Raw genomic sequence first — 57,671 nt, 5'->3', positions numbered from 1 at the left:
ATCTAGACGGTTATCATACATATCTGTAGGTACGCATAATTGAAACATACACGATGAGCCATTCTCATATAACTCACCATTTTCCATGCTTCGCCCTATCAACGTAATTGATGCATTAGTATAGAGAATCCAGTAGAACTGTGGTTCGTCACCATCATTTATTGATTCATAATTTGGTGGTCCGGGGAACACTTCATCTCGAACTTTTCCATACAGGGTAGTTATCTGCCCATCTAACAACTCTTTAGGAAGACTTGATTTCTTTTCAAATCTTGAGTTTTTTGATCTGAACAATCGACGTCGAGTATTTTGAGATAGTAGAAAACTCACAACAGCAATGATGATTGAGCTTATAACTCCAATCCCCTGCCAAGTTGCGCTGGATAAAAATTCAATCAAAATAAACTCCTTTTTAACCAGATCTCATTTCTGGTACAAGATCTAAAATAAAATTAGGTCTTTGCCAGATCCACATCCGTATAAGATTGGATCTGAACTAATACGCATCATACTAATTAATCAACTTATAGTATCATGTTAATTATTTATAGATGAATCAATGTGATGTAGTGCAGATTTATTTTTCATTATAGTGATTGCTTCATCGATAGTTTGCACATCGAATCGTGTAGATTCTCGTTTATCCCCACGGACTACTTTTCGTGCTTTGGAACAGGAAATATTTTCACACCAAGCTAATGCCTCAATGAGATCATTATCATTCATTTTTATATCGAGAAAGACGAGTCTTTCTTCAAGAGTTTGGAACTCATTAGTGTTACGTTGATTGTTCGATTCGAGATTTGTTAAACGTGTTTCAACATTAGCAACTTTTCCCTTTACTTGTAAAACATCTTCGGCCAATTTTTCGTGTTTTACAATAGTATCTGCAAGCATACGAGAGTTTTGAGCTAATATTTCGGCCATTTGTGCAAATGCAGACCCTTTTGCTTCAGGAGGCGCAGGATAAACACCATGCCTTGTTAGAGAAGGGATTACTTCATGGAAAAGCCATTTTTGGAATCGCTTACCAGCAGCACTTCTATCGCTGGACATAACTCTATAAAGTCCGGGTTGTGTAACAAAGATTTCCTTCTCACCTTCGAATACTCCATTATTTACATCCAGCGCTTTATACTCATCAACATCCAATGCTTCCAGTTGTGCTTTAATAAGTCCGATCATTGACTTTGTTGCGTAGCGTGAATTTATTTCTCTATTTTCTTTATTTAAAGTGATTAATATATCTTTTAAAGAAATATATAAAATATCGGAAATAATCGTAGTTCTAATGTCACTTTCACCAGTTTCACCTTTGTAACATATATTCATCAGATTATTATTCATAAATTCCCTTAAAAATATTTCAGCAGTAGCACAAGTATAAATTCTCAACAGTATACTCTCCACTGTTCAGGCACGGAAGTATGTAGTGCATACAAATGCCAGAAAAAACCCTTTAAGTTCAATGTAGTTGGTTACCTACTCTCAACCAGGCAATGTTTGAAGCCTTTTTGCTTTTTAACAAACTGAAATCAGGAGAATTATAAAATGACCACGATATGCCCGGAATGCGGTTCTGACCGCGTAAGTGAACGTCATATTGGCAGGAAGACGGGAAGTATTGCCGGAGGTGTGGCTGGCGCTCTCAGTGGTGCGGGGACTGGTGCTGCGATTGGCTCAGTTTTGCCTGTAGTGGGGACAGCGGCAGGGGCGGTTATTGGTGCTCTGTTAGGACGGTTTGTCGCCGGGGCAACGGCTGGAGCTGTTACGGGTTCAGCTATGGATGGGGTGCTGTTTGACAGGTATGAGTGTCGGAACTGCGGGCATACATTCGATTGATTATATTGATATTTATTGTTGTTTCTTGCTCCTGTAATTTTCTCTCTCCCTTTTCACTTCTTCTTTACCATCCTCATTAATTGATCAGTGCCGTCGATCAGTTCGCTATCTTTAATTGATATTGGTGATTAATTAATTGATATCGATCGTTTTTATCAATAGATAAAACAGATCGATTTTGCCATTTCGATCGGTATTAACAATTTTACACACTTCAGCCTTCCTGAAAAGATCACAAAAATTTGCCTTCAATCAGGCAATTGCCTGCCGGGAATTTGAGAAGTCGTTCGATGATTTTCGCAGCAAGATTTTTATCTGAAGTAGTTAATAAAGAGAGGGAGCAAGAAGAATATGTGGATGGACAACACCGATAAGACAGGTAGCAACCCAATAAAGGATGCAGTGGACATTTTACCTGAGGGGATCAGAAAAATCGTTCTCGGCAGACTGAATGAGATCGTCGGTTATGAACCCCGAATTGGCATTATGGGTAAAACCGGCTCAGGTAAATCGAGCCTGTGCAATGCCATTTTCAAAGGGGAGGAATGCCCGGTCAGTGATGTGGGAGCCTGTACCCGTGAAATAAAGGAAGTGCGTATCCAGTTCGGGAAACGTTCTCTTTATCTGGTGGATATTCCCGGCGTGGGTGAAAGCGCCGAACGTGATAGTGAGTACGAAAATCTCTATAGCGGATTGATGCCAAAACTCGACCTGATTCTGTGGGTTATAAAAGGGGATGATCGCGTTCTGGCCCCCGATGAGCGGTTCTACAAAGAAGTGCTTATCCCCGCCGGGGGTAAATCAAAAACGCTGTTTGTTCTTAATCAGGTGGACAAAATCGAGCCGTTCCGGGAATGGGATGAGCAGAATTGTTGTCCCTCCCCCCGTCAGATGAACAATATCGCTGAGAAGAAAGAGTACATCAGTCAGTACCTTGGTTTTCCTGAACATCCGATTGTCGCTGTATCAGCCAATGAGGGTTACAACGTGACTAATCTGGTTGAGGAAATGGTCCGGGCGCTCCCAAAGCACGCACAAAGCTCAGTAGCGGCTCAGGTCAAAGAGGAGCACAAAACAGAAAAGGTCATCGAAGAAGCCACCGACGGTTTCGGAGACACCGTAGATCGGGTTATTGATGAAATCATTGATATGGCTCCTATTCCTAAACCTGTCGCAACACTGGCTAAGGCAGCCAAAAAACTGGTGGTGGAAGGAATTAAGAAAACCTGGAGTTTTTTCTTTGGGTAACGTTATTCCGCCACCTGAATTTAAAAGGGCTTTAGTTATTTATAGGAGAGTTAATATGAAAAAACTTACTCTTAGTGTTATGTTTATTTCTGTTGTTAAAATAATAAATTAAGGAGTTGTTGCATGAAAATTATAACACGTATTAACCAATTGGTTTTGGTATCCATGTTATCTGTATTTAGTTGTCAGAGTTTAGCATCTGACTCACCAATAAAAGTAGATGTTGGGGGGGATACACTTAAAGTTGGCCCTAATTATTTACCTATTTGGAGCTACAATATCACTAGTATGGAAGATGAGGTCATTATTACTTCAATAGTTGTTAATCGCGGTAATTGCCTGCCTTCGATTGCAGGTCGTGGAAACAACATGAATAAAAGGCTTGGGTATGGTGAAACATTTACATTTACTATTCCAACAAATAAAAATTATACTCAGTGTAAACCACTTGAGTTGATAGTTGGTACTCCTAATGGTTCATTAAAATACACTTGGTAATTAAATGCGTTTGCATGAAGTGTAATATGACTGGATGGAAAATATCCACCACATCCAATTCACAACAATTAAATATTGCATTTAAAATGGATATTAAAATGAAAAAGTTGATTGATATTACTTTGTTGATGGCCAGCGTGTTGTTATCATTTTCTTCTTTCGCAGAAAGTAAACTTTGTGAACCGAATACAACGTTCTTCTTTGCTAACAATAAAGCACATACAAAGTCTGTTGAACTTTGCTATGGGAAAAAGGGAGTTAAATATATCTTTGGCCCAGAAAGTAAACCAGAAATCACATTAGAAGTTTCCAGAGATAAAATTATCTATGAATATGAGAATGGTTGTGAAAGCATTACCATTCCTAATGGGAAAACGGATTACTATATCTACCAGTGCGGGAGTTCACCTCATACAGATCCCACCTTACAGGTTAACCAACATGGTGATCCTGTTGCCACAATTGAATTAGATGGCAAGGATGGGAAATACTTAAATGCCATTGCTGACGCAGGTTTTGAGTAAACAAATCAAAATAAAAGGGATGGGTAATTTCATTCCTTTTATTATTTAATTGTTAACATATAAATAAGATTTTATTGAGTAGAAAAATAGTAGACGACTAAAACAGTTCATCCCTTATTTCTTCTATACGATATATGTAGTGTTCACCATCATCAATATAACGAATTTTTTCCCCCACCACTAACCTTCGGTTAAGGATGTCAATAGTGCTTTTGCATTCAGAAAATGAATCATTTTTCCAATCCATTAAAGCATTATTTTTATCCAACTCAAGAATATTAAAATCATGCCATTGTTCCCACATCACACTGCCACTTCCCAGAATCTCGTTTTCTAGATCAATATGCAGATTTTCAGTGATATTTAAGTCGAGCCACATTTTTTCAGTTGAATTAGCGACATTGCTTGCAATTACTTTGATTCTTTTCATATACAATTTCTCATGCCTATTTTTTTGCCATCAAATCGTAGGAGTGAATACATTGACAAATGAAGCACAGTAATTTATCACACTTTTATATGATGGGGAATATATCTCCTGAATTAAATCCCCTCATGCCGTTGATAAACGTATCTATCACGTTGCAAACCTTCTCATAAATTCGCTTAAGAACCATTTTTCTATCAAGTATTTTTAGTATCCATGTCCTATAATGGGCAGATCTCCATCGTTAAAGCATGGTTTCTCTCTTTCTTTTTGTTTATCCTGTCTGGAAGTTAATCAGGCTTAATGAAAGGGAGTAACGAGTGATGTTCAGGGAAAATATAGAGTATCCATGGTGGGCAACTCAATGGGGGGAACGCCCAGAAGGAGATCCAAAGAAATTACACAGCGCTAATGATATCTATGAAGCAACGAAATATCCGGCGCATTTACTACCAGAAGTATTGCGAAATGTTGTTGTTGCTCTTACCAAAGATGTTGATGCTCCTATCGAACTGATATCTGGCACTGTCTTATCTGCTGTATCTCTTGCATGTCAGGGATTTGTTGATGTCCAGTTTCCAGATGGCAGGACAAAGCCATGTTCTCTCTATAACCTTGTTCTTGCCGATTCTGGTGAAAGAAAATCAACAATTCATTCACTGGTAATGAAACCCTTCCTGGATTTTGAAAAAGAAGATAAAACTGCATGGGATAGAGCATATGCAAATTACAATGCCGATATGTTGATTTGGGATGCACAAAATAAAACTCTTCTGCGAAAAATAAATCAAAAAATTAATAAAGGTGAGAATTTTCAGACAGAGAGGAGTAAGTTAGCTCATCTCAGTTCACAAAAACCTATATTACCTAAAAGAATGAAATTTATTTATACAGACACCACACCTGAAGCTATGCAACGTGGCCTGTATGATAATATACCATCAGCAGGGTATATATCGGCTGAAGCAAGTATGTTTTTTGAAGGGCGAGCCAAGAACAATCTGGGCTTCCTGAATGAGTTGTGGGATGGTGCCCAGGTTGATGTTGAACGCCGTAGTAAAGAAAGTTTTTCCGTTTTGAATGCTCGATTTTCTATGTTACTTCTTGTTCAGAATGATATATTTATTCAGTATTTTAAGAAATATGGTAGAAAAGCCACTGGTTCTGGTTTTTTATCTCGATTTCTGATCTCGGTAGTTGAAAGAGGACAATTCCGACGTCTGTCGTCAAGTTATGATGTTAACAGTAAGGATCTTAGTTTTTTTCATAAAAGAATAAATGAATTTTTATTGCTTATAAAAGAGCGATATGAATATGGTTCACTTAAAATAGACGAGAGCAGAGCTGCATGTGAAAAAATCGATGAAGAGGATGAGAGCGATGATATAGATAAAGAAGGTGATATAGAAGATGAATTAATAGCAAATGAATTAAAGCCAGATATTCTTACTTTATCACAGAATTCTCAACGGGAACTTGAGCGTTTTTATCGAGATATAGAAATAGCTGCTTATAAATTCCGTGACAACAATACTATTAAAGCCTGGATACTTAAACTTGCTGAAAATACTGTCCGTATTGCCGGGCTATTACAGTATTTCACAGATAGTAATAAACGTGAAATATCTGATGAAATATTTGAATGTGCAATGCATATTGCAGAGTATTATGCGAATAAAACTATTCATTTATTCCTTACTACTTTTGCCTCACCAGAACAAGATGCCGAGTGTGTATACAACTGGATAAAATCAAAAATATCAGAGTTTAATAATGGTATCGGAAGCATATTTTTAAATCAGGACAATGATTCAGACAGTAGTGCTGAGGATAATCAACAGATAGAGCCAATTGTTGATCACATCAAAAAATCATATATGCGAAGACATATTAGCCACATACATTTAAGAAATAGTGCACGTTTAAATGCTGCCGTAAAACTTCTTGAAGAAGAAGAAAAAATATGGATAAAAAAACAACCAAACTCTAATGGTAGTGTAACTGAGAAAATTTATTTGAGAGAATAAAATGTGAATGTAATCACTTGCTACTCATGCTACGTAGCATGAGTAGCAGTATAGATATGACGTAAATAATAAAATGCATTTAATATTTAATACAAAAATGGATCATGTTTGCAACACAAAACAAATGTTTATGTTTGGATGTTTTTTGAACAGGACATGGGTGATGCGCTTGACTTGATAACCTGTTTTATAGTTATCTATTTCCCTAAATAATCAGGTTTCTTTTATTAATACCTGTTAAACAAGCTGTACGTCACTTTGAGGTATTATTTATGGTAAGGTAATAACTTCCACCTTCGTTATATTAAATGCGTATGAGGTGATTGCAGGACGCTTATAAATAATATGTTTCGAATAGTTGTAGGTTTTATAATAAAAAAGACTACTGACGTGATACATCAATACGTTCCTGAACCCATTTTTCCACTTCGCTTTGTAACCAGCGAGAACTACGGCCTAATTTAATTGGCTCAGGGAACTTCCCTTCGCTTATCAGCTTGTAAAACCACTTATCCGTTAGCCCAGTAAACTCAGTGATAAATTTCATATCGACCATTTTATCGTTAAGTAGACTGGTGTTGTTATTCCGGGTGTCCATGAGGCTGTCTCCATATGGATTATTGAGAGGTATGGAGAAGCGTTGGCTGTAATGATTAACCGTTGACGCACTCTCCTTCTCAACATCCACATGCCAGTAATAAAATAAATTATTCCCGTTACCCTATAGAACAACCAAAGTTACGTTTACCGTCCGAATAGTCTTTACTGTATTCTTTAGCCAGATAACTTAGCCTGTTCATGATAGTTGCATAATCATCCTGGTAAGATAAGCCATACATGTTCAGTCGAGCATGACAGTTATCAGGAAACTGAATAAGCCGATAATACTGTTGATAGCTCTCCTCTTGATCGAGATGTAATGCCCTTACCCAGGCCTCCATAATCATATATGCAAGGTTGTGACGATATAAACCTTCATGGTCAGGTCTATATGTTCCGGGATAGGCATAAGCCTCTTGATTGAAAAATAAAGCCAGATGATAATGCTTCTTACCTTTTTTGTTAAACTCCCTTACCCACACATATCTTATCCGACAGTGATGAGTTCTTTTACTGAGAGATATTTTATTTAACCTGTCTGCATTCTTCTGGGATTTCAGAGATTCCATAAAACGCGTTATTAACGTCGAGTCATTTTCATACGGGCTACTTTCTGGCAATCTCAGGTCAATTCTAAGTATCATTGTTCGGTGATATTCCCTGAGTGACTTGTTTAAAGTGTCTTTGATTCTTTTTATGTGTTTTATATTTAACGGACCATTATTGCTTAAATTAATCATGCTCTTTCCCTTTTGTTATTACATGTCAATATTATTAGGGATTGAGTAATATTTTATTGCAAGCAACTGGCAATAATATTTAAGATATTGCATGGGATATTTATCCATGATTATTAAGCACTAATTATTGGTTATACTATATTATTATATTACCAACCCGACATGAAGGCAGAAGTAAAAAACCAGAAATGCAATAGAAGAAATAAACGTCTAAAACAACTAATTTATTGCTCAATTATTCATAATATTAACTCTGAAGTTAACTTGTGAACTTTTATGTAGATTACCGTTCTTTAACACAAATAAAAATAAAGCCAAATATTATTAAGGTGAATAATCAGAAACGTTCTTTATTTATCGAATTCAATTCCAGGCTTAACTCCTACACCAATTGCAGACAGACCATGCTCCTTCACCGGGGCATGGTCTTTTTCTTTTATGTCTTTTAATAAGGAATTATCCATGAAATTAACCAATGATTCTGCCATGCATCAACCGGACTCAATAGAACTGAATGTCCTGTGGCAAGTATTGCAAAACGCTGAGGTTATAGAAGCAGAAGGAGAAGCAGTGACATGTAAGCCATTCCGGCACTTTCCTGCGGGTACTGCTGTCCTCGATATCTGGCTGTGGTTTGAATCCGTAGACGACACGTTCTCCGTAGCTGCGAAGCTTTATAACACTGAAATCGTTCTGGCCTGCCACAACCAGTCTTTTCCCAAAAATTGACCATCCCGGAAATAAGGAATATGAAAACTACGTTACCCCCTCCCGTAGCTGAAATGTCACCTTACGCGCAACGTACCATCAGGCGCGCCCTGAATATTATCCGTGAACATCTGAACGAGCCCGGAGAAGCGTTTACCTCCAGTTGCTCACTACGGGACTGGCTGCGCCTGCATCTGGCCCTGCTGGAGCGTGAAGAGTTCTCGCTTCTCTGGCTGGATAACCAGAACCGACTGATTACTCACGAAACGCTTTTTAAAGGAACCATCAACAGCACCGAAATTCATTCCCGCGAAGTCGTGAAGTCCGGCCTTAAACATAACGCTGCCGCTGCAATACTGGCGCATAACCATCCTTCGGGCCATGCAGAACCCAGCAAAGCAGATCGGCAAATCACTGAGCATCTGAAAACCGCCCTCAACCTTGTCGATATTCGTCTGCTGGACCATCTGGTTATCGGTGGGATGGATATTGTTTCATTTGCTGAACGGGGCTGGTTATAACCTCAGGGAGAGTATTTATGAAAATCGATAAAGAAACCGACACAGTACGATGGGGACTCAACCGACCCGGTTCTCCTCAATTTAGCGCACGTCTGGTACAGGAAGGCAATCGCCTGCATTATTTAGCTGACCGCGCCGGAATAACTGGCGCGTTCAATGAAGAAGAGTGTCACCAACTGAATGGCGCATTTCCGCACTTTATAGAGCAGATGGAATTGATGCTGCTCTCTGGTGAGCTTAACCCCCGCCATGCACATCGCGTAACGCTGTACCACAACCAACTGACCTGTGAAGCGGATACGCTCGGTAGCTGTGGCTACGTTTACATCGCTATCTATTCCACTCAACGTTAATTCAATTTCCCAACGAGAAACCTTATGAAAACTCTTCCTGCAAATCAGCGGGTGGCGAAGCCATGTCCACCGCCTGTACTTGTCTGGCAAACGCTACTTACGCACCTGCTGGAGCAACATTACGGCCTGACGCTGAACGACACGCCTTTCAGCGATGAATCTGTCATTCAGGAACATATCGACGCCGGTATCACGCTGGCTGATGCCGTTAACTTTCTGGTGGAAAAGTACGAACTGGTTCGTATCGATCGCAGAGGGTTTAACTGTCAGGACCAGTCACCTTACCTTCGGGCTGTAGATATTTTACGAGCGAGGCAGGTAACTGGTGTTTTGAAACGTAACCGGAGATGAACGATGGGAGGGGTTTCAGTAGCAACAAACTGATGCCGCTCCACGTGAGTCAAGCTGACGTTGTACCCGAACATGGAATATGGGCGCGGTAGAATATTAAATTTAAGTCTATACAGATGGTTAGTTTTTCCTAACAGTATAGAGTGCAGGTCTGCTTGTTCCGATGAATGAATTAAATTGTTAAGATGCAGACCATAAGCCATGAGGCGGAGATAAGAATGAAATCTGTAGAGCTATTTGCCGGTGCTGGCGGCTTGGCTATGGGGTGTGAGATTGCTGGTTTTGAGCATCTTGCTGTTGTCGAGTGGGATAAATGGGCCTGTGATACCGTTCGGGAGAACCAAAAAAATGGTTTTCCTTTGCTGTGTAACTGGAACCTTTTCGAAGGTGATGTGAGAGAGTTTGACTGGACTCAGATCCCAAAAGGGATAGACCTTCTTGCCGGAGGACCACCTTGCCAGCCGTTTTCAATTGGCGGTAAACATAAGGCTAACTCAGACTCAAGAGATATGTTCCCGGCAACAGCAGAAGCAATCAGACAACTCCGTCCTAAGACTTTTATTGTTGAAAATGTTAAGGGACTGACTCGTGCTACATTTGCAAGTTACTTCCAGTACATACAGTTACAGCTTGAATTTCCTGCGGTTGCACCACGACATGGTGAAGATTGGAGCGAACATTTAAAACGTTTGCAGGAAGAAAAAACCAGCGGAAAAAGTAAAGGCAAGGGATTGACGTATAATGTCTTAGCAACATTGGTTAACGCAGCTGATTATGGAATTCCACAAAAACGTGAACGTGTATTCATTGTCGGTTTCCGTGATGACCTTGAGATCGAATGGTCATTCCCTAAGCCAACCCATAGCTATGATGCGCTAGTTTATGAACAATGGGTTACGGGTAATTACTGGAAACGCCATGGTTTACCGATGCCAGAAATTCCAGTGAAATTAGTTAACCGTATCGCTAAATTGCGTAAGAATCCGCCAGATACTCTTCCCTGGAAAACGGTAAGGGATGCAATTGCTGATTTACCCGATCCCGAAACGAAGGCAGCTAAAAACATTCGGAATCATACTTTCCAGGCCGGGGCGCGGACTTATCCAGGCCATACTGGCAGTCCTTTAGATCTTCCAGCCAAAACGCTAAAAGCTGGGGATCATGGTGTCCCTGGTGGCGAAAATATGCTCGTGCGCGATGACGGTACTGTACGCTACTTTACAGTACGGGAAAGTGCTAGGATCCAGACTTTCCCTGACAGTTATCGTTTTCATGGTAGTTGGACAGAGACAATGAGACAGTTGGGTAATGCAGTGCCCGTTCATTTGGCATATTGCGTTGCAAGCAGTGTAGCGGAAAAACTGCTTACAGCCGAGATTGGCATTATCCTGAGGCAAGGTAGTCAGAATAAAAGGGCTTCTGCATGACAGGTAAAGTCATTCCGTTCAATCCTCTTGATAAGCAAAATTTGGGGGCTAGTGTTGCTGAGGCATTGCTAAGTAAGGAGGCTCATCTTCTGGATGAACTAACTCCTTTTGCTGGAGCAGGTATTTATGCCATTTATTATACCGGTAACCATCCGGCATATGAGCAACTTTCAGCCCTGAATCGTGATGGCAAATTTAAGCTACCGATTTATGTGGGAAAAGCGGTTCCTGCTGGTGCCCGAATGGGGCTAACTAATCCAGAAAAAGTTGGTAATGTTCTCTTTAAACGATTGAAAGAACATGCAGAAAGCGTTAAAGCAGCGCAAAACCTTTCCGTTGAAGATTTTTATTGCCGTTTCTTGGTTGTTGATGACATTTGGATACCATTGGGCGAATCTCTAGTTATTTCTCGCTTTAAGCCAATTTGGAACTCGTCAATTGATGGTTTTGGTAATCATGATCCAGGTAAGCATCGTTACACTGGTTTACGACCACGTTGGGATTTTATGCATCCTGGTAGAGGGTGGGCACAAAATCTACGTGAACGCAATGAAACTGTCGATGAGCTGATTAGAGACGCTAAACAATACTTGCAGAATTTGCCACCCTGTTTGGCACAAGGCTTTATAGAAGCTGAAGGCGATTAAACTGTCATTTATTGTGTACAAGGGCGGGGGGAACATTGTTCTCCCGTAAACCGTTTATACTAAATTCTACTCTACTTGGAAGTTTTGTTCGATTCCCATACCCTTTCTGAATCTGGCCTTCAATCCTCTATAAAACGAAGCCGAGGGTATAATTGAGGGTACAAAAAGAATCGAATTCAATAAATTCATTATATTACAATGAATTAAATATAGGTTTCGATTCCGAGTCCGGCACCACTTATTCAGAAAACCCAGCCTATGGCTGGGTTTTTGCTTTTCTGGGAATGGAAATCCGTAGCCCCCATCTCCGGCCTGACTAGCTATAACGAGAAGGCCAGATTTTCTCTGGCGCAACGCCCAGCGCTTCGGCGATCAGCCGCTCATCTTTGGGCCTGGGTCAAAAGCTTACTTAGCTACAGGGAGATTATTACCAGTAATAACGCGTATCACTCCATCTGACGGTTCGCTAGCCTCGACAAGTGAGTCCAATATCTCCGCCATGAACTTTTCCATCACTGACAACAACAATTCCTTCGCCAATTTTAGCATTTTTTCTTTTTCGGTTTCTTTATTCTTAAATACTGTTTCCGGCTCTTGTTCATAATCATAAATTAATACTCAGCACATCATAACTGGTGGTAACTGTCGGGGTAACAGGGCACATATTTTAAAATACTTATTCATACTTTGTTATTACGTAAACATTTTAACCTAATGCGTGTCAGTCAGGCACGCAGATAAAAAATAACCGGAGACAAAAGTTAAACAAAATGCTGTTAGCCGGAAATATCAGTATTGTTCTGTTGTCCGCTGCAGTCAGTCCGGTATGGGCAGACGATAATGCCAGTGCAGCGTCCTGCTTTTTTACCTGTATGTTGAATAACCATTGCAATAAATCATTATAGGATTACATCTGTTTATTATTTCCTGATCCGGAGTGAGTCTTTATGAAAAGTCGTTATTTACTATTTTTTCTACCACTGATCGTAGCTAAATATACATCAGCAGCAACAGTGCAACTCTTTCATTCTCCTGAAGAATCAGTGAACAGTCAGTTCTACTTACCACCACCGCCAGGTAATGATGATCCGGCTTTCCGCTATGATAAAGAGGCTTATTTTAAGGGCTATGCGATAAAGGGTTCCCCACGATGGAAACAAGCTGCTGAGGATGCAGATGTAAGCGTGGAAAATATAGCCAGAATATTCTCGCCAGTAGTGGGTGCTAAAATTAATCCCAAAGATACGCCTGAAACCTGGAATATGTTACAGAATCTTCTGAAAATGGGCGGCTACTACGCTACTGCTTCGGCAAAAAAATATTATATGCGTACTCGTCCCTTTGTCTTATTTAATCATTCTACCTGCCGTCCTGAAGATGAGAATACTTTGAGAAAAGATGGCTCTTACCCTTCCGGGCATACTGCTTATGGTACACTTCTGGCATTAGTATTATCCCAGGCCAGACCGGAACGCGCGCAGGAACTCGCCAGACGAGGATGGGAATTCGGGCAAAGCAGAGTGATATGCGGTGCTCACTGGCAAAGTGATGTTGATGCTGGCCGTTATGTGGGAGCAGTAGAGTTTGCAAGACTGCAAACAATCCCGGCTTTTCAGAAGTCACTGGCAAAAGTCCGTGAGGAGCTGAACGACAAAAATAATTTATTGAGTAAAGAAGATCACCCCAAACTTAATTACTGAAGGTGAAAGTCTTCCCGCAAACTGGACACAGCAAATGAAAGGAAGTGCAACTGCGTAGGGGCGACCGGGCGTGGAGAACGCCTTTGGTTTCCCCGATTCGCATGAATTCAACGCCTCTCCCCCGTTTGCAGTCCGTCCAGACCGTCATGACGTCGTTGTCCGGCTGAAGCGGTAAAACCGGTCTGGCTCACTGACTATCCACAGCGAATTCCGGCCATCAGAAGCTATCCCTTCCGCCTGCGGAATGTCCCGCTCCAGACCACTGTGTCCCCGGCGCAGCGGCATCACCCTCCTGCCGCCCTCCGGGTCTGACACCAGTACCAGGGCTGATTCATGGGAAAGCACATACAGCCGCCTGTTTATCCTGTCGTAATGCAGACCGGAGATATCCTTCAGGAACCACGGCAGGGACAACCGGTGCGTCAGTGAATCACTGACCGACAGAGAGTCATGGCTGTGGTCCGTTTCTAAAAAACGAAGCGGTTTCTTTTCCTGCGCCACTATCAGGGCATTCTCTCCCCGTCCACGGGCAAGGCCTTCAAAACCGGCATTGTCGCTTTTTCTGTCCACATCCAGGGTCAGGGTGTATGACGCCGGCGGCAGGACAGACGTATTCCTGTCAATGTGGTGGGTGGTGAGTATCCGCTCCCGTTCCCGGGACAGGACATAGCGGTTCCGGCCGAGATACTCAATGGCCTCAAAATCATGGTCGCCATCCGATGGTATCACCCGCAGCACGTTCCCGTCCGTGTCCAGCTCCACCACCGACGACGGATGGTCGGTCACGGCAAACAGCGTTCCGCTGTCCGGGTTCCACGTCAGGCCGGAGAGACCGCCCTGTATACCGGGAATGTCTTTTTCTGTCGCAAGCTGCCACTGCGTTTCCTCCGGGTACCAGGTTTCCGGAAAATACAGTGTGGCCGCACCGGCCACCATCAGGAGAGCGCCAGCCAGCAGTGCCGGTTTTTGTTTAAGTAAACGTCTCAGAGTCATGGTTCCGGATGTTCAGTTCATCGCATTACATGCAGTCAATGACAAACCAGAGCATGGCCAGGGCTCCGGTCAGGAAGCCGGAGATGAAAGCGCTGGTCAGCAGCAGTAAAATCAGCGCCCGGAGCGAAAAGCGTCCCCCGCCATACCCGGCGCGTCTTTCGTCATCCGGCATGTTGTCCTTCTGCAAAAAAATTCTCCGGGGAATTACCGGTATGGAGATGTCCGGATAAAAAGAGCTTTATTCCCGTAAGGCCTGTCATGCAGCCCCGGATTATATTCATTCAATATTCAGTAACAGAAATACCGATACAAAAAACACCAGTGATATCATGACGACAAAAGAAATACAGATGTAATAAATCATCTTCAGAAAGTTCATCAGTCAGTTACCACAATATCTGTTCCGGCCACTTGTTCTCTCCATGCCCCTGTTTTACCGGATATCCGTCAGACCAGCCGCCATCGGCCGGACACGCCTTTACCTGCATTCATTTTCTCCACCACGCCCGCTCCCTCAAGCGTAACCAGATAAGCCCTGGCCTGGTATATTGTCAGCCCGGCCGCATCCGCAATACTCCGGGTTCTGACAGGTATATTTATCCTGCCGTTTGCCTGTGACTGCATAAAAGACAGAATTTTGTCGCAAGCGTCATTACTCATTTTGTTCTCCTGTGACTACGGGGAAGCAATGCTGTCCCGGAAGCTGAAATACCTGCCCCGGGTCTTCACATATCAGAACCGTTGTCCGGTTTCATCTGTAATCACCCCGGGTAACAGGCCGCTCGTGCACAGTACATGCAGGTTCTCCACCCCTGCATACTCCACCAGGCAGGCCCGGAGGTAATAATCCTTGCGTGATGCCGCCTTCAGTGAGGCATTCCTGTTTATGGCCGTACACAGGGATATCAGAGTCCGCTTTCGCAACTCAGTCAGTTCACCTGAGCTTTCCGGCCCGGCTCTTCCCTCAAGCGCCTGACGCAGCATGTCACGCAGCCGGAGGAGGCTGTCCCGGCCACTGATAACCTGCGCAGTTCCTCTCAGTAGCCGCATTTCCTGCAGCCGCGAAGGTACCAGAACAACCATGGGAACCGGACTGGCCGCGTGCAGCATTCTGATGTCCTGCAGATGCCGCCCCCAGCCGGCCAGCGGCTCCGCACTCAGTGCCACCAGGGCCAGGTCATATGCCCCGGGAGGTGACATCTCCGGTCGCACCACGGCATACCCCATACCGGCAAGCAGATGTGACAGCCCCAGCAGTTCATATTCACAGTTCCCCGTCAGCAGTATGCGTTTCCGGCGGGACATGGCATTTTCCATTTATCCTGCCCCCGCTAACTTAACGCCGGGCTTATCAGCTCTGCCAGCATGGCTGACAGTCCCACAAGAACCAGCAGATAAACCGTGACCAGTACACGTACAGATATTTTCATTACGATCCCTGCTCAGAAATAGTTCACTACCGGCATCAGGTTTCTCTGCGAGTGGTTGACATAACACAGTACCTGCATCAACAACCGACAGATAACAGCCACCGGCTTCATGTAAGGCAGCAGTAAACTCAGACAGCGTCATTCTGGTCATGAATGTCGTGCCTTCCCCGAATACCAGCCTGACCCGGCCGTTATGTTCCTGCACCTGCCGGATATCCCGGACACTCACAAAGAAAAACACGCCGTCAGCCCGCTCCAGCCCCACAAAAACGGCGGGGCCCGGAACGGGTGACCGGGGGCCTGCAGCCTTACCGATATTCAATGCTCACCGCCAGGGAGGTATGCCAGCGGGACGGTACCGCCCCCTTAAAACGCAGCTCACCGCTGTCCGCCACCGTCTGTGCGCCGTATACCCCGTCAACCTGGCGCAGGGCGGCGTCACTGAACCGGCTCAGTCCGGACACGCTGCTGACCGTCATCTTCCGGAGCCAGACCGGGCCTTCACTGTCAAACAGGGTCTGCAGCACACCCGGCGTCTGCCCTGCCGGCATCACCTGCGTCTGTGGCGGCAAGCCGTTGCCCTGCAGGTCGCCATACAGCCCGGCATACTCCGCCCGGTCCCCCAGGACATGGCGCAGCACACCCGCCGCCTGCATCCGGAAGGTGAATGTCCCGGTACGGACATTTCCCTCCCCCGTCACCGGCAGTGTCACCGATGCCGTACCCGGCGCCGTCCACGTCAGTGCAAAACCCTCGGTTTCCTTACCGTACGTCACCTGCGGCGCAAGCCCCTCCCGGCCGGCCGGGGTGGTCAGGATAGTTTTTCCCAGCAGGACCGTCATGGCCGGCAGGGGAACCGGTATTACCTGCTCCCCACTGCGCAGGACAGAGACAGCTTTCGTGTTTATCTGTGTGTTCCCTTCCCCGACCTTCCAGACCCAGGGATTACGGGTGCTGGTCACCGGCCCGCCCAGCTTCAGCTCTCCGCTGAAGTCTTCCCCCGGCGTGTTCCACGCCAGCACACAGGACGGCAGCAGACTGGCGGCCAGCAGTAAAATCGTCATTCGTTTCATTGTGTTCTTCCTCTCCCTGCCCGTTCTTTACTGGACCGTCACCGTCACACTCAGCCCGGCCTGCCACTGCGCCGGCGTGTTTTCTGCCGGCAGGCGCAGCTCAAAATCCGAGACGGCGGACGCATAGGCCGCCGCCAGCCGGGTCACCCGGCCGTCAGCCAGCACGCCCTGACTGATAACCTGACCGTTATCTGCCGTGCTCATTCCGTTACCGAAGCCCCGGTTCAGCATCAGCAGGGAAGGCAGACGGCTTTTGAGCCACTGCGGCAGGGTGTCGGCCTGCACACCGCTCACGCTCTGCCCGTTTACGAGCGACATGCCTGCCGGCAGAACCGCCCCGTCTTCCTGGTGTCCGGCGCTGACGGCCATTCCCTGGTCAAGGGTGAAAGAAAGCTGTCCCGCCACGTGACCGTTCTCCGGGTTACGTACCGGGACAGAGGCGCGGAAGTGTTGCGCCGTCGTGCTGCCGCCATCCGTCACGGAAAACGGCTGCCCGTTACTGCTGAAGGAGATAAAAGGGGTGAAGCCGGGACCACCGCGATCTGCCACCTCATACAGATGGCCTTCCAGAAACGGCAGGGAGCCCTTGCCTCGTAAATCAAAAACCAGTTGCCCGTTCTCTGTGCGGGCATCAGCGGTATCCTCCGCCCATGTCTGGTCAGGAGAGCCCACCTGCCAGGTCCATTTCGGGGCCTCGTCAGTGACCAGACCGTGAAACTGTATTTCCCCGCCGTCAAGAATTCCGGCCCGGGGTGCTGCGGAATAAAACAGGGCCAGCGCGGCCAGGGCGGAAATAATAGATTTATAATGATGCGTTATTTTCATCGTTATTCACTCTGTTTTATCCGTTGGTCATAATTAATAAACAACGAGCATTCAGATAAGCTGAAAAGAATAAACCCGGCACCGGCGTACGCGAACATTTCCTGACTGGCAGAGAAGCAGGAAATAAATATACCGGAATGCCGGGTTTATTACCGGCAAACGACCGAAAAATAGTTCGCCGTTTTTAATAATCAGGCAAATTACTTTCTGTTATGCCTGATAATCTGATCTATTACTGATAAGAAACAGTGACAGTCATATTTGCGTTCCAGTTCTTAGGTGTTTTAGCTTTCGGGAAAGTTAATACGCCAGAACCAACAACATATTCAGAAGCATATACCCCCTGAATACTTCCTGCATCAGCGCGGTTAAAAATATTCGGCCCAGTATAACCGCTAGTTACAGCATCGGCTGGGATGGTAATCATATCGGCACCCAGAATAGCAGAGATTTTATCTTTGATTGCTACTGGGGTCATTGAGTTTACATAGGTTTTATTTTGAGCAAATCCGTTACCATAAGTTTTTCCTGTGTCACCAATTGTCTGATATGCGTTTTTATCATTGGTAGTAACGCCATCACCTTTCCAGAAGACATTAGCCAGTGACATAATATCCATTTTAAACTGGAACGTACCAGCCTTCGTTTTATCATCTTTAGCAAAAGCACTTAACGTGATCACTGGTGCAGAATCAGCAGGCTGAGAAATTGAGAAGCCCTCACCACCATAAGTGATAACCGGAGCCATACCTGTAGATATCCCGGAGTATGGAGCTTTTGTTTTCCCCATCAATACAGGAAATGAAGTTTTACCAACACCGCTCCACACATTATTATCACCAGACACGACAGCATCTGCGAGTTTTAAATCAACCGCAGTGCCTTGATCAGCCCCGGTCTTCCACAGCCAGGCTGGTGCATCAGTAGTGATATTACCGCCGATATTAATGTTACCGTTAAAATCACCGCCCGTCGACCATGCTGCCATAGCCGAGCCGGATACCACTGCAGATGCAGCCACTGCCAGTGCAATCAGTGTTTTTTTCATAAATTAAGTTCCTTTCTGTTTTATAAAACAATAAATAAATACATCTTTTATTTTGGTAACCCATTTATCTGGCTTTACCGCAAAGCCATCCCCTGCCACCTTATTCAGATGGCATCACTGAGATATTTATCCCTGTAATACAGAATGGCTTTACGTTATTGCTGTAAATAACTGGGCGTCATTCACTCAGGTAATTCGTGGTGTCCTGCCGTTCTTTTTAACTGACGCTTACTCCTTCCACTTCCACCGGCACCTGCACATTCCCCCGGTAGTTCGCCGGCACCTCCAGCTCCGCCGGCGCGTCACTTCTCAGCTCCACCTGCCGGATTGCCGCCGGCACCGTGATAACCACATCCTCTCCCCGCTGGCCGGCCGTAATGGCCGCCCGCTGCCCGTCCACCATCAGGGTGGTCTTCAGCGTGAGCCGTGCGTCCCGGCCGTCTCCCAGGGTCCGTTTCACCGTGATATACGCCATGTTTCCGGATGCCGGACGACTTTCGGCATTGCGGATGACCAGCGTCTCCGGAAGCGGACCGTTGCTCTCCGTCCGGTACAGCACCGGGTCCGCCGGGGTGCGCGTCACCTTCACCACGCTGTTGCCCACCACCTGACCGTTCACCACGCCCAGGTACTGCGTCTTCTCGCTGTAATCCGCCGCCAGGACCGGCAGGGCGCTGAAGAGGGCCACCGCCATCAGTGCTTTTTTCATCATGGTTTCTCTTTACTCCGCAGGACCGGAAAGGATTATTTTTTACCTGCCCCGGCCGCTGTTTTCGTCTCCGGGACCGTCTTTGCCTCCGGTGCCGCCGCTTTTTTCTGGTTGATGGTCCAGGTCTGCAGCTCGCCGTAATCGTTCAGGGAATCCACCTTCACCACATTCCCCTTCACCTGCACCTCATCCCCCGGCATAAACATCAGCAGTTTCTGAGCCGTGTCGTTGTCTACCGCAACCTTTTTACCGTTCGCATCCAGCAGGCTGCCGATGGCGTAGATATACGGCGTGGTGTTGACCAGCATCGTCCGCCCGTCCGGACGGACCTGCAGGCTGATGCCTTCCTCGGCGCCTTTACGGTCCTTCAGCAGCGCCTCCGGGCGGTAGAACAGCTTCAGCTTCGTGCGCAGGGCAATGGCAATCCCGCTTCCCTTCAGCGCCGGCGGAATATCCTGCAGGTTCAGCCAGTACACTGACTCTTTATCCTTCGGCAGGTGGTCAGAGGCCATGATGATACGCAGCGTCTGCTGCCCCTGCGGTTTCACCTTAAAAAAGGACGGTGTCACCACAAACGTCGGGCGGGTGTCTTTCTCCACAATATTGTCCACCCACGCCTGGCCGCCGAAAGTACGCTCCTTGTCATTGTTGGTCACCGTGATGGTCAGCGCGTCCTTGTCGCCGCGAAAAATATAGCGGGTCTGGTCCGCCGCCAGGGAAGCCAGCGCACTCTGGCTCGCCATCATCAGGGCCAGGGTCATTCCCAGCGCCTTCGTCACTCTGTTACGGAAAAAAGAACGCATTTTCTGGGTCTGTTTCATCGTCATCATTGTCCGGTTATGCTTATTCGCACGTAATTTCCTGTAGTTTCGCCGTCTCCTGCAGTTTCGCCGCAGGTATCCGGCACTGTCCCAGCGTGATATCGCCGGGGCGGTCCACCGCGTTAATCATCAGCACGCCGTTGTTCGCCACAAAGCCCAGCGGCGTGTTATTGCTGTCCCGTGCCCATGTGCCGCCCGGCACAAAGGCCCCGTCCGGCATCCTCACCTGCAGCAGGTAACGGTGCACCTTCAGAGCATCAAACGGCATCCACACCACCGCCCTGTCCGTCGGCACCACCTTCCGGCTGGTCGTGGACAGCTCCGTGTCCAGCGGCAGCGTGCCCGCATCTATGGTCACCGTATTCCAGTCATAGCTGTTCAGCGGCACCACCAGGTTCCCGTCACTGTCCGACGTTTCATTGCCGGACATCACCTTCACCCCCGGCGTGTCCTTCACGCTCACCACCGCCACCGTGTCCCCGGTGGTCCGGCTGAACATGATGTCCCGCGCCGCCGGCACCGCCAGTACCGAACCGCTGGCTGACACCGAACCACTGGTGCCCGAACCGGACGAGTGGTTCACCGTGCCGTTCAGGTTCGCCCGGTCGCCGCTGTAGGCGGCGTTCAGGTAACTGCTGATACCGCCGTCACTGTCACGGCCGCCGCCCAGACCGTAGCTGAACCGGTCGTTCAGGACCCCGGAGATACCGGTACTGACGCCGGTGCCGCCATCTTTACCGGTGCTCACCGTGGTGCTGCTGCTGTACTTCCGCTCAAACAGGGTGAACGGCACCGACACCGACGCGGAGGCCGACCAGGTGTTCTCCCCGTTCATGTTCCGGGACCCGGACCAGCCCAGATTCAGGCTGACGCTTTTTATCTGTGTGCTCAGGGTACCGGTAATTCCTGTCTCCTTACCGTTGTCATCAGCGTACCGGTAACTGCCGGTCGTGGAGGCCGGGTAATAGCTCCGCTGCCATCCCGACGCCGACAGGCTGAACAGCCCTCCCACCGGCTGGCTGATGCCCGCATTCCACTCATCCCGGGTCCGGCGCCCCTGGTTCTGCTGCAGCCATGTTTCAGCCGGGTTAAAGGAGGACATGTCCTCATATTCCTCACTCTGATGTGACCAGCTCACCCGCAGTCCGGTGTTCGTCAGCGCCAGCTGTTTGCTCCAGGCCAGTTTCACCTTATTCCCGCTGCGGCTGCCGTCCCGGTACTTCGCCGTGGCATAAGCGCCGTCAGCGGAGAGCGCCCCCAGATACCCCAGCCCCAGAACCGCACCGGCACTGGCACCCTGCCAGTCCTGGTTGAACACGCCCCCCGTGCGCAGCGTCAGCCCGTCCAGACCATACCCGTATGACGCGGCAAACACCCCGCCCTCCAGGTCGCTGTCATCGTCCGGTATCCCGGCCGCCACGCTGAACTCGTGCTGTCCCGGACTCAGCTGCCCGGCCATTACCGACAGCGGAAAGACCTGCGTCTGCTCCCGCCCGTCATCCCCGGTGACCGTCATCGTCACGTCCCCGCTGCTGTACAGCGGCACATCCGTGACGGAGAACGGCCCGGACGGCATCATCCCCGAGTACAGCATCCTGCCGTTCTGGGTCAGGGTCACCCTTGAGGGACCGTTCGCAATGCCGCTGAACACCGGGGTATACCCCAGGCTGCCCGGCTTCATGCTGTTGTTCCGCGACAGGGACACACCGTACGTGCCGGTACTGCCCAGCAGGCTGTCACCGGTCGAGGTCTTCCCGACCGCCAGGTCCGCACTCAGGGAGCGGATGGCCCGGGTGGCCGTGAACATGTTTATCGTGGCCTCGTTGCTCCTGCCATCCCCGGTACTGGCCGTGGCTGACGAGCTCACCACCCAGCGACCGATGTTGGCCTTCAGGTCTGCTGAGCCGAACGCCGACGTGTTGTACCGCCCACTGTTGGCGTTCGCGTTGTAGTTCATCCGGAACGCCTCCGTGCCGTAGTCCCACTCCACGTTCTCCGGCATTTTCACCAGTCCTTTCTGCGGAATGGCCAGCGACAGGCTCTGGGTGGCGACATCAAAGTCCACCTTCACCGCCGGCGCTTTCGCCAGCACCCAGCACTGCCGCATGGCGTCATATCCCTTACGGAAGTACTCCGCGCTGACATAAATCCCGGCCTTTGCCAGCCACGCTTCTGACAGACACAGCGCTTCGCTGTCCTGTGGTGTTACGTCCAGGATCCGCTTCCCGATATCCTTCCCGTTCAGGGACAGATCCACCAGGTAACGCCCCGGCGCATAATCTCCGTTCAGCGCCGCCCAGACCTCAGGGTTAATCTCCGCCCCACCCTGAATAAAGGACATGTCCAGTTTTTCTCCGGCACTTGCGGTACCGCTGCCCAGGGCAACCGCTATCGCAAGTGCCAGCACGGCATGGCAAAAAGACATCTGGCAGGCTGGCTGTCTTACGTTATTCCCGTTCATCAGCATTCCTTACTGGTAGGTGACCACAAAGGTCAGGGCGCCGTTGTACTCACCCGCCTTCACGTCCGCCGGAAACACCGGCTGTGCATGAAACCGGAACTGCCCCTTCGCGGCAAAATCCACCGGGTACTTCACCTCATGATTTGCCTGCGTGATGCGCCCCCGGAAGTCCGCCTGCGTATCCGCGGCCCGCACATCGATACGGATACCGTCGCCAGCGCCACGGGTGACCACACCCTGTCCGTCCAGCTGGCCCGGGTTGCCGAAATTCAGGGTGGCGATCTGCCCGGCCAGAAAGGCCGAACAGCCCTGAACGGTGGCGCCGGTCTCATACAGACGCACGGTGAAATCACGCGGCGGCACGGGTGCAGCGGACGACTTACGGTATGTCCCGAAGGTCAAACGGCTGCTGCCGGTACCGTCAGCATCCACCACCACATGACAGGCAGAGGCCACCACATCAGCACTGAACAGGGTTTTCTGAACGGAAGCGTGAGAAAGCCCGCCCCCTGCCAGCAGCAGAAGGAAAAGTATCTTTATTTTTTTCATCGCAAATCCGGAGCAGACGGTTCAGTCTGCTTTATCATTCATGATGGCTGTAATAACCCGCCAGTTTATGCACATTCCTGCTGATAAAATTCAGCCGGTTAACACTGGTGCTGAGATATCCGCCACTCATACCGTGGCGTTCGCACACAACCTTTCTGGAATACCCGGAAACGAAATAATCTTTCAGGGCCAGAATAATCTTTTCACTGTGTATCGGGGATATATCAACAAGTAGCCAGAACTGCTCTTCGGACACGGCCCCCGGTTCGAGTTCCCCGGCCCTCACTATCCTGACGCCGGAAAATGATTTTTTATTCAGTTTCAACGGAACTTCCTTCCTTAACTTTTCCTTAACCTTCCCGGCAAGGAAAACATGTAAAGGGAAGATAACTAATCTTTTCGCTTATTATATTTAAGACGTTAATTCTGAAAAGCATATCTTTAACGATCTTTTCATCCATAACAAAACACATACCCAAAATATAACACTAGAAAATATAATGAAAACAGAATTAGATTCTAAAAAATAACATCAAATCAATACAAAAGATCGCCAAACCATCCATTAACCATGCATTACACTCCCAAAAAAAAGAAAAGATAAATTAATCAAAATCAAAAACAGAAAATAATAACGAAAAAGACAGAACTTCATGTAATAAAACTGAATATCACGATATAAAATACATTTAAATCAAATGGATACACAGCAACCTCGCAGCACTTAAAAAAGACGTTGATTTATAGTTAAGCCGGAATCGACCGCAAACAAAGAGGTTTCCCAGCCCCGAACAAGTACCGCAGGATATTATTCACCACGCAAGTATCTTCCTGTTTTTCAACAAAACGCAAAACAGTAACCGAGAATTAAAGGGCCCGATGAACAGGGTATATAAAATACAGAACCATTAATGCCGGATAAAAACAACGTTCAGAAAACAGGCTGGGAGAGTATTAAATTATGTTCAGATATTAAAAAAAGGGAAATAAATAAAAAAAACGGACATGGTTGCCGTAATAAAATAACCTCCGTTCCATTCTTAAACATGGAGCAGGTGGAAGAAGGGAAGGTGTTTACACACAGAGAAAACGTTCAGTCAGCAGATAAACAACCCGCAATGCCTGACTGCTGGAGCTTAAAGAGTCTCTCCGGGTTAATACATAATTAAACAACAGACAGTGTAATTTTCGACAGGAAAGGAATGATCAGGGGAGATATAACACGGCTCCGATAACGGTCAGGTGCAGGACACAAAGTTGCGCAAACCAGCGGCCACCGGGCAGCAGACCTGACAGCATCATCACGCCCCCGGACGGGACATTGAGCAGCAGGACAGACATCGTCAGTCTGGCGGCAGCCATCATCTTCTGACATCCGATCGTCAAAAAGAACAGAACACACAGTCTGGTCGAGAATGTCTGCTGGTAAATACGTCCAACGCCTTTCAGGTTGCCAACATAGAATATGTCCTGTGCCCCCAGATAACCGGGATGCGCCGTTTCGATTTCTCCACACGCCTCGTCGTCACTGGCTCTACGTTCCAGCGCTTTCAGGCGCTTTTTGAAGTTCTCAAGGTTATGGCGAAACCAAACAGAACGGACACCGCTTCCGGAGATAAAGACTCTCTGTTTACGTAACTCATTACTTATTGGTTCTGTGCTGACCTCGCTGCTGCATAATAACAAGCGATAACTCTTATAAGTAACGTAGGACCAGGGTGTGTTTCGTAACTATTTTTTTGTACAACTTGACGCTGCATATCGACGAAAACCCACTTAATTTGATGGAAAATGTTCAAAACTGAATTCATTTTTTATTTCAGGGGCAATGTTCATCCGTAACTTGAAGTGTCTGTGAGGTTAATGGATACGTTCTGGAGTTTAAACACTCTCCACCAAATCCCCCAACGTCACCATCAACATCATCGGATCCATCGGCGACGGTACAAACCCCACCCGCTGGTAAAATTCCCGTGCTTCATCCGACAGGGCGTGAACCAGCATCCCGCGAATGCCGATAGTCTCCGCCACTTGAATAACCCGCAGCCCTGCGTCGCGTACCAGCGCCCGACCAACGCCCTGCCCATGAAGCGATTTATCCACCGCCAGACGCCCCAATACCACAATCGGAATCGGGTCAGGCATATTGCGACGAAAGCGACCGGGGGCGGTATTCGTCGTGACCGCGCTGGACGCCAGCGAGTAATAGGCCAGTACGCTCGAATCGCTGCCACAACACACAAAGGTACGGGACGCACCAGTGGTCTGATTTTTCATCGCCCGCTGTTTCAGCCAGTTATCCATAGAATCCACACCGCAGCAAAACGGAGTAAGAATATGTCCGGCATGAAGCGGCTCAGGGGAGGAAATCATTTTTCCTGCTCCCACGGCGCAGGGGTCTGCATGGTTTTACGCAGTGCGGCATTAGGTGAAGGTGTTTGATCCAAACGAGCCAGAAATTCCTGATAGGCCTCTGGATCGGCCATAATGATGCGTTGTTCGATCAGCGCTTCCTCGGCGGCAGCACGGGCAGCTTCCAGCACAAAGTCAGTGCGGTTTTTCCCTCTGGCTTTCGCCGCTCTATCAATAAGATCGCGCTCGGCGGGTTTGATACGCAGGTTCAGGGTTTCGCGTTTCATCGCCATACTGTTTGCGGCTGGCATAGTGTTGTCCTCTTGTACTTCTGTGGATATTAAGTATACAACACGCGTAACGCAGATGTCATTACGATAAATTTAGAAGGAATAGAACCGGAGTATCGAACCGAAAGGTTTTCTACTCATTTAGAGATTCAGTACCAGGCTGTGCGCTGGCATTCGCTGTGAGTGATTCCTCCTCGAGGCCGACGCAGCAAAAGATTCAATACTGCCGCGCCAAAACACGCAACATTATACAATCCAGAAAGCATAAACCTAACGGATACGCACAGTAAGAACCTCAATAACGTGTTACACCGTTTTTCATAAAGCCAACCATACGATTGAATGCGTCCCCTCCCCCTCAAACTTCCGGATATCGCTACGCCATCTACCCGCCGCAGTATATATTTACCGCGTTGTATGCCTTTCCTAACCGAGAACGTTAATATTTACCTCCAGGATAAACCTTATCACAAATTAAAATCAGATCTTATACCTCATGCTAACTACCTCCATGAAATTAAAGAGCTATTCTCTAAAAGATTAAAGGAAATTATTACTTAATTCAAATTTTAAAGAGATAATTTGATAATAACATGAGCCAATTCTTGTAAATTTCCATCTTTTTTTTATACGCGACATAGTTTTTTAACGATACTATAATATGTAGAAATGCAATATAAAATAGCATTTTCCATAGAAAATGAAAAGATCGCCACCTGATACCTTAAGTTCGCAAATAATTATATAGCTATATATTAGTTTTTTTGAAATATTTTTCAGAATAATTTTTGATTTACACGCACATTTAATAAAAGGAAATTATCATGCTAAAAGTATTTAATCCCTCACCTGTCCAGGTGGGGAGCATTGAATGTTTACAATCAGCGCAAAACTGGCAGAGGAAATCCTTATCACTTCAGGGATTAAATTTACTGCAGTCCGTGCTCATCAAGCTCACCACGGGTAAAATTTCAATTACGACATCGTCCGGGGAGTATATTACGGCATCAGGGCCAATGTTAATATTTTTAGCTAAAGATCAAACCATTCATATCACAATGGAAGAGACTCATGAACAGTTAAATTATAATTTAATTGAATTAGATTCAGCGTCAATAAAAAATGCTTATAATTTTTTTCTGTATGAACATGCAGACTTTTCGGCCCCATTAACAAAACCGACGACAAAACATCTGTTAGCGCCAATAGAAACAGGCGTAGCAAGAGTATTCAACCTCTTACACTCTTCAAATAAAAGCCAAAAACTATCCCAAGATAAAAAGGAATATTTAATAAGATTTCTACTTTCAGAGTTCATCTATGAACCCGAAGCATTTGCTCTCTTCAGAGAACTATCGCAAAATACATTAGCCGAAAACATTTATAATATTATTATAAGCGACATAAGTCGAAAATGGGCGCTCAAGGATATTTCTGACTCACTCTATATGAGTTGTTCCACATTAAAGAGGAAATTGAAACAAGAGAACACCTCATTCAGCGAAGTTTACCTTAATGCGCGAATGAATAAAGCGACAAAACTTCTACGCAATAGTGAATATAATATTACCCGAGTGGCTTATATGTGTGGTTATGATAGTGCTTCTTATTTTACATGCGTTTTTAAAAAACACTTCAAAACTACACCATCGGAATTTTTAGCGTTTTTATCTTCCTCTCGTCATCAATATGTTAATTGAGATATCTGACAATGCAGTATAAGAACAAAGCAAAACATATTAATATAAGAGATGGAATTCTGTTGCTCGCTAAAAAATTCGACCTAACATTGAGCGAGAAAAAAGTCATTTATTACGTGGCAGCAGGATTATCTGTTAAAAGTTGCTCAAATTTATTAGATCGAAATATAAAAACGATTTCAACACAAAAGAGATCAGCCTATAAAAAAATGGATATTACTACTGATGTTGAATTAATCCATTTGATGCTGAATGAGTTTTACATATCAGTCGATATTACGTAATTTTTTCTAAAATGTTGCCAAAGTGGTAGGCAAGGCAATTCTGGATATCATCTTCAGAGATCGGTGTGATATCTACGTTGTTTAATTTAACTGTTCCCGTATAGCAATGACTGGAATTTGATAGTGCTTTGATTAAAGAAGATTTACCTGAACCTGATGTACCGATAATACCCATAAAATCTCCGGGAACAGCAGTGAATGAAAGCTGTTCAATCAGTGTTCGTTCCGCAAACGCTATGGGGTAATTCTTCGCTGTCTATCGGCTGGCTGACGATCGACTCTACTCCGCCAGTGTTGATAACGATACCGGTAACTGGTATGTTTCTGTTCCGCAATCCGCTATTCTGTCGGGGGGGAGAATCAGTACATCATTACGGCCACCGATCCCGCCGGGAATAGCGCCACCGCCAATGGAACATTTACAGGCACATCGCCGACGTAAAACCCGGTTAACAAGAGTTCCGGCGTAGATGAAATGATTTCGCTTAGCGAGGCGACATGGCATTCGGTAAGTGTTGATGAAGAATATTATGCCTGATAACTAAACATCACCATGCGAGGTCTCTTCGGAGGCCTCCTGAAAAAAACAGAATAATATTTATTGTCTGTTAATTATTACAGAGAGAGTTAATTTATAAAAAAAAGCGGCAGACTACGCTGCCGCAAATATGAGGAGGACAATTACCGTTACGCTACACCACAAAGTAATCCGTTACTGAGGTAAGTAAAACATAAATATCCCCAACAATGAATCAACGAATCAAGCAATCGTCAAATCATGGTATTAATAACCTTGTTCTGTTTTAGCATACTGTAACAGTAAAAATACATTTTAGTCATTCTGTATATCACACGAAAATTTATAAAACAGATTTGGTTCACTCACAATATACAAATTATTTTCATTATCCATGGCAATCCCTTCTGGTTGGGGGATATCATCTCTGAGCCCTGACCACTCCGCCGTCAGGAACAATCGATCGCGCACCCGCCACTCGGAACTGACCTCCAGAATCATTTTTGACTCGTCCGACAACACCAGCAGCGAATCCGTTGGGGCATGGTATTCAAGTCCGGAGACATCGCTCACACTTGCAGTGATGGCAGAAGGCAACGCTCTGGTGATACCATTTTTGCTCATTTCTACTTCTTTGATCACTATGGGTTTTCTTTCTTTTGCGGCATATAATCTCTCATTTTTCGCATCCCATGCCGTACCTTCCAGCCCTTTATTTTTTGCTTTGTCATAGCCCTCAAGCTTCACCATGGAGATTATCTGCATGGTGCCGCGCTGAATATCCACCTGTGTTTTATAGACCGCGCCATCTTTCTCACTGCCTATCTGGAACTGGTTGCCCCCACTCCATGCAATAGACTCCGGGTCGTGGATGCCCTGGAGCGGCATCCGCCCTACCAACTGCCCTTCTGTCGTTAACCAGACCAGTTCAGGGGGATTATTAATAACGGCGAAAAGCATCCTGTCTTCGGCGGAGTAGGTCAAACCTGAAAGGTTACTCTTAACTCCTGCGACTGGTTTTTGCTGAATAACCGCTTTATAGCTACTCAGTGCCAGCGCCGAGGGTTTATCACCATATTTGAGGATCAGTTGATAAACATAGCGTATATCGTCCCTGACCATAAATAAAATCACGCCCAAGAGTACAACCACAATAACGCGTTTTAGTAATCTCATAAAAAATCCATAGCAGATCGCGTCACGACTGATGTCGTAACGCATTTCTTAAAAATAAAGCCGATGTCCGATAGAATCGTTATTCGGTTATGGCGAGCGCCATTAGCATAGGCAAAATGAAATAGTGAGGGTTATCACAAAAAGCCCGATTTTAATCACTAACGTACCCTTTTTGTAAATTGACATAATCAAGAGGAGGGTAGTTTCGGCTAATTATTTAAATAGTACGTCTGCAAATTCGCCCCTGTATGCAGGGCAAATGACAAAAAGTGATAATTAATGAGATGTAACACCGCAATCTGATCTGCTATTGCTGCTTCCACTTCTATTCAACCGGGCAGCAAAAAAATGAAACTCAACCTTATTACCGTCAGCCTGGCTACGCTCGTTGCCGCTGGCGCATTCCCGGCCCATGCCGGTCCTCAGGCGCATGTCGTGTGCGGCTATCACCACACGCTGGGCGATGACGCGATTATGATGTTTGGTAAAGCGAATCAGGCGATGTGGCATGACTTTTTTGGCAACACCCACACCGACGCGGTCTCTACCTACCAGACGTTGCGCGCGCAACCAGATACCACCTGTGATAATAAAGCCGACAGCTCCGCTTACTGGGCGCCGTCCATGAAATTACCCGATGGTGAAATCGTAAATCCGGCCTACCAAAAGACCTATTATCAATCTACAAATGTTGCGCAATATCCGCTCCATCCATTCCCGGCAGGGCTGGAGTTACTGGCAGGCGATCATCACGGTACTGGCCCCAGTTCCGCAATCACCTTTTTATGTGCCAACGGCAAGGGTTACACCAACAAGGTAGGCGAAATATGCGGCCTGCGTAAAGCGGGCGATGCCGTCCAGTTTAATATCGGGATCGCTTTCCCCAACTGTTGGGATGGCGTCAACCTGAAACCGACCCATACTCACAATAACGCTATCTATGCCGACCACGGGAAATGTTCCGCAGACTATCCGGTAAAAATCCCGACGGTGAATATGAACATCGCCTGGGTACTCCCGCAGATCTCCTCGCTGGATACGTCTAAAGTGGAATTGTCGATGGACCCGGTAATGCATGGCGAAACCCGGGCAGATCGCTGGGGAAGTCTTTATACCGCCCATGCCGATTTTATGAATGGCTGGACGGAAGATGGCGCGCAGTTTATGACGGATCTGTGTATGAATCAGGGACTGGATTGCGGCACTACGGTTCCTTACGCCTACAGTAAAGCGGAAGAAAATACCTGGGTAAGCAGCGAAGACGACAAGCCTCATGCCAGCGTCGATACCTTGTACGTACAGGATGACTGGACAAATGGCGGACGCACGCAGCACCCGGAAACGCTCACGCTGGTGAAATTTAAGATCCCGCCCCTGCCTGCCAATATGGACGCTTCGCTATTCAAATACCGTATTCGCCTTTTTGGCGGCAAAACGGAAACGAACGGCGCCGATCAAATTTTCTTTTACCCGACCAGCAGTGACTGGCACGTCAGTACCGTGTCCTGGAACAATAAACCGGCGATCAACTACCGTTCCGATGCCGTGTTATATCTAAACCATTCACATGAGTATCGCATGGTTGATGTCGATAAAGCGGTGCGCAAAGCGCTGGCGGAAGGGAAAACGGAAATATCCTGGTATATCGGCGGCGACCGTCAGGGAAATCACTACGATTTCACGCCAGCGGACTCAAAACAGAGCCTGGTGCTGATGCTGACCGGTTTCAAAAAGACGCCGGAGCTGTAATAGTAAACTGTGCCCGCTGACGCAACAGCGGGCACGATGGCGGCACAAGCATTATGGCACGCCATCAAAACCTGACCAATACCTCAGAAAAACAACCGTTTATTCTCAGGCTGTAGTCCCTGTTGCTGCTGAACATCCTGCAGATAACAGGTCGCTACGATGGCAAGCCGGGCATAGAAGGCGCTAACGGTATTGCGTTGCAGCAATTCCAGATAGCGGAATCCCCAGGGCAGCAGATGCGCCTCCAGTAACCGGTTGGCCGCCACGTTGTCGCCTCGTGCCAGCAGATCGCTACAGGCCAATAGCATCAGGCCAAACTGATCTTCCGGCTCGCGTTCACGGTCAGTGAATACCATTCCCTGCGACTGTAAAAAAGCTCGATAATCGGCGGTGGTTTCCCCCATCAGCAAATTATCTTTTTCCAGATAGACCGATCCCCAGGGCGGGACGGGCATCTTTCCCTGGCCTTCAAACAACACGGAAAATTGCCATGTAAGCGCATCATCATCCGGTAGCGACCATGACGCACACAGTGATTCAATATGTCCGCGATCGCGCCAGGGGTAAAGCTCAGGCAACGTTGGCAAACAATCGAACAACGCTTTCACCTCCGGCCTCTCAGGGGAGTAGTAAAACAGTGCGCCGAGGATACGCGGCAAAACAGCACGGGAAGGCATAGCAATAGCTCCTGAAATATTTCGCCTGATGACGCTACGCTTATCAGGCTTACATGGCATAAACCGGGCAAAAAACTACATTGGCAACGTCCACAGATTGTAAAACGCAATCCTACCCGCCAACTCCGCCGCGATAACCACCACAGCCGTCATGGCCAGCACAGTAGCACTCGATTTCAGGCGCGCGCAGACCACCACCCCGACCACACCCGCCGCCAGCAATATCGCCTGGGCGGTAAACCAGCTATGTTGCGCGGCGGTCAGAGCGCTATCGGCGCTCATCAGCGTCGCCATATAGCCCGGGCGCAGACAAAAGCTCACCAAAATCGCCAACACGCTGACCAGTAGCCCCAGACGGCGCACGCCAAACAATGCCGCCAACGCGCCGCCGCCAATCAACGGCGTCAATATCATCATTGCCGTGGTGTAAGATGAACGCCAGGTCGCCACCGTCGGCAGTTGGTAAATCTGCGGAACGGCGTATAAGAAGACAACTCCGACTATCGCCGCCAACCAGACCAACGCGTTACACAGCGGCGTCGCCCGGTTCAGCAACAAACCGAGCGCCCCCAGCCCGCCGAGCGCCGCAAAAGCCGCCGACAAGACAATCTCGTTACTCATCGGCGAATGTCCGACGCGCAGCAGCATATTCAGCGCGCGCAGCGGTTGCCCGACGTGGAAGATGCCGACAATGACGCCAAGCCCAAACAGGCACATCACCGAGAACAGACCGATAGCCTTACGCTGCGGCGCGACCAGCCCCATTGCGCCGCCAATCAGCAGCAGAATAAACGCGCCGACCGCGCTCTGGGTAAAGACCGTAAAAAAGACCAGCGGTAACTCATGCATGGCGCACCTCCCGAATGTTCATGATTGCGCCTTCCGTATCGCCTGTGGGTCTCGCTTTCGGATGCGGTTTAATAATGAGGTTAGGATGGGTGAACGACGCCGAAGGCAGCGGCGCAATTTGATTCTCCGTGCCATATTTTGCCCGTAATTCATCGACAGGGCCAAAATCCAGCGCTCGCTGCGGGCAAGAATCCACACAAATAGGGCGCAGATTGTTCTCCAGTCGGTCAAGACAACCGTCGCATTTACGCATCACGTTCGCCTGCGTATCAAACTGCGGCGCGCCGTAGGGGCAGCGCATTTCACAATAGCGGCAGCCGACGCATACGCTGTCATCCACCACGACCAGACCATCCTCTTTGCGTTTATGCATCGCCCCGGTCGGACAGCCGGAGACACATACCGGCTCATCGCAATGGTTACAAGCAATAGAGAGGTAGTAGGTAAAGGTGTCGTGATGCCAGCTTTCCCCCTCTTTCACCCAGCTTCCGCCGCCATATTCATAGACGCGGCGCAGTTTCGGACCGACATCCAGATCTTTATTATCCTTGCAGCTTACCTGGCAGGTTTTACAGCCTGAACAGCGCGAGGAGTCAACATAAAAGCCATACTGTTTCATCGTACATCACTCCTTAAGCGCGTTTAATTTCAACCAGATTGGTATGCTGCGGATTGCCTTTCGCCAGCGGCGAAGGATGGTGGCTGGTCAGCGTATTGATACAGCCGCCGACATCAACGCCGTTGCCGTCAAGCTGCGTCCACGCGCCCTGCGGCATCGCCGCCACGCCGGGTAAAATGCGCTGGGTCACTTTACAGGGAAGCTCCACCACGCCGCGGTCATTGAATACATGCACCCGATCGCCGGACTTCAATTGGCGGGCGCTGGCGTCAATCGGGTTAATCCAGACTTCATCCGGCACCGCCTCATGTAGCATCAGCACATTGCTGTAGGTCGAGTGGGTATGCCCTTTGGTATGGAAGCCGCTTAACTGCAACGGATACTTCGCCGTCAGCGCTTTGTTAAGATGCGACTCTTTCGCCGGACAAAATTCCGGCAATGCGGGAATTCGCTCGCCTTCTGGCAAAGTCCACGTTTGCGCCAGATCCGCCAGCGCCTGGGAGTAAATTTCAATTTTGCCCGACGGCGTGGAGAGTGGGTTAGCCTCGGCGTCGGCGCGGAAATCGGCAAACGCAAGGCTCTGCTGCTCGGTCGCGATACGCTGGTCAATCACGCCCATCTCTTTCGCCACGCTCCACTCCGGCAGGTATGGACGTTTCTCACGGATCTGCTGATAGTGCATCTCCGCCCACTGCGCCTGAGTTCGGCCCTCGGTATATTGCTCGCGCAGTCCAAGATGCCCGGCGATATCCGCGCAGATGTCATACGTGCTGCGCACTTCCCACATCGGTTTAACGGTTTTCTGAATCGCAATCATATAGTTATGCGATCCCGCCGCATAGGAGCTGTCCACCAGGTCTTCCGCCTCAAGATAGCTGGTCTCCGGCAACAGCAGATCCGCATACATCGCGCTGGGCGTCATATGGTTTTCAATCACGATAATGGTTTCACACAGCGATTCATCCGCGAGAATTTGACGGGTGCGGTTCGTTTCGCCGTGCTGATTCAGCAAGGTATTACCGGCCTGGTTGAAAAACAGCTTAATCCCGGTTTTTAGCCTGTCCGCGCCTTTCACGCCCATTGTCGTCGCGGTCATTTTCTCCGGATGCTGAATGGCGTCCGTCCATAGATAGCAAGGAATAGAGGTTTTGATCGGATTCTTACCGACAGGCAACAATGGCACGCCATACGGCGTACCGTAAGGCCAGTTGCCATTGTTGGTGCCGGGCCGCCCGAAGTGGCCGGTTAACGCTGGCAGCGTCTGAATAGCACGCACGGTTTGTTCGCCGTTGGCATGACGCTGCGGCCCCCAGCCCTGGCAAATATAGCAGGCGCGCGCCGAGGCGATTTCGCGCGCCAGTTGGCGAATACGCGTTGCCGGAATACCGGTGATATCCGCCGCCCATTCCGGGGTTTTCGCGATACCGTCATCGCCCGTGCCAAGAACATAATCTTTATAGCTGGCGTTAGGCGCAGCCGTGTCCGGCAATGTGCTACGGTCATAGCCGACGCAATAGCGGTTTACCAGCGCCTCGTCGAGAAGCTGTTCGGTAATCAGCGTATGCGCGATGCCGGCGACTAACGCAGCGTCCGTGGTTGGGCGAATCGGTAGCCATTCGGCGTGTTCGGTAATCACCGAATCGGTATAGCGCGGATCGATAATAATGACTCGGGCTTTCGAGGTCTCCAGCGCCCGGCGCAGCTCTTCAACCTGACCGCCGCCGGACATCCGCGTTTCTGAGAGATTCAGACCAAATAGCACCACCAGATCGGAATGCGCGATCTGCGTAAAATGGCTACCGACATAATCGCCGTGGGTATAGGGCGTGGCGGTGGCGATTTGCGCCGTGGAATAGGTGTTGTGATAATTTAAATAACCGCCGGTGAGATTTAATAATCTTATCCAGGCGGGCCTGCCCTGCGTATGATAATATGCCCCGGATTGATAATTATAATAAATAGCTTCCCGGCCATATTGTTCGCTAACGCGCGTTAATTCCGCTGCAATAAAGGCCGTGGCCTCATCCCATGAAATACGTTTAAATTTTCCTTCACCGCGTTTTCCCACTCTTTTCATCGGATACTTAATGCGATCCGGGCTATAGACGCGCCAGCGACTGGAACGCCCACGCAGGCAGGGACGAATCTGATGCTCGCCGAATACCGCGTCATCTTTCGCGTCTTCCGGCTCAATGCGCACAATGCGATCATTTTTCACGATAACCTTAAGCGGGCATCGGCTGCCACAGTTGACCAGACAGGCGCTGTGCCTGACGGTTTCGTCGTTGGCATCCTTCGGTATCGGGGTATCCTGCGCCTGGGCAGTGGTAGCAAAAGGCAGCGTAATCGCCTGACTTAGCGTCACCGCCGCCCCTACTTTTGCAGTAGCGACAATAGCATCACGTCGGGTTATGGTTGTGTTCAGCCATTTTTTTATTTCCATTTTTTATTTCTCACATTGCTTCCATAATTATTAATAATATGTAATGAAAACTAATCATAATAGATTAAACATTAGCGCTGATTGATTGTGATCAAACGCATTCTGAACGTCAGTAAAAATAAAACGTGACACCGCATACGTTATTATAAAAATTAATGAAAAATTATTTTATGCAATTCTGATGAAAATAAATTACCCATCACGGTATCCGGCGATATTAATTAACGACATGACGTTTGCCAGTCGACATGAGCAGGTAGCGCCCCCTACAAGGTAAGACGGGCTTTTCAACACTGGAGCAACATCGCCTATGCCTTTGAATTAGACGCCTCATCAGGGATAATAACCTTACGATTCGTCCGCTCAGGTCCACTATGAAACACTCCCTGCCATGCCGGGCGTTACGCAAACGCCCCATGAAACTCGGCACTACCGTCATTCTGATGGTCAGCGCCGTTTTGTTTTCGGTGCTCGTTGTGGTCCATCTGATCTATTTTTCGCAAATCAGCAGCATGACGCGCGACGCGCTGGCAGATAAAGCGCTGGCGGTGGCGCGCTCGCTGGCGGACTCTCCGGCAATTCGCGAGGGGCTGAAAAAACCGCCTGCGGAAAGCGGCATTCAGACGCTCGCCGAAGCGGTGAGCCAGCATAATGGCTTTTTGTTTATTGTGGTGACCAACATGCAGGGCATCCGTTATTCGCACCCAGAAACGCAGCGAATCGGCCAACCGTTCAAAGGCGATGACATTCTGCTCGCGCTGCAGGGAAAGGAAAACGTTGCCATTAATCGCGGCTTTCTTGCCAAAGCGCTGCGCGTTTTCACACCGGTTTATGATGAACGCCACCGGCAGATCGGTGTGGTAGCGATCGGCCTGGAACTCAGTCACGTTACGCAGCAGATCAACAATAGCCGCGGCAGTATTATCTGGTCCATTCTGTTCGGCGCTCTGGTGGGGTTATTAGGCACGTATGCGCTGGTCAAGGTGCTAAAACGTATCCTGTTTGGCCTCGAACCCTATGAGATCTCAACCCTGTTTGAACAACGCCAGGCAATGCTGCAGTCAATCAAAGAGGGCGTTATCGCCGTGGATGATAGCGGCGAAGTCACGTTGATTAACCATGCGGCGCAAGCGCTGCTCGATTATCGAAAAACGCAGGATGACGCCAGATTATCCACCCTGAGTCATGCCTGGTCGCAGGTGGTGGACATTAGCGAAGTGTTGCGTGACGGTACGCCGCGCCGCGATGAAGAGATCATCGTCAAAGGCCGCCTGCTGCTGGTGAATACCGTTCCGGTGCGCAGCAACGGCGAAATTATCGGCGCGATATCCACCTTCAGGGATAAAACAGAAGTTCGCCAACTGATGCAGCGGTTGGACGGGATGGTGAACTACGCGGATGCGCTCCGTGAACGATCCCACGAATTCATGAACAAATTACATGTGATTCTGGGATTATTGCACCTGAAGAGTTATAAGCAGCTTGAAGCGTATATTATCAAGACGGCCAATAACTATCAGGAAGAGATCGGTTTGCTGCTGGGTAAAATAAAGTCGCCGATTATCGCTGGCTTTTTGCTCAGTAAGATTACTCGCGCCTCTGATTTCGGGCACAGCCTGGTGATAAGCAGCGACAGCCAGTTACCGGATAATAACAATGAAGATCAGGTTACGGTGCTGATTACGGCGCTGGGTAATTTGATTGAAAACGCGCTGGAAGCGTTGAGCCAGGAATCCGGCGGCGAAATCAGCATCTCGTTACACTACCGTCATGGCTGGCTGCATTGCGAAGTGAGCGATGACGGTCCGGGTATCGAACCTGAGCGCATCGAGGCGATTTTTGAAAAAGGCGTCTCGTCGAAAGGCGCCGAACGCGGCGTCGGTTTAGCGCTGGTTAAACAGCAGGTTGAAGCGCTTGGCGGCGTAATTTCCGTGGAGTCCGAGCCTGGGATCTTCACACAATTTTTTGTACAGTTACCCTGGGATGGAAAAAGGACCAGCCTATGATCAATGTATTAATTGTCGATGACGATGCGATGGTCGCGGAGTTAAATCGCCGCTATGTCGCGCAAATCTCCGGTTTTCATTGTTGTGGAACCGCTTCGACGCTGGAAAAAGCGAAAGAGTTTATCTTCAACAGTGAAAATCACATTGACCTAATCCTGCTGGATATCTACATGCAGCAGGAAAACGGATTGGATCTGCTGCCTGTCCTGCACAGCGCAGGCTGCAAAAGCGACGTTATTGTCATTTCTTCTGCCGCTGACGCCGCCACCATTAAAGATTCGCTTCACTACGGCGTGGTGGATTATCTGATCAAGCCTTTTCAGGCCACGCGCTTTGAAGAAGCGCTGACCGGCTGGCTACGTAAGAAAACGGCGATGGAAAAACGCCAGTATTACGAACAGTCTGAGCTTGACCTGCTCATTCACGGTAATTCATCCAGCGAGCAGGAGCCTCGCCGGCTGCCAAAAGGGCTGACGCAGCAAACGCTACGCACCTTATGCCAGTGGATTGATGCGCATCAGGAGCAGGAATTTTCTACCGACGAGTTGGCCAACGAAGTGAATATCTCGCGCGTCTCCTGCCGTAAATATCTCATCTGGCTGGTGAATTGCCATATCTTGTTTACCAGTATTCATTACGGCGTGACCGGCAGGCCGGTTTACCGCTACCGCGTTCAGCCGGAACATTACTCTTTACTGAAACAATATTGTCAGTAAGGATACCGCATAAAGCCGACGCGAAGCGTTATATCCTGGTAACATTTATTATAACAATGCCAATAAAAACGCTATCACATTAATAACAAATCTGGGAAATTGTGTCAGATCAAATATACTCAACCCAGGCCTGTTAACGTTATTTTCTATTATTACAGCGCTCTGCGCTGTTTTTAATTTCAAAACGCTAACAAAAGTTAATTAAGTATTATCCCATGCCGAGAGTGTGTATTTTTATTAAAAAAGGGATTTGTCCGGAATTTTCCTGACACTTAAATAAAATTATGTTTGTAGCAATGGAGCTTGTGCTACGCCTATGGACAATACGTATATTGGTGAGCAGATACGCGTCTCCACACGCCATACTAATAATTTAAAAAAATGGCGTGACAATGATCACATAAGTCACATTCTGTTGGATTTATCTCGTGATTTACCTGATGGCGAGACACAAAAATTAAATAATAAACGCCTGTTTTTAAAACAGACAAATCATAATTTACTGCTCTCGCTGACTCCACCTGCCCATCGCCAGAGGGTGCTTCCCTCTGAACATCACCATCGCAAGAAAATAATTACTTAAAGCAACTCTGTAAAAACCTTAATCGTTAATCGTCGCCACTGGCGCATTGAATATTCGCCATTTCCTGATGCTCATTCACACAAATCAGAGGATGGCTGTGATCCATTTATCAAAATTGACTGGGTTTATCGCGAGGATAAATAAAAATGTTATTTAGTATACAGCTTCTCATAATATTAATATGTCTGTTTTATGGCGCCCGAAAGGGCGGGATCGCGCTCGGGTTGTTGGGCGGTATTGGTCTGGTCATTCTGGTGTTTGTTTTCCATCTCCAGCCAGGTAAACCGCCCGTTGACGTAATGCTGGTCATTATCGCGGTAGTCGCCGCGTCGGCAACGTTGCAGGCGTCAGGCGGGCTGGATGTGATGCTGCAGATTGCCGAAAAGCTGCTGCGTCGCAACCCCAAATACGTCTCTATTGTGGCGCCGTTCGTCACCTGTACCCTGACGATTCTGTGTGGGACAGGCCACGTGGTCTACACCATTTTGCCGATTATCTATGACGTGGCGATCAAGAATAATATCCGTCCGGAACGTCCAATGGCGGCCAGTTCTATCGGCGCGCAAATGGGCATCATCGCCAGTCCGGTTTCCGTCGCCGTTGTTTCTCTGGTAGCGATGCTGGGCAACGTGACATTTGACGGAAAACATCTGGAGTTCCTCGATCTGCTGTCGATCACCATCCCGTCTACCCTGCTCGGTATCCTGGCAATCGGTATTTTTAGTTGGTTCCGCGGTAAAGATCTGGATAAAGACGAAGCGTTTCAGAAATTTATCTCCGTACCGGAAAACCGTCAGTACGTGTACGGCGATACCGCGACGCTGCTGGATAAAAAACTGCCGAAAAGCAACTGGCTGGCGATGTGGATCTTCCTGGCGGCGATTGCCGTGGTCGCTCTCCTGGGCGCGGACTCCGACTTACGTCCAACCTTCGGCGGCAAACCGTTGTCGATGGTGCTGGTCATTCAGATGTTCATGCTGCTGACCGGGGCGCTCATTATCATTCTGACCAAAACCAATCCTGCGTCTATCTCAAAAAACGAAGTTTTTCGTTCCGGTATGATTGCGATTGTCGCGGTATACGGGATCGCCTGGATGGCGGAAACCATGTTCGGCGCGCATATGTCGGAAATTCAGGGTGTGCTGGGCGAAATGGTCAAAGAGTATCCGTGGGCCTACGCCATCGTTCTGCTGCTGGTCTCCAAGTTTGTTAACTCCCAGGCCGCGGCGCTGGCGGCGATTGTTCCCGTCGCGCTGGCTATCGGTGTCGATCCGGCGTATATCGTGGCCTCTGCGCCGGCATGTTATGGCTACTATATTCTGCCGACCTACCCAAGCGATCTGGCGGCGATTCAGTTTGACCGTTCCGGCACAACCCGTATTGGCCGCTTCGTCATTAACCACAGCTTCATTCTGCCGGGTTTGATTGGCGTGAGCGTCTCCTGCGTCTTTGGCTGGATCTTTGCCGCAATGTACGGATTCCTGTAATGGCCGCGCGCGCCGCCCGGCTATGCGCGGCGCGCGACTTAGAGCCTGGCCCATGAGGCTCTTAATACATTTTCTTACTATTAGGCTGGAAGCACATGTCGAAAAAAGAGTTTATCTATCAGGCGCCTTTCCCGATGGGAGAGGACAAAACAGAGTATTATCTGCTCACCTCCGATTATGTCAGCGTCAGTGAATTCAATGGAGAATCTATCCTCAACGTTGAGCCGCAGGCGTTAACGTTGCTGGCTCAGCAGGCCTTCCATGATGCGTCTTTTATGCTCCGTCCTGAACACCAGCAGCAAGTCGCCGCCATTCTCCATGACCCCGAAGCCAGCGAAAACGACAAATATGTGGCGTTGCAATTCCTGAGAAACTCCGAAATCGCCGCCAAAGGCATTCTGCCGACCTGCCAGGATACCGGCACGGCGATTATCGTGGGTAAAAAAGGCCAACGCGTCTGGACGGGCGGCGGCGATGAAGCCGCGCTCTCCAAAGGCGTGTTTAATACCTATATCGAAGATAACCTGCGCTACTCGCAGAACGCGCCGCTGGATATGTACAAAGAGGTCAATACCGGCAGCAACCTGCCAGCGCAAATCGATCTCTATGCTGTCGACGGCGACGAGTACAAGTTCCTTTGCGTGGCGAAAGGCGGCGGTTCAGCAAACAAAACGTATCTCTATCAGGAGACCAAAGCGCTGCTCACCCCAGGCAAGCTGAAAAACTTCCTCGTTGAGAAAATGCGCACGCTGGGCACCGCAGCCTGTCCGCCATACCATATCGCCTTTGTCATTGGCGGCACCTCGGCGGAAAGCACGCTGAAAACCGTTAAACTCGCCAGCACCCACTATTACGACGCGCTGCCGACGGAAGGTAACGAGCACGGCCAGGCATTCCGCGATCTCCACCTGGAACAGGAACTGCTGGAAGAAGCGCATAAACTTGGCCTCGGCGCCCAGTTCGGCGGGAAATATTTCGCCCACGATATTCGCGTAATTCGCCTGCCTCGTCACGGCGCTTCCTGTCCGGTGGGGATGGGCGTCTCCTGCTCGGCAGACCGTAACATCAAAGCGAAAATCAACCGCGAAGGCATCTGGATCGAAAAACTGGAACACAATCCGGGCCAGTATATTCCGCCAGCGCTGCGTCAGGCGGGCGAAGGCGACGCGGTGAAAGTCGATCTCAACCGTCCGATGAAAGAGATCCTCGCCCAGCTATCGCAGTACCCGGTCTCGACTCGCCTGTCGCTGACGGGCACCATTATCGTAGGTCGCGATATCGCCCACGCGAAGCTAAAAGAGCGTATTGAATCCGGCGAAGACCTGCCGCAGTATATTAAAGACCACCCCATCTATTACGCAGGCCCGGCAAAAACCCCGGCAGGTTATCCATCTGGCTCATTAGGCCCCACCACCGCAGGCCGAATGGACTCTTATGTCGATCTGCTGCAATCCCACGGCGGCAGTATGATCATGCTGGCGAAAGGCAACCGTAGTCAGCAGGTCACGGATGCCTGTAAAAAACACGGCGGCTTTTATTTGGGCAGTATCGGCGGCCCGGCGGCGGTACTGGCACAGCAGAGCATTAAGCATCTGGAGTGCGTCGAGTATCCGGAACTCGGCATGGAAGCTATCTGGAAAATTGAAGTAGAAGATTTCCCGGCCTTTATCCTGGTGGATGACAAAGGCAACGATTTCTTCCAGCAGATTGTCAGCAAACAGTGCGCTAACTGCGCGAAATAACCTGGTAGGCCCGGCGTTCACCCGGGCCGCGTTATCGTTTAATTGCCGGATGGCGCTACGCTTATCCGGCCTGCACGAGAGACCATGCTCACGCTTTTACATCGCTGGTCGCTACCACAGAAATCGCCGGGCTATCCGGCTGTTCGACGAATGGCGGCGTTTTCCGGTATTTATCCAGCAGGTGGATCTGAATCTTGCGCAGCATATCGCCGTTCAAACGGTAGTAGCGGAAGTAGAGAACCAACGTCATCATGAAAAACAGTACCGGCAGGACAATCATAATAAACTGCATCCCCTGCAGGGTTTGCGCAGACTGCGCCACGTTCGGCGTGTAGCCAATCAGCCCCAGCACCAGAGCGATAAAGAACGCCGCAAACGCCGAGCCGCCCTTCACGACCATCGTCTGTACGGAATAAGCGATACTCTCGCAGCGAATATTGAGCTTAAATTCCCCATAATCGACCGTATCCGCCACCATGATCACCTGAAGCACCCAAAAGAGCGCGGTCCCGATATTCAGGAAAATACCCGCCGCCACGATTAAAGCGGCATTATGGACATCCGCCAACGCCATCGCGAAGAGCCCTGCGCAACTCAGAACGGGCATCACGGAGGCGCCCGCCCACAATATCCGCCGCGATAACATTTTCACCAGCCGGGGGAAGACAATCAGCGTCAGCAGATTCGCCGCGCCGGCGTAAGAAAGGTAATAGGGAAAAAGATCGGCATCGCCAATCACATAGGTGAAGTAGTAGATCGCAAAGCCATTGATAATATTGGAGGCAATGTTATACGCCAGCGCCATTCCCAACAGGCAAGAGAGCTGATCGTTTTTGTATATCAATCCAACGATCGTTTTTAACGTCAGATGTGGGCGGCCCGCCGTTACACCGTTGTCGGAGGAGTACACCTCATGTACGTTGCGTAATGTCACGATAGTCGAGGCGATAAAGAACGCAATCAGTACCAGCGTAAACATCTGAAAGCCGAACCCACGATCCGCTCCGCCAACGTAGTTCACAAACGGCAGCGTTATACCGGCAGTGACGAAGCCAGCCAGACTGGCGAAGAAACGCGGGAACGGCACCAGTTGTTCGCGTTCTCGCTTATCAAGCGTAATGGTCGGCACCAGCGACCAAAATGGGATATCCATAATGGTATACGTCATGCCCCACAGGATGTAGGTTACGCAGACAAATACAACCTGCGCGGTTCCCTCAAAAAGATGGGCGCTGAACAGCAGGAAAAGCACCAGCGAATTGGTTAAGGTGCCGATCAATATCCACGGCTTAAATTTCCCCCACCGCGAACGCGTGGCGTTGACAATCCATCCCATGATGGGATCGTTTATCGCATCCCAGATTCGCGCGACCAGAAAAAGGGTGCCGACGAGGCCGACCGAGAGTCCCACCACATCGGTGTAGTAATACATCAGGTACATATACACAATGCCGATGGCGAAATCCTTACCAAACGCACCGAACCCGTAACTCAGCTTTGTTGTCAGAGAGATGCTCATAGGGTACCGGGTCGCTGTTACCAGCGCCCGCCTTCTGTTAGTAGAGGTTAAACGCCGGATCTGCCGTCCAGCGCGGCTGGAGATTAACGGCGTAACCAGGCCGGAAGCCAGTCGCCATGCGCGGCGATCAGATCGTCAACCAACGCATAGATTTCTTCGATACCCAGCACCGCTGCGGTATGAGGGTCCATCATCGCCGCGTGATACACGCGATCGCGGTTTTCCGTGAGGATGGCTTCGGTCAACAGCGTTTGCACGTTGATGTTGGTCTGCATCATCGCCGCCAGATGAGAAGGGATCGTCCCCACCTTCGTCGGTTGAATGCCGTTGGCATCCACCAGACAAGCCACTTCCACGCAGCTTCCCTGCGGCAGGTTATCAATCAGCCCCTCATTACGCACATTGCCGTAAATCACGCTCGGCTCGCCGGTCCACAGAGCGTTCATAATGGTGCTGGCGTACTCGCGGGACGGTTTGATGTCGATACGCTCGGCGGTTTTATACTCCTCCAGCTCTTTATGCCAGTTCGCCAGTTGTTCTACGCAGCGTTTCGGATATTCATCCAGCGGCACCTTGTAGCGCGCAATCAGATCCTCGCGTCCCGGTTTAATAAACCACGGCGTGTACTCGGCAAAATGTTCTGATGACTCGGTGACGAAGTAGCCCAACTTTTTGAACATCTCGTAGCGCACAATGTTCTGGCAGCGTTCATTGCCGTGAATATTGGGCTTCGGCGCCTGTCCGGCGTCATAGGCCGCCAGCAATTCAGGATAGAGATCGACATAAGTCCCGTCAGCCGTTTTGCGCTCCAGTTCGAGGTAAAACGCCATGTGGTTAATGCCGGCGCAGCGGTAGCGCAGCGAGGCGGGATCGATATTCAGGTCGCGCGCCAGTTCTTCCGCCGTTCCCTGTACCGAATGGCACAGGCCGACCTGTTTGATATGCGGATAGCGGGCATACATAGCCCAGGTGTTCATCGCCATCGGGTTGACATAATTGAGCATGGTGGCCTTCGGACAGACTTCCGTCATGTCTTCGCAAATCCGCCACAGATGCGGGATGGTCCGCAGCGCGCGCATAATGCCGCCCGGCCCCAGCGTATCGGCGATCGTCTGTTCCAGGCCATGACGCTTACAAACCTCAAAATCGGTCACGGTGCAGGGTTCGTAGCCGCCAATCTGAAAGGCGACCACCACGAAATCCGCATCCTGTAGCGCCGCTTTCTGGTTGGTATGGCAGGTAATCCGGCCAGAAGCGCCTGCTGAGTCCATCAGTTTCCGTACCACAATGTGCGACTCTTCCAGCCGGGTTTCGTCAATATCCATCAGGGCGACATGCGCTGATTTTAGCGCCTCGCGGTGAAACACATCGCCGAGGATATTTTTGACGAAAATCGTAGAACCTGCGCCGATAAAGGTAATTTTGGGTGCCGTCATCATGACTCTCCAGAACAGTAGTGAACATCTTCATGGTGGCACGCGTTCCCGGTGAAAACCTCCGTCTTCCCCGATGAGCATTCCCGAAAACTCAGATCGTATGCTGACGCGCGGGAGATCTGAGTTTTTGGGACAAAATGGCGTAAAAAGCAGAGTATTCGGCCTGAAAGTCAGGCTACGCTCTACAATATCGACGGATTCTGTGTCCGGATTCCCGGTTTCCTCCCGGCTAAAGGGGCATAATTCTGATAATTCAGGAAATGGAGTGACGATGAGTACGCAAGCAATATCCCTCCTCCCGCCCGACCCGCACATGTGCAACGGCGATGAAAAGCAAACCCGTAGCCCGCTGTCGCTCTATTCCGAATATCAACGACTGGACGTTGAGCTGAGGCCACCGCACAGAATGGCCAGCAGTCACTGGCATGGGCAAGTAGAAGTGAATGTTCCGTTTGACGGCGATGTGGAGTATTTAATCAACAATGAAGTCGTGCAGATAAAGCAGGGACATATCACCCTGTTTTGGGCCTGTACGCCACACCAGCTTACCCGCCCCGGCAACTGCCGCCAGATGGCGATTTTCAGTTTGCCGATGCACCTGTTTCTCTCCTGGCCGCTGGATCGCGATCTTATCAACCACGTCACGCACGGGATGGTGGTTAAATCACTGGCGACCCAGCAGCTTAGCACCTTTGAAGTGTTGCGCTGGCAGCAGGAAACAAGCAGCCCGAATGAGCAAATTCGCCAGTTGGCGATCGATGAAATCGGCCTGATGCTTAAACGCTTTAGCCTTTCCGGCTGGCAGCCTATTTTGCTCAATAAAACATCACGCACCCACAAGAATAGCGTCTCACGCCATGCGCAGTTTTACGTAAGCCAGATGCTGGGATTTATTGCCGATAACTACGATCAGGCGCTCACCATTAACGACGTCGCGGAGCATGTCAAACTCAATGCTAATTACGCGATGGGAATATTCCAGCGGGTTATGCAATTGACGATGAAGCAGTACATCACGGCGATGCGCATCAATCACGTACGTGCCTTATTGAGCGATACTGACAAAACGATCCTCGATGTCGCTCTGACTGCCGGGTTCCGATCCAGCAGCCGTTTTTACAGTACTTTTAGCAAATTTGTCGGCATGTCTCCGCAACAATATCGCAAGCTAAGCCAGCAACGACGCCAGACGATGCCCGGCTAAAGCCGGATACCACTATCAGCCAAAAAAATAATTCACCTGTCGATAAACGGCAGGTGAAATCGCTCGATATCCATAATTAACCCATTGTTTATTAAACAACAATATCAATAACTGACCATTATTCCATCACTTTACACCCCCTATTTGACGGGGTAATACTTGCCCACGTCACATTCATACGGCGGGTCGGCAAGGCGTAAATTGCACGGCCTCCACAACCGGGTAAAAGATGATGAAAGTATTAATTGTTGAAAGTGAGTTTCTGCATCAGGACACCTGGGTTGGCAACGCGGTTGAGCGTCTGGCGGATGCCTTGAGCCAACAAAATGTTACCGTCATTAAATCGACATCCTTCGATGACGGCTATGCCATCTTGTCCGCGAACGAAGCCATTGACTGTCTGATGTTTAGCTACCAAATGGAACAACCGGATGAGCACCTGAGCGTCAGGCAATTGATCGGTAAGCTTCACGAGCGTCAGCAAAACGTGCCCGTTTTCCTGTTAGGCGACAGGGAAAAAGCGACGGCATCGCTGGACCGCGACCTGCTGGAGCTTGTCGATGAATTCGCCTGGATTCTGGAAGACACCGCTGACTTTATCGCCGGACGCGCTGTTGCCGCCATGACCCGGTATCGCCAGCAACTGTTACCGCCGCTGTTTAACGCGTTGATGAAATACAGCGACATTCATGAATATTCATGGGCGGCGCCGGGACACCAGGGCGGCGTCGGTTTCACTAAAACGCCTGCCGGTCGCTTTTATCACGATTATTATGGCGAAAACCTGTTCCGCAGCGATATGGGGATTGAGCGTACCACGCTCGGTTCACTCCTCGACCATACCGGCGCGTTTGGCGAAAGCGAGAAAAACGCCGCCCGCGTATTCGGTGCTGACCGCTCCTGGTCCGTGGTTGTCGGGACCTCCGGTTCTAACCGTACTATTATGCAGGCCTGTATGACGGATAATGATGTCGTTGTACTGGATCGTAACTGCCATAAATCCATCGAGCAGGGGCTGATCCTCACTGGGGCCAAACCGGTATATATGGTGCCAAGCCGTAACCGTTACGGCATTATCGGGCCAATCTACCCGCAGGAAATGCAGCCTGAAACCTTGCAGAAAAAAATCAGCGCCAGCCCGCTGACCAAAACCAAAGCCGGACAGAAACCGTCTTACAGCGTGGTGACCAACTGTACCTATGACGGCGTATGCTATAACGCCAAAGAGGCGCAGGATCTGCTGGCAAAAACCAGCGATCGCATTCACTTCGACGAAGCATGGTACGGCTATGCGCGCTTCAACCCGATTTATTGCGATCACTACGCGATGCGCGGCGAGCCAGGCGACCATAACGGTCCGACCGTGTTTGCCACCCACTCCACGCACAAACTACTGAATGCGCTTTCACAAGCTTCCTACATTCATGTCCGTGAAGGCCGTGGCGCGGTGAATTTCTCCCGCTTCAACCAGGCATATATGATGCATGCCACCACCTCTCCGTTATATGCCATCTGCGCATCCAACGATGTGGCGGTATCGATGATGGACGGTAACAGCGGCCTGTCCCTGACTCAAGAGGTGATTGACGAAGCGGTTGATTTCCGTCAGGCGATGGCGCGTCTTTATAAAGAGTTTACCGATGAAGGCGACTGGTTCTTTAAACCGTGGAATAAAGACGTCGTCACCGATCCACAAACCGGTAAAACGTATGACTTCGCCGACGCGCCGGCAAAACTGCTGGCAACCGACCAGAACTGCTGGGTCATGCGCCCCGGGGAAACCTGGCACGGCTTTAAAGACCTGCCGGATAACTGGAGTATGCTGGACCCGATTAAAGTCAGTATTCTGGCGCCGGGTATGGGCGACGATGGCGAACTGGAAGCATCCGGCGTACCTGCTGCGCTGGTCACAGCATGGCTTGGCCGCCACGGTATCGTGCCGACCCGCACCACCGACTTTCAGATTATGTTCCTGTTCTCCATGGGGGTCACTCGCGGGAAATGGGGAACGCTGATCAACACGCTGTGTTCCTTCAAACATCATTACGACGCGAATACGCCGCTGGCGCAGGTGATGCCGGAACTGGTGCAGGATTATCCTGACACTTACGCGAACATGGGTATTCATGACCTGGGCGATAAAATGTTTGCCTGGCTACGTGAAAATAACCCGGGCGCCCGTCTCAACGCCGCCTATTCCACCCTGCCGGTTGCGGAGATTACCCCGCGCGACGCCTACAACGCGATTGTGAACAACAATATTGAAATGGTGGCGATTGAAAATCTACCGGGTCGCATCGCGGCGAACTCCGTTATTCCTTACCCGCCAGGCATCCCGATGCTGCTCTCCGGCGAAAACTTTGGCGATGAAAACAGTCCGCAGGTAGGTTACTTACGCTCACTGCAATCCTGGGATCATCACTTCCCTGGCTTTGAGCATGAAACCGAAGGCACGGAAATTATTGATGGCGTATATCACGTTATGTGCGTGAAAGCCTAATCACAAAGAGTCTTTTTTTTGAGGATGGCATGTATTCCCTGAGTATTGCTGCAAAACAATAATACTGTCATACCTTTTTGCGCGGGCCCCATCCCGCGCTTTTTTTATACAAAAATGACAAGTTGCCACTCGCGTACAACTTTTTGTACACCCTAAATCATCGTACAAATATTGTAATATTATTCAGGAAAGTTATTTTAGTGCAGTTTCAATTCATCACACAATTGACTCAGTCCCCGTTATCTCTCCCGTTTGGCGAGATCCGGTATTTTATGTTCATATTCCAGGAGTTCGGGTATGAGGATTTGCAGCAACGAACCTTGCATAGTGTTATTAACCGAAAAAGATACATGGTTACGAGTAAATGGTAAGGAGCCAATCAGTTTAAAAGCGAATCATATGGCCATTCTGGCTTGTGAAAATAACGTTATTGACATTTCATCATTAAATAGCGTGCTAGTAATACAAGTGAGTCGCAATAATATTAAAGACTATTTACAATTCCTGAATAAAGATCTCTCACACCTTCCCGTCTGGCAACGCAACGCCGATCCCTTATTGACCGCCAACTGTCTGACGCCGGATATCTTCAGGGTCGCTGCCCGCTACAGCGCGATGGAAACACCGGATGAAATTGTTAGTGAACGTACCCGTGCGCTCCTTTTCACCGTTTTATCCCGCTTTCTTGACCACAAAAAATTTATTTCTTTGTTAATGCACATGCTGCGCAGCCGCATCAGTGACAGCGTTTACCACATCATTCAGAGCGATATTCATAAAGACTGGAATCTGAGCGCCGTTGCCAGTTGCCTGTGCCTGAGTCCAAGCTTGTTAAAGAAAAAGCTCAAAAACCGAGAATACCAGTTATAGCCAAATAATCACGACCTGCCGAATGCGTTATGCCGTAAACCAATTATTAATGGACGGAAAGAATATCTCTCAAGTCTCACAGCTGTGTGGGTATAACAGCACATCGTACTTTATTTCCGTGTTTAAAGAGTTTTATGGTATGACCCCCCTGCATTATGTTAGCCAACATCGGGAACGATCGGCTGCCTAATTTTTCTACACTCAACGATAAGACACGATAATAACAGCATTGGCGATAACCCGTCTCCGACATAATTCAGCGGCATTCTGAGGGGGTATGATACGACGTAATTTATCGTAACGAAGTCACCTTTTCAGGAGTCCAAATTATGTCTTCGGATGCTGATGCTCACAAAGTGGGCCTAATCCCCGTCACCTTAATGGTATCGGGGAATATTATGGGTTCAGGGGTATTCTTACTCCCTGCCAACCTGGCGGCCACTGGCGGGATTGCAATCTACGGATGGCTGGTCACTATCATCGGCGCCCTGGCGCTGTCGATGGTTTATGCCAAAATGTCGTCCTTAGATCCCAGTCCCGGCGGTTCCTATGCCTACGCACGTCGCTGCTTCGGGCCGTTTTTGGGCTATCAAACGAACGTGCTGTACTGGCTGGCATGCTGGATCGGTAATATCGCGATGGTCGTTATCGGCGTCGGCTATCTGAGCTATTTCTTCCCGATTCTGAAAGATCCGCTGGTATTAACGCTTACCTGCGTCGCGGTGCTGTGGATTTTTGTTCTGCTGAACATCGTCGGGCCGAAAATGATTACCCGCGTACAGGCCGTCGCCACCGTACTGGCGCTGGTGCCTATCGTAGGGATTGCGGTCTTCGGCTGGTTCTGGTTTAAAGGCGAAACCTATATGGCGGCCTGGAACGTGAGCGGCATGAATACCTTCGGCGCGATTCAAAGCACGTTGAACGTTACGCTGTGGTCATTCATCGGGGTAGAAAGCGCCTCCGTTGCGGCCGGTGTGGTCAAAAACCCGAAACGCAACGTGCCTATCGCCACCATCGGCGGGGTACTGATCGCCGCCGTCTGCTATGTACTCTCCACAACGGCGATTATGGGGATGATCCCCAACGCGGCGCTGCGTGTGTCGGCATCGCCTTTCGGTGACGCGGCGCGTATGGCGCTGGGCGATACCGCAGGGGCTATTGTTTCCTTCTGTGCGGCAGCAGGTTGCCTGGGCTCTCTCGGCGGCTGGACGCTGCTTGCCGGTCAAACCGCAAAAGCGGCGGCGGACGATGGTCTCTTCCCGCCAATCTTCGCGCGGGTTAATAAAGCCGGTACGCCAGTGGCTGGGTTGCTTATCGTCGGCGTGCTGATGACTATCTTCCAGTTCAGCAGTATGTCGCCGAACGCCGCGAAAGAGTTTGGTCTGGTCTCCTCCGTGTCGGTTATCTTCACCCTGGTGCCTTATCTTTACACCTGTGCCGCGCTGTTGCTATTGGGCCACGGTCACTTTGGTAAAGCGCGCCCGCTGTATCTGCTGATTACCTTCGTCGCGTTTGTGTATTGCATCTGGGCGGTCATCGGTTCCGGCGCCAAAGAAGTGATGTGGTCGTTCGTCACGTTGATGGTGATCACCGCGCTGTATGCGTTGAATTACAACCGCATTCACAAAAACCCGTATCCGCTGGATGCGCCGGTTAAACAGGATTGACCACGTGTAGTTAATGTTATCGCAACAGGCCGGATAGCGCAGGTTATCCGGCCGCCACCAACATTAAGTTCTTAAGGTTCACTTAATTTTACTTTGTCACGATTAGCGTCACCGAATCGATGGACGCATCAACATGTTAAAGCGCTTTCTTAAAAGACCTGTTCTTGGGCAAATCGCCTGGCTTCTGCTTTTTTCCTTTTATATTGCCGTCTGCCTGAACATTGCGTTCTACAAGCAGGTACTACAAGACCTACCGTTAAACTCGCTGCGCAATGTGCTGGTGTTTATTTCCATGCCGGTCGTCGCGTTTAGCGTGGTCAATAGTGTGCTGACGCTGGCCTCATTTATTTGGCTAAACCGACTGCTGGCCTGCGTTTTTATTCTGGTCGGCGCTGCCGCGCAGTATTTTATTTTGACTTACGGCATCATCATCGATCGCTCCATGATCGCCAATATGATGGATACCACGCCCGCGGAAACCTTTGCGCTGATGACGCCGCAAATGGTGCTGACGCTGGGATTAAGCGGCGTTCTGGCAGCCGTGATTGCCTTCTGGGTCAAAATCCGCCCGGCGACACCGCGCTTACGTAGCGGGCTTTACCGTCTGGCCAGCGTCCTGATCTCTATTTTATTAGTTATTCTGGTCGCCGCCTTTTTCTATAAAGATTACGCCTCGCTATTTCGAAATAATAAACAGTTGATCAAAGCGTTAAGCCCATCGAACAGTATTGTCGCCAGTTGGTCATGGTATTCGCATCAACGGCTGGCGAATTTGCCGCTGGTACGCATTGGCGAGGATGCCCATCGCAATCCATTAATGCTGAAAGGCGATCGCAAAAACCTGACGATTCTTATCGTTGGCGAAACCTCGCGCGGCGATGATTTCTCTCTTGGCGGCTATCCGCGCGACACCAATCCGCGGCTGGCGAAAGACGATGTGATCTACTTCCCGCATACCACCTCTTGCGGAACGGCGACCGCGATCTCCGTTCCCTGCATGTTTTCTGATATGCCGCGCAAACATTATGACGAAGAGCTGGCGCATCACCAGGAAGGGCTGCTGGATATTATCCAGCGCGCGGGGATTAACGTACTGTGGAATGATAATGACGGCGGCTGTAAAGGCGCATGCGATCGCGTTCCGCATCAAAATGTCACCGAGCTAAACCTGCCCGGACAATGTATCGACGGCGAGTGCTACGATGAAGTGTTATTTCACGGTCTGGAAGACTATATCGACCATTTGAAAGGCGATGGCGTTATTGTATTACATACCATCGGCAGCCACGGCCCAACCTATTACAACCGTTATCCACCGCAGTTTAAAAAATTTACCCCAACCTGTGACACTAACGAAATTCAGAACTGTTCCCAACAGCAGTTGATCAACACCTATGATAATACCGTGCTGTACGTGGACTATATTGTAGATAAAGCCATTAACCTGCTGAAATCTCATCAGGATAAATTCACAACCAGCCTGGTGTATCTTTCCGATCACGGCGAATCATTGGGTGAAAATGGCGTTTATTTACACGGTCTGCCGTATTCCATTGCGCCGGATACGCAAAAACATGTCCCGATGCTCATTTGGCTTTCTAAAGATTATCAACAGCGTTATCAGGTGGATCAGGCCTGCCTGCAAAAACGGGCGAGCACGCTGGATTATTCACAGGACAATCTTTTCTCAACCATGCTGGGATTAACCGGCGTACAAACGACGTATTACCAGGCCGCAGATGATATTCTGCAACCGTGCAGGAGACTAAGCGAATGAAGATACTGATTGTTGAAGACGACACGCTATTATTACAGGGGTTAATACTCGCCGCGCAAACCGAAGGCTATGCGTGTGATGGCGTTTCGACAGCGCGTGCCGCCGAGCATAGTCTGGAGTCTGGTCATTACAGTCTGATGGTGCTGGATTTAGGGCTGCCCGATGAGGATGGCCTGCATTTCCTGACGCGAATCCGACAGAAAAAATATACTCTGCCGGTACTCATTCTGACCGCCCGCGATACGCTCAACGATCGCATTAGCGGGCTGGATGTCGGCGCAGATGATTATCTGGTAAAACCCTTCGCCCTGGAGGAGTTGCACGCCCGCATCCGCGCGCTGCTGCGCCGCCATAATAACCAGGGTGAAAGTGAACTGACGGTTGGCAATCTGACGCTCAATATAGGCCGCCATCAGGCATGGAGGGATGGACAGGAACTGACCCTGACGCCTAAGGAGTACGCGTTGCTCTCACGGTTGATGCTCAAGGCAGGCAGTCCGGTGCACCGGGAAATTCTTTATAACGATATCTACAACTGGGATAACGAACCCTCGACCAACACTCTGGAAGTGCATATACATAATTTGCGCGACAAAGTCGGCAAGTCGCGCATTCGCACGGTTCGCGGGTTTGGCTACATGCTGGTTGCCACTGAGGAAAGCTAAGTGAGCCTGATGCGTTTTCAGCGAAGAGCGATGACCCTTCGCCAGCGTTTAACTCTGACAATTGGTCTTATTCTGCTGGTGTTCCAGCTAATCAGTACCTTCTGGTTATGGCATGAAAGCACTGAGCAAATCCAACTGTTCGAGCAGGCGCTGCGGGATAATCGCAACAACGATCGCCATATCATGCACGAAATTCGCGAGGCGGTCGCCAGCCTGATCGTCCCCAGCATATTTATGGTTAGCCTGACGCTGCTGGTTTGCTACCAGGCGGTACGGCGTATTACCCGCCCACTCGCCGAACTGCAAAAAGAGCTGGAAGCGCGGACGGCGGATAATCTGACGCCGATCGCCATTCACAGCTCCACGCTTGAGATTGAGTCCGTCGTCTCGGCGATCAATCAACTGGTTACGCGTTTGACCACCACGCTCGACAATGAACGCCTTTTTACCGCCGATGTGGCCCATGAGCTACGCACGCCGCTGTCGGGGGTGCGTTTGCATCTGGAATTATTGTCAAAAACCCACAATGTTGATGTCGCGCCGCTTATCGCCCGTCTTGACCAGATGATGGATAGCGTCTCCCAGCTTCTGCAACTGGCGCGCGTGGGCCAGTCATTCTCTTCCGGGAATTATCAGGAAGTAAAACTGCTGGAAGATGTGATCCTCCCCTCCTACGATGAGCTGAACACCATGCTGGAAACGCGTCAGCAAACTCTGTTGCTGCCGGAAAGCGCGGCGGACGTGGTGGTGCGCGGTGACGCGACGTTACTGCGTATGCTGCTGCGAAATCTGGTGGAAAACGCGCATCGCTATAGCCCTGAAGGAACCCATATCACTATCCACATTAGCGCCGACCCCGACGCTATTATGGCGGTCGAAGACGAGGGGCCGGGTATTGATGAAAGCAAATGCGGGAAGCTAAGCGAAGCGTTCGTGCGGATGGACAGCCGTTATGGCGGAATTGGCCTGGGGCTGAGTATCGTCAGCCGCATCACCCAGCTACATCAGGGACAGTTTTTCCTGCAAAACCGTACGGAAAGAACAGGCACCCGTGCCTGGGTGATGTTGAAAAAGGCATAACAGGCGTTTAATACGTCGTGACCCACACATAGATAAAACTGCTGACAATCAGCACACTACACAGGGTCGTCAAACTTTTATAAATATAGCTTTTCATGACGCTCTCCTCCAAAGGTATGGAGGAGAGTATGCCCGCGAGAGATTAAGCGAACCTTAAGCGCGAAATTTATTCATCGATACGCGGATGTTGCTGTACCAGACGCGAACGTTTGACCTGCAGCTCCGCGATTTCCTGATCGATGTCGTCGATTTTCTGCTCAATATTATCGTAATGCTCGCCCAGAATTTCCTTCGCTTCCTGGATGTCCGACGCCGCTGGCGTTGCGCCTTTTAACGGACGATTGGCCGTCTCTTTCATGGAAATACCGGTAATCAAGCCTATCACCGCGATGACCATCAAATAATACGCCGGCATCATCAGATCCTGCGAGCTTTCCACCAGCCAGGCCGCCAGCGTTGGCGTCAGACCGGCAATCAATACAGAGATATTAAAAGCCGCCGCCAGCGCGCTGTAACGAATATGCGTCGGAAACATCGCCGGCAATGTCGAGGCCATCACCCCGGTAAAGCAGTTCAGAATCACCGCCAGCATCAACAAACCGGCAAAAATCAGGCCAATAACGTTACTGTTAATCAGGATGAAGGCCGGGATCGCCAGCGCAAACAGCGCAATGCTGCCCATAATCACAAATGGACGTCGACCGAAACGGTCGCTCAGCAGCCCCATCACTGGCTGCACAAACAGCATCCCGATCATAATGGCGATGATAATCAACACGCCGTGATCTTCAGAATAGTGCAGGTTATGCGACAGGTAGCTCGGCATGTAGGTGAGCAGCATGTAGTAGGTCACGTTGGTGGCAATCACCAGACCGATACATGACAACAGGCTACGCCAGTGTTTGGTGGCAATCTCTTTAAAGGAGACTTTCGGCCCATCCTGCAGCCCTTCGCGGTCGCCCTGCTCCAGTTTATCCACGTGCTGCTGAAACGCTGGCGTCTCTTCCAGCGCATGGCGTAAGTAGAGACCAATAATTCCCAATGGCAGGGCGATAAAGAACGGAATACGCCAGCCCCACTCCAGGAAATTCTCCTCGCCGACAATCGTTGAGATTAAGACCACCACGCCCGCGCCCAGCACGAACCCGGCGATGGAACCAAAATCCAGCCAGCTTCCCATAAATCCGCGTTTACGATCCGGCGAATATTCCGCGACAAAGATCGACGCGCCGGTATATTCCCCGCCAACCGAGAAGCCCTGCGCCATTTTACATAGCAACAACAGTATTGGCGCCCAGATACCGATCGTCGCGTAAGAGGGAATTAACCCGATACAGAAAGTACTGATCGACATAATCACAATCGTGATCGCCAGGATCTTCTGGCGCCCGTATTTATCGCCGAGCATACCAAAGAATAACCCGCCGAGCGGACGAATCAGGAAGGGAACGGAAAACGTGGCCAGCGCGGCAATCATCTGGACGCTGGGATCGGCGCCGGGGAAAAAGACTTTACCCAACGCGTAGGCAACAAATCCATAAACACCAAAATCAAACCACTCCATCGCGTTGCCCAGCGAGGCGGCGGTAATCGCTTTGCGAAGTTTACCATCATCAATGATGGTCACATCGCCCAGTGTAATCGGTTTTATTTTTTTCCTTTTCAGCATAGCTGTCCTCATAGGCTAAGCCCTGTAGCGCTATATACGGCGGGCACTGGCATACCGCGCCAGCGTCGCCGTCGAGCGGAAGGAGGGGCGCGAACGCTCTCCCTCATACAAGCGTAGCAGGTTTACTTACACTGTCCGGTTACGGACTGTACAACCGAACCTGTTGACGCCTGAATGGGCAGTTAATGACCTTTTTACCCTAACAGGGTTTAAATATGTGATCAACTTCACACATATATGTCAATTCGGTCAAAAGGTGTAAATAAGGACGCCCTAATGCGCTGTGGTGACAGTAAAAAAGCGGTTATTTGAGTGTAAACCATTGCTGACTGGCGTGGCGCAGTCCCTTTTATAAAAGCGGCAATAGTCCCGACAACGCTAAGGATTTTGTGTATAATTGCGGCCTTTTTCGGCGATCTGCCATTTTTGGGCGCATTTGCCCCCGCTGACTTTTTGAGGATACCAACATGTCATTACCCCACTGCCCGCAATGTAACTCCGAATATACCTACGAAGATAACGGCATGTTCATCTGCCCGGAATGCGCTCACGAATGGAACGATGCGGAACCC

General features: G+C 49.3%; 56 protein-coding genes and 6 pseudogenes (2 of these 62 running past the window's edge). 31 read left to right on the top strand and 31 right to left on the bottom strand.

Features of this window, described 5'->3' with window-relative positions; all coding sequences use genetic code 11:
* Both NA389_RS04615 and NA389_RS04610 read right to left on the bottom strand, forming a co-directional pair.
* Positions 1–399, bottom strand: the 5' portion of a protein-coding gene (locus NA389_RS04615) for a DUF4431 domain-containing protein (protein ID WP_000569127.1). Its footprint begins 108 nt before the window's first position; only the first 399 of its 507 coding nucleotides appear in the window; it begins with the start codon at positions 397–399; its stop codon lies off the left edge, out of view.
* Positions 400–537: 138 nt separating this feature from the next.
* Positions 538–1,347, bottom strand: coding sequence for a BRO-N domain-containing protein (locus tag NA389_RS04610; protein ID WP_001063607.1), 810 nt, complete (start codon positions 1,345–1,347; stop codon positions 538–540).
* A gap of 852 nt (positions 1,348–2,199) precedes the next feature.
* On the opposite strand from NA389_RS04610, the gene NA389_RS04605 reads away from it, so the two are divergent.
* From NA389_RS04605 to NA389_RS04595, 3 genes are all read left to right on the top strand, one after another.
* Positions 2,200–3,090, top strand: a complete 891-nt coding sequence (locus NA389_RS04605) for a GTPase family protein (protein WP_000370573.1) — start codon at positions 2,200–2,202, stop codon at positions 3,088–3,090.
* Between the two features lie 123 nt (positions 3,091–3,213).
* The gene (locus tag NA389_RS04600) at positions 3,214–3,588 is read left to right on the top strand and encodes a hypothetical protein (protein WP_024134667.1); all 375 of its coding nucleotides are present in this window, start codon (positions 3,214–3,216) and stop codon (positions 3,586–3,588) included.
* A gap of 98 nt (positions 3,589–3,686) precedes the next feature.
* Entirely contained in the window at positions 3,687–4,112 is a 426-nt protein-coding gene (locus NA389_RS04595; RefSeq protein WP_217451215.1) for a hypothetical protein, read from the top strand.
* A gap of 97 nt (positions 4,113–4,209) precedes the next feature.
* Here NA389_RS04595 and NA389_RS04590 read toward each other — a convergent pair whose 3' ends face one another.
* Complete coding sequence (locus tag NA389_RS04590) at positions 4,210–4,542, bottom strand: hypothetical protein (protein ID WP_000821436.1); 333 nt, start codon at positions 4,540–4,542, stop codon at positions 4,210–4,212.
* A gap of 320 nt (positions 4,543–4,862) precedes the next feature.
* On the opposite strand from NA389_RS04590, the gene NA389_RS04585 reads away from it, so the two are divergent.
* Complete coding sequence (locus NA389_RS04585; protein ID WP_000488168.1) at positions 4,863–6,566, top strand: YfjI family protein; 1,704 nt, start codon at positions 4,863–4,865, stop codon at positions 6,564–6,566.
* Between the two features lie 382 nt (positions 6,567–6,948).
* On the opposite strand, the gene NA389_RS04580 is transcribed toward NA389_RS04585, so the two are convergent.
* Both NA389_RS04580 and NA389_RS04575 read right to left on the bottom strand, forming a co-directional pair.
* On the bottom strand, positions 6,949–7,164 hold the full coding sequence (locus NA389_RS04580) for a helix-turn-helix transcriptional regulator (protein ID WP_000381206.1): 216 nt from the start codon (positions 7,162–7,164) through the stop codon (positions 6,949–6,951).
* A 118-nt stretch (positions 7,165–7,282) separates the two neighbouring features.
* Positions 7,283–7,906: an inovirus Gp2 family protein gene (locus NA389_RS04575; RefSeq protein WP_000609234.1), complete on the bottom strand. Its 624-nt coding sequence runs from the start codon at positions 7,904–7,906 to the stop codon at positions 7,283–7,285.
* Positions 7,907–8,368: 462 nt separating this feature from the next.
* Between NA389_RS04575 and NA389_RS04570 the strand changes: the two genes are divergently transcribed.
* The 6 genes from NA389_RS04570 (at position 8,369) to NA389_RS04545 (ending at position 11,913) form a co-directional block, all read left to right on the top strand.
* On the top strand, positions 8,369–8,635 hold the full coding sequence (locus NA389_RS04570) for a hypothetical protein (RefSeq protein ID WP_000779202.1): 267 nt from the start codon (positions 8,369–8,371) through the stop codon (positions 8,633–8,635).
* A 20-nt stretch (positions 8,636–8,655) separates the two neighbouring features.
* Complete coding sequence (gene radC / locus NA389_RS04565; RefSeq protein WP_071645927.1) at positions 8,656–9,135, top strand: RadC family protein; 480 nt, start codon at positions 8,656–8,658, stop codon at positions 9,133–9,135.
* A 17-nt stretch (positions 9,136–9,152) separates the two neighbouring features.
* Positions 9,153–9,488, top strand: coding sequence for a type IV toxin-antitoxin system YeeU family antitoxin (locus tag NA389_RS04560; RefSeq protein WP_000686987.1), 336 nt, complete (start codon positions 9,153–9,155; stop codon positions 9,486–9,488).
* 24 nt (positions 9,489–9,512) lie between these two features.
* Complete coding sequence (locus NA389_RS04555; protein ID WP_000854673.1) at positions 9,513–9,839, top strand: TA system toxin CbtA family protein; 327 nt, start codon at positions 9,513–9,515, stop codon at positions 9,837–9,839.
* Between the two features lie 218 nt (positions 9,840–10,057).
* The gene (locus NA389_RS04550) at positions 10,058–11,266 is read left to right on the top strand and encodes a DNA cytosine methyltransferase (protein ID WP_000843539.1); all 1,209 of its coding nucleotides are present in this window, start codon (positions 10,058–10,060) and stop codon (positions 11,264–11,266) included.
* Positions 11,263–11,913, top strand: coding sequence for an Eco29kI family restriction endonuclease (locus NA389_RS04545; protein WP_000147099.1), 651 nt, complete (start codon positions 11,263–11,265; stop codon positions 11,911–11,913). Before NA389_RS04550 ends, NA389_RS04545 begins: the two co-directional genes overlap by 4 nt.
* A 316-nt stretch (positions 11,914–12,229) precedes the next feature.
* Here the strand turns inward: NA389_RS04545 and NA389_RS04540 are convergent.
* Positions 12,230–12,304 (bottom strand): annotated as a pseudogene (locus NA389_RS04540) (helix-turn-helix domain-containing protein); the annotation flags it as partial.
* Between the two features lie 556 nt (positions 12,305–12,860).
* On the opposite strand from NA389_RS04540, the gene NA389_RS04535 reads away from it, so the two are divergent.
* On the top strand, positions 12,861–13,613 hold the full coding sequence (locus NA389_RS04535) for a non-specific acid phosphatase (protein ID WP_000842407.1): 753 nt from the start codon (positions 12,861–12,863) through the stop codon (positions 13,611–13,613).
* A gap of 144 nt (positions 13,614–13,757) precedes the next feature.
* Here the strand turns inward: NA389_RS04535 and NA389_RS04530 are convergent, their stop codons facing one another.
* The 12 genes from NA389_RS04530 to NA389_RS04475 form a co-directional block, all read right to left on the bottom strand.
* Positions 13,758–14,606, bottom strand: coding sequence for an SdiA-regulated domain-containing protein (locus NA389_RS04530; protein ID WP_000175389.1), 849 nt, complete (start codon positions 14,604–14,606; stop codon positions 13,758–13,760).
* Between the two features lie 25 nt (positions 14,607–14,631).
* A complete protein-coding gene (locus NA389_RS04525; protein ID WP_001816720.1) occupies positions 14,632–14,793 on the bottom strand; it encodes a hypothetical protein in 162 nt (53 codons plus the stop codon).
* A 260-nt stretch (positions 14,794–15,053) separates the two neighbouring features.
* Positions 15,054–15,266 carry a FaeA/PapI family transcriptional regulator gene (locus NA389_RS04520; protein WP_000063794.1) on the bottom strand — a complete coding sequence of 71 codons (213 nt, stop codon included), beginning with the start codon at positions 15,264–15,266 and terminating at the stop codon, positions 15,054–15,056.
* Positions 15,267–15,338: 72 nt separating this feature from the next.
* Entirely contained in the window at positions 15,339–15,923 is a 585-nt protein-coding gene (locus tag NA389_RS04515) for a hypothetical protein (RefSeq protein ID WP_000426473.1), read from the bottom strand.
* A gap of 421 nt (positions 15,924–16,344) precedes the next feature.
* Positions 16,345–17,109: a K88 minor fimbrial subunit faeI gene (locus NA389_RS04510; protein WP_000827659.1), complete on the bottom strand. Its 765-nt coding sequence runs from the start codon at positions 17,107–17,109 to the stop codon at positions 16,345–16,347.
* 27 nt (positions 17,110–17,136) lie between these two features.
* Positions 17,137–17,934 (bottom strand): K88 minor fimbrial subunit faeH, encoded by a 798-nt coding sequence (locus tag NA389_RS04505; RefSeq protein ID WP_000704720.1) that lies wholly within the window; start codon positions 17,932–17,934, stop codon positions 17,137–17,139.
* Positions 17,935–18,166: 232 nt separating this feature from the next.
* A complete protein-coding gene (locus NA389_RS04500; RefSeq protein WP_000751766.1) occupies positions 18,167–18,982 on the bottom strand; it encodes a hypothetical protein in 816 nt (271 codons plus the stop codon).
* Positions 18,983–19,199: 217 nt separating this feature from the next.
* Positions 19,200–19,691 (bottom strand): DUF5462 family protein, encoded by a 492-nt coding sequence (locus NA389_RS04495; protein ID WP_000709796.1) that lies wholly within the window; start codon positions 19,689–19,691, stop codon positions 19,200–19,202.
* A 35-nt stretch (positions 19,692–19,726) separates the two neighbouring features.
* The gene (locus tag NA389_RS04490; protein ID WP_024134449.1) at positions 19,727–20,512 is read right to left on the bottom strand and encodes a fimbria/pilus periplasmic chaperone; all 786 of its coding nucleotides are present in this window, start codon (positions 20,510–20,512) and stop codon (positions 19,727–19,729) included.
* Between the two features lie 22 nt (positions 20,513–20,534).
* Positions 20,535–22,973: a F4 (K88) fimbrial usher FaeD gene (gene faeD / locus NA389_RS04485; protein WP_079917075.1), complete on the bottom strand. Its 2,439-nt coding sequence runs from the start codon at positions 22,971–22,973 to the stop codon at positions 20,535–20,537.
* 9 nt (positions 22,974–22,982) lie between these two features.
* The gene (locus NA389_RS04480; RefSeq protein ID WP_000721294.1) at positions 22,983–23,522 is read right to left on the bottom strand and encodes a fimbrial protein; all 540 of its coding nucleotides are present in this window, start codon (positions 23,520–23,522) and stop codon (positions 22,983–22,985) included.
* Between the two features lie 34 nt (positions 23,523–23,556).
* The gene (locus NA389_RS04475) at positions 23,557–23,847 is read right to left on the bottom strand and encodes a PapB/FocB family fimbrial expression transcriptional regulator (RefSeq protein ID WP_000773469.1); all 291 of its coding nucleotides are present in this window, start codon (positions 23,845–23,847) and stop codon (positions 23,557–23,559) included.
* 586 nt (positions 23,848–24,433) lie between these two features.
* Here NA389_RS04475 and NA389_RS04470 point away from each other — a divergent pair.
* Positions 24,434–24,691 carry a hypothetical protein gene (locus tag NA389_RS04470; protein ID WP_001112996.1) on the top strand — a complete coding sequence of 86 codons (258 nt, stop codon included), beginning with the start codon at positions 24,434–24,436 and terminating at the stop codon, positions 24,689–24,691.
* A 244-nt stretch (positions 24,692–24,935) separates the two neighbouring features.
* Here NA389_RS04470 and NA389_RS04465 read toward each other — a convergent pair.
* The 3 genes and pseudogenes from NA389_RS04465 to NA389_RS04455 all read right to left on the bottom strand — a co-directional run.
* Positions 24,936–25,169 (bottom strand): annotated as a pseudogene (locus NA389_RS04465) (IS481 family transposase); the annotation flags it as partial.
* Between the two features lie 234 nt (positions 25,170–25,403).
* Positions 25,404–25,895 (bottom strand): GNAT family N-acetyltransferase, encoded by a 492-nt coding sequence (locus NA389_RS04460; protein ID WP_000625912.1) that lies wholly within the window; start codon positions 25,893–25,895, stop codon positions 25,404–25,406.
* Positions 25,892–26,185, bottom strand: coding sequence for a DUF1778 domain-containing protein (locus tag NA389_RS04455; protein WP_001110450.1), 294 nt, complete (start codon positions 26,183–26,185; stop codon positions 25,892–25,894). Before NA389_RS04455 ends, NA389_RS04460 begins: the two co-directional genes overlap by 4 nt.
* Positions 26,186–26,502: 317 nt before the next feature.
* Here NA389_RS04455 and NA389_RS04450 point away from each other — a divergent pair.
* From NA389_RS04450 to rtsB, 3 genes and pseudogenes are all read left to right on the top strand, one after another.
* A pseudogene (locus NA389_RS04450) lies at positions 26,503–26,725 on the top strand (hypothetical protein).
* A 263-nt stretch (positions 26,726–26,988) separates the two neighbouring features.
* Positions 26,989–27,864 (top strand): AraC family transcriptional regulator, encoded by an 876-nt coding sequence (locus NA389_RS04445; protein WP_000921676.1) that lies wholly within the window; start codon positions 26,989–26,991, stop codon positions 27,862–27,864.
* Positions 27,861–28,148 (top strand): transcriptional regulator RtsB, encoded by a 288-nt coding sequence (gene rtsB, locus NA389_RS04440; RefSeq protein WP_001269916.1) that lies wholly within the window; start codon positions 27,861–27,863, stop codon positions 28,146–28,148. The genes NA389_RS04445 and rtsB overlap by 4 nt, the downstream gene beginning before the upstream one ends.
* On the opposite strand, the gene NA389_RS04435 is transcribed toward rtsB, so the two are convergent.
* Positions 28,141–28,323 (bottom strand): ATP-binding cassette domain-containing protein, encoded by a 183-nt coding sequence (locus NA389_RS04435; protein WP_001527266.1) that lies wholly within the window; start codon positions 28,321–28,323, stop codon positions 28,141–28,143. The genes rtsB and NA389_RS04435 overlap by 8 nt on opposite strands.
* A gap of 19 nt (positions 28,324–28,342) precedes the next feature.
* On the opposite strand from NA389_RS04435, the pseudogene NA389_RS04430 reads away from it, so the two are divergent.
* Positions 28,343–28,442 (top strand): annotated as a pseudogene (locus NA389_RS04430) (hypothetical protein); the annotation flags it as partial.
* A gap of 109 nt (positions 28,443–28,551) precedes the next feature.
* Positions 28,552–28,686: pseudogene (locus NA389_RS04425) on the top strand (hypothetical protein); the annotation flags it as partial.
* A gap of 294 nt (positions 28,687–28,980) precedes the next feature.
* On the opposite strand, the gene NA389_RS04420 reads toward NA389_RS04425, so the two are convergent.
* Positions 28,981–29,886, bottom strand: a complete 906-nt coding sequence (locus NA389_RS04420) for an SdiA-regulated domain-containing protein (RefSeq protein ID WP_001268201.1) — start codon at positions 29,884–29,886, stop codon at positions 28,981–28,983.
* Between the two features lie 303 nt (positions 29,887–30,189).
* Here NA389_RS04420 and NA389_RS04415 point away from each other — a divergent pair, with 303 nt between their 5' ends.
* On the top strand, positions 30,190–31,590 hold the full coding sequence (locus NA389_RS04415; RefSeq protein ID WP_000773787.1) for a CBM96 family carbohydrate-binding protein: 1,401 nt from the start codon (positions 30,190–30,192) through the stop codon (positions 31,588–31,590).
* 83 nt (positions 31,591–31,673) lie between these two features.
* Here NA389_RS04415 and NA389_RS04410 read toward each other — a convergent pair whose 3' ends face one another.
* The 4 genes from NA389_RS04410 to NA389_RS04395 form a co-directional block, all read right to left on the bottom strand.
* A complete protein-coding gene (locus NA389_RS04410; RefSeq protein WP_001629474.1) occupies positions 31,674–32,267 on the bottom strand; it encodes a TorD/DmsD family molecular chaperone in 594 nt (197 codons plus the stop codon).
* 75 nt (positions 32,268–32,342) lie between these two features.
* Positions 32,343–33,116, bottom strand: coding sequence for a dimethyl sulfoxide reductase anchor subunit family protein (locus NA389_RS04405; RefSeq protein WP_000544914.1), 774 nt, complete (start codon positions 33,114–33,116; stop codon positions 32,343–32,345).
* Positions 33,109–33,735 (bottom strand): DMSO/selenate family reductase complex B subunit, encoded by a 627-nt coding sequence (locus NA389_RS04400; RefSeq protein ID WP_000816143.1) that lies wholly within the window; start codon positions 33,733–33,735, stop codon positions 33,109–33,111. Before NA389_RS04400 ends, NA389_RS04405 begins: the two co-directional genes overlap by 8 nt.
* Before the next feature lie 13 nt (positions 33,736–33,748).
* On the bottom strand, positions 33,749–36,178 hold the full coding sequence (locus NA389_RS04395; RefSeq protein ID WP_000403478.1) for a DMSO/selenate family reductase complex A subunit: 2,430 nt from the start codon (positions 36,176–36,178) through the stop codon (positions 33,749–33,751).
* Positions 36,179–36,552: 374 nt separating this feature from the next.
* Between NA389_RS04395 and NA389_RS04390 the strand changes: the two genes are divergently transcribed.
* The 5 genes from NA389_RS04390 (at position 36,553) to fumA (ending at position 42,712) form a co-directional block, all read left to right on the top strand.
* Positions 36,553–38,184 (top strand): sensor histidine kinase, encoded by a 1,632-nt coding sequence (locus NA389_RS04390; protein WP_000682900.1) that lies wholly within the window; start codon positions 36,553–36,555, stop codon positions 38,182–38,184.
* Complete coding sequence (dcuR, locus tag NA389_RS04385; RefSeq protein ID WP_000611307.1) at positions 38,181–38,900, top strand: two-component system response regulator DcuR; 720 nt, start codon at positions 38,181–38,183, stop codon at positions 38,898–38,900. The genes NA389_RS04390 and dcuR overlap by 4 nt, the downstream gene beginning before the upstream one ends.
* Before the next feature lie 316 nt (positions 38,901–39,216).
* Positions 39,217–39,483, top strand: a complete 267-nt coding sequence (locus NA389_RS04380; RefSeq protein WP_001642024.1) for a hypothetical protein — start codon at positions 39,217–39,219, stop codon at positions 39,481–39,483.
* Between the two features lie 146 nt (positions 39,484–39,629).
* Complete coding sequence (gene dcuB / locus NA389_RS04375) at positions 39,630–40,970, top strand: anaerobic C4-dicarboxylate transporter DcuB (protein ID WP_000899149.1); 1,341 nt, start codon at positions 39,630–39,632, stop codon at positions 40,968–40,970.
* A 95-nt stretch (positions 40,971–41,065) separates the two neighbouring features.
* The gene (gene fumA, locus NA389_RS04370; protein ID WP_000037198.1) at positions 41,066–42,712 is read left to right on the top strand and encodes a class I fumarate hydratase FumA; all 1,647 of its coding nucleotides are present in this window, start codon (positions 41,066–41,068) and stop codon (positions 42,710–42,712) included.
* A gap of 88 nt (positions 42,713–42,800) precedes the next feature.
* Here the strand turns inward: fumA and melB are convergent, their stop codons facing one another.
* Both melB and melA read right to left on the bottom strand, forming a co-directional pair.
* A complete protein-coding gene (gene melB / locus NA389_RS04365; RefSeq protein WP_000028070.1) occupies positions 42,801–44,231 on the bottom strand; it encodes a melibiose:sodium transporter MelB in 1,431 nt (476 codons plus the stop codon).
* Positions 44,232–44,314: 83 nt separating this feature from the next.
* The gene (melA, locus tag NA389_RS04360; protein WP_001527488.1) at positions 44,315–45,670 is read right to left on the bottom strand and encodes an alpha-galactosidase; all 1,356 of its coding nucleotides are present in this window, start codon (positions 45,668–45,670) and stop codon (positions 44,315–44,317) included.
* A 268-nt stretch (positions 45,671–45,938) separates the two neighbouring features.
* On the opposite strand from melA, the gene melR reads away from it, so the two are divergent.
* The 7 genes and pseudogenes from melR (at position 45,939) to pmrB (ending at position 55,430) form a co-directional block, all read left to right on the top strand.
* The gene (melR, locus tag NA389_RS04355; RefSeq protein WP_000106992.1) at positions 45,939–46,871 is read left to right on the top strand and encodes a transcriptional regulator MelR; all 933 of its coding nucleotides are present in this window, start codon (positions 45,939–45,941) and stop codon (positions 46,869–46,871) included.
* A gap of 232 nt (positions 46,872–47,103) precedes the next feature.
* Positions 47,104–49,371, top strand: a complete 2,268-nt coding sequence (gene adiA / locus NA389_RS04350) for an arginine decarboxylase (protein WP_001542850.1) — start codon at positions 47,104–47,106, stop codon at positions 49,369–49,371.
* Between the two features lie 297 nt (positions 49,372–49,668).
* A pseudogene (locus tag NA389_RS04345) lies at positions 49,669–50,431 on the top strand (AraC family transcriptional regulator).
* Positions 50,432–50,570: 139 nt separating this feature from the next.
* A complete protein-coding gene (gene adiC, locus NA389_RS04340; RefSeq protein WP_000093130.1) occupies positions 50,571–51,908 on the top strand; it encodes an arginine/agmatine antiporter in 1,338 nt (445 codons plus the stop codon).
* Positions 51,909–52,041: 133 nt separating this feature from the next.
* Positions 52,042–53,685 (top strand): phosphoethanolamine transferase EptA, encoded by a 1,644-nt coding sequence (gene eptA, locus NA389_RS04335; protein ID WP_000919290.1) that lies wholly within the window; start codon positions 52,042–52,044, stop codon positions 53,683–53,685.
* Positions 53,682–54,350 (top strand): two-component system response regulator PmrA, encoded by a 669-nt coding sequence (gene pmrA, locus NA389_RS04330; protein ID WP_000697894.1) that lies wholly within the window; start codon positions 53,682–53,684, stop codon positions 54,348–54,350. Before eptA ends, pmrA begins: the two co-directional genes overlap by 4 nt.
* Positions 54,351–54,359: 9 nt before the next feature.
* Positions 54,360–55,430, top strand: a complete 1,071-nt coding sequence (gene pmrB / locus NA389_RS04325; protein ID WP_071585826.1) for a two-component system sensor histidine kinase PmrB — start codon at positions 54,360–54,362, stop codon at positions 55,428–55,430.
* 7 nt (positions 55,431–55,437) lie between these two features.
* On the opposite strand, the gene pmrR is transcribed toward pmrB, so the two are convergent.
* Positions 55,438–55,527: an LpxT activity modulator PmrR gene (pmrR, locus tag NA389_RS04320; protein ID WP_000844399.1), complete on the bottom strand. Its 90-nt coding sequence runs from the start codon at positions 55,525–55,527 to the stop codon at positions 55,438–55,440.
* A gap of 69 nt (positions 55,528–55,596) precedes the next feature.
* Positions 55,597–57,099, bottom strand: coding sequence for a glycine betaine/L-proline transporter ProP (proP, locus tag NA389_RS04315; protein ID WP_000919710.1), 1,503 nt, complete (start codon positions 57,097–57,099; stop codon positions 55,597–55,599).
* Between the two features lie 467 nt (positions 57,100–57,566).
* Here proP and NA389_RS04310 point away from each other — a divergent pair, with 467 nt between their 5' ends.
* Positions 57,567–57,671 carry the 5' end (the start) of a zinc ribbon domain-containing protein YjdM gene (locus NA389_RS04310; RefSeq protein ID WP_000056482.1) on the top strand. It continues 231 nt past the right edge of the window, so the window shows 105 of its 336 coding nt (coding positions 1–105); it begins with the start codon at positions 57,567–57,569; the stop codon falls past the right edge of the window.

This window comes from Salmonella sp. NW645, assembly GCF_051703725.1.
Lineage (GTDB): Bacteria > Pseudomonadota > Gammaproteobacteria > Enterobacterales > Enterobacteriaceae > Salmonella > Salmonella enterica.
The sequence above is the reverse complement of the archived record's forward strand: the minus strand, read 5'-3'. Positions and strand labels throughout refer to the sequence as shown.

Excerpts from the sequence above, each read along its gene's own strand:
- NA389_RS04605 (WP_000370573.1), top strand. The coding sequence starts at position 2,200 with ATGGACAACACCGATAAGACAGGTAGCAACCCAATAAAGGATGCAGTG.
- pmrA (WP_000697894.1), top strand. The coding sequence starts at position 53,682 with ATGAAGATACTGATTGTTGAAGACGACACGCTATTATTACAGGGGTTA.
- NA389_RS04550 (WP_000843539.1), top strand. The coding sequence starts at position 10,058 with ATGAAATCTGTAGAGCTATTTGCCGGTGCTGGCGGCTTGGCTATGGGG.
- fumA (WP_000037198.1), top strand. The coding sequence starts at position 41,066 with ATGTCGAAAAAAGAGTTTATCTATCAGGCGCCTTTCCCGATGGGAGAG.
- proP (WP_000919710.1), bottom strand. The coding sequence starts at position 57,099 with ATGCTGAAAAGGAAAAAAATAAAACCGATTACACTGGGCGATGTGACC.
- NA389_RS04455 (WP_001110450.1), bottom strand. The coding sequence starts at position 26,185 with ATGCCAGCCGCAAACAGTATGGCGATGAAACGCGAAACCCTGAACCTG.
- melA (WP_001527488.1), bottom strand. The coding sequence starts at position 45,670 with ATGATGACGGCACCCAAAATTACCTTTATCGGCGCAGGTTCTACGATT.
- faeD (WP_079917075.1), bottom strand. The coding sequence starts at position 22,973 with ATGAACGGGAATAACGTAAGACAGCCAGCCTGCCAGATGTCTTTTTGC.
- NA389_RS04490 (WP_024134449.1), bottom strand. The coding sequence starts at position 20,512 with ATGAAACAGACCCAGAAAATGCGTTCTTTTTTCCGTAACAGAGTGACG.
- NA389_RS04535 (WP_000842407.1), top strand. The coding sequence starts at position 12,861 with ATGAAAAGTCGTTATTTACTATTTTTTCTACCACTGATCGTAGCTAAA.
- radC (WP_071645927.1), top strand. The coding sequence starts at position 8,656 with ATGAAAACTACGTTACCCCCTCCCGTAGCTGAAATGTCACCTTACGCG.
- NA389_RS04415 (WP_000773787.1), top strand. The coding sequence starts at position 30,190 with ATGAAACTCAACCTTATTACCGTCAGCCTGGCTACGCTCGTTGCCGCT.
- NA389_RS04520 (WP_000063794.1), bottom strand. The coding sequence starts at position 15,266 with ATGAGTAATGACGCTTGCGACAAAATTCTGTCTTTTATGCAGTCACAG.
- NA389_RS04420 (WP_001268201.1), bottom strand. The coding sequence starts at position 29,886 with ATGCGTTACGACATCAGTCGTGACGCGATCTGCTATGGATTTTTTATG.
- NA389_RS04585 (WP_000488168.1), top strand. The coding sequence starts at position 4,863 with ATGTTCAGGGAAAATATAGAGTATCCATGGTGGGCAACTCAATGGGGG.
- NA389_RS04555 (WP_000854673.1), top strand. The coding sequence starts at position 9,513 with ATGAAAACTCTTCCTGCAAATCAGCGGGTGGCGAAGCCATGTCCACCG.
- NA389_RS04480 (WP_000721294.1), bottom strand. The coding sequence starts at position 23,522 with ATGAAAAAAATAAAGATACTTTTCCTTCTGCTGCTGGCAGGGGGCGGG.
- dcuR (WP_000611307.1), top strand. The coding sequence starts at position 38,181 with ATGATCAATGTATTAATTGTCGATGACGATGCGATGGTCGCGGAGTTA.
- NA389_RS04590 (WP_000821436.1), bottom strand. The coding sequence starts at position 4,542 with ATGAAAAGAATCAAAGTAATTGCAAGCAATGTCGCTAATTCAACTGAA.
- pmrR (WP_000844399.1), bottom strand. The coding sequence starts at position 55,527 with ATGAAAAGCTATATTTATAAAAGTTTGACGACCCTGTGTAGTGTGCTG.
- dcuB (WP_000899149.1), top strand. The coding sequence starts at position 39,630 with ATGTTATTTAGTATACAGCTTCTCATAATATTAATATGTCTGTTTTAT.
- NA389_RS04410 (WP_001629474.1), bottom strand. The coding sequence starts at position 32,267 with ATGCCTTCCCGTGCTGTTTTGCCGCGTATCCTCGGCGCACTGTTTTAC.
- NA389_RS04505 (WP_000704720.1), bottom strand. The coding sequence starts at position 17,934 with ATGAAAATAACGCATCATTATAAATCTATTATTTCCGCCCTGGCCGCG.
- NA389_RS04380 (WP_001642024.1), top strand. The coding sequence starts at position 39,217 with ATGGACAATACGTATATTGGTGAGCAGATACGCGTCTCCACACGCCAT.
- NA389_RS04595 (WP_217451215.1), top strand. The coding sequence starts at position 3,687 with ATGAAAAAGTTGATTGATATTACTTTGTTGATGGCCAGCGTGTTGTTA.
- NA389_RS04395 (WP_000403478.1), bottom strand. The coding sequence starts at position 36,178 with ATGGAAATAAAAAAATGGCTGAACACAACCATAACCCGACGTGATGCT.
- NA389_RS04435 (WP_001527266.1), bottom strand. The coding sequence starts at position 28,323 with ATGGGTATTATCGGTACATCAGGTTCAGGTAAATCTTCTTTAATCAAA.
- NA389_RS04515 (WP_000426473.1), bottom strand. The coding sequence starts at position 15,923 with ATGGAAAATGCCATGTCCCGCCGGAAACGCATACTGCTGACGGGGAAC.
- NA389_RS04600 (WP_024134667.1), top strand. The coding sequence starts at position 3,214 with ATGAAAATTATAACACGTATTAACCAATTGGTTTTGGTATCCATGTTA.
- melB (WP_000028070.1), bottom strand. The coding sequence starts at position 44,231 with ATGAGCATCTCTCTGACAACAAAGCTGAGTTACGGGTTCGGTGCGTTT.
- eptA (WP_000919290.1), top strand. The coding sequence starts at position 52,042 with ATGTTAAAGCGCTTTCTTAAAAGACCTGTTCTTGGGCAAATCGCCTGG.
- NA389_RS04580 (WP_000381206.1), bottom strand. The coding sequence starts at position 7,164 with ATGGACACCCGGAATAACAACACCAGTCTACTTAACGATAAAATGGTC.
- NA389_RS04445 (WP_000921676.1), top strand. The coding sequence starts at position 26,989 with ATGCTAAAAGTATTTAATCCCTCACCTGTCCAGGTGGGGAGCATTGAA.
- NA389_RS04460 (WP_000625912.1), bottom strand. The coding sequence starts at position 25,895 with ATGATTTCCTCCCCTGAGCCGCTTCATGCCGGACATATTCTTACTCCG.
- adiC (WP_000093130.1), top strand. The coding sequence starts at position 50,571 with ATGTCTTCGGATGCTGATGCTCACAAAGTGGGCCTAATCCCCGTCACC.
- NA389_RS04570 (WP_000779202.1), top strand. The coding sequence starts at position 8,369 with ATGAAATTAACCAATGATTCTGCCATGCATCAACCGGACTCAATAGAA.
- NA389_RS04510 (WP_000827659.1), bottom strand. The coding sequence starts at position 17,109 with ATGAAACGAATGACGATTTTACTGCTGGCCGCCAGTCTGCTGCCGTCC.
- melR (WP_000106992.1), top strand. The coding sequence starts at position 45,939 with ATGAGTACGCAAGCAATATCCCTCCTCCCGCCCGACCCGCACATGTGC.
- NA389_RS04530 (WP_000175389.1), bottom strand. The coding sequence starts at position 14,606 with ATGACTCTGAGACGTTTACTTAAACAAAAACCGGCACTGCTGGCTGGC.
- NA389_RS04405 (WP_000544914.1), bottom strand. The coding sequence starts at position 33,116 with ATGCATGAGTTACCGCTGGTCTTTTTTACGGTCTTTACCCAGAGCGCG.
- NA389_RS04575 (WP_000609234.1), bottom strand. The coding sequence starts at position 7,906 with ATGATTAATTTAAGCAATAATGGTCCGTTAAATATAAAACACATAAAA.
- NA389_RS04400 (WP_000816143.1), bottom strand. The coding sequence starts at position 33,735 with ATGAAACAGTATGGCTTTTATGTTGACTCCTCGCGCTGTTCAGGCTGT.
- NA389_RS04390 (WP_000682900.1), top strand. The coding sequence starts at position 36,553 with ATGAAACACTCCCTGCCATGCCGGGCGTTACGCAAACGCCCCATGAAA.
- NA389_RS04495 (WP_000709796.1), bottom strand. The coding sequence starts at position 19,691 with ATGAAAAAAGCACTGATGGCGGTGGCCCTCTTCAGCGCCCTGCCGGTC.
- NA389_RS04500 (WP_000751766.1), bottom strand. The coding sequence starts at position 18,982 with ATGAAAAAAACACTGATTGCACTGGCAGTGGCTGCATCTGCAGTGGTA.
- adiA (WP_001542850.1), top strand. The coding sequence starts at position 47,104 with ATGAAAGTATTAATTGTTGAAAGTGAGTTTCTGCATCAGGACACCTGG.
- NA389_RS04560 (WP_000686987.1), top strand. The coding sequence starts at position 9,153 with ATGAAAATCGATAAAGAAACCGACACAGTACGATGGGGACTCAACCGA.
- NA389_RS04610 (WP_001063607.1), bottom strand. The coding sequence starts at position 1,347 with ATGAATAATAATCTGATGAATATATGTTACAAAGGTGAAACTGGTGAA.
- NA389_RS04545 (WP_000147099.1), top strand. The coding sequence starts at position 11,263 with ATGACAGGTAAAGTCATTCCGTTCAATCCTCTTGATAAGCAAAATTTG.
- NA389_RS04470 (WP_001112996.1), top strand. The coding sequence starts at position 24,434 with ATGCCGGATAAAAACAACGTTCAGAAAACAGGCTGGGAGAGTATTAAA.
- pmrB (WP_071585826.1), top strand. The coding sequence starts at position 54,360 with ATGCGTTTTCAGCGAAGAGCGATGACCCTTCGCCAGCGTTTAACTCTG.